The organism is Corynebacterium amycolatum SK46, from assembly GCF_000173655.1.
Classification (GTDB): Bacteria; Actinomycetota; Actinomycetes; order Mycobacteriales; family Mycobacteriaceae; genus Corynebacterium; species Corynebacterium amycolatum_A.
This window is the reverse complement of the sequence record NZ_ABZU01000014.1, coordinates 1-54350: the sequence shown is the minus strand read 5'-3', so window position 1 is coordinate 54350 and position 54350 is coordinate 1. Positions and strand designations below refer to the sequence as shown.

At 57.6% G+C, this 54350-nt stretch carries 46 protein-coding genes, 3 tRNA genes and 1 pseudogene; 5 read left to right on the top strand and 45 right to left on the bottom strand.

What is annotated here, in order from left to right; genetic code table 11:
• Positions 1 to 841 precede the first annotated feature (841 nt).
• From pyrF to aspS, 21 genes and pseudogenes are all read right to left on the bottom strand, one after another.
• A complete protein-coding gene (gene pyrF, locus CORAM0001_RS08895) occupies positions 842 to 1711 on the bottom strand; it encodes an orotidine-5'-phosphate decarboxylase (RefSeq protein ID WP_005511471.1) in 870 nt (289 codons plus the stop codon).
• A 1-nt stretch (position 1712) separates the two neighbouring features.
• The gene (gene carB, locus CORAM0001_RS08890) at positions 1713 to 5072 is read right to left on the bottom strand and encodes a carbamoyl-phosphate synthase large subunit (protein ID WP_005511496.1); all 3360 of its coding nucleotides are present in this window, start codon (positions 5070 to 5072) and stop codon (positions 1713 to 1715) included.
• Between the two features lie 24 nt (positions 5073 to 5096).
• The gene (gene carA, locus CORAM0001_RS08885; RefSeq protein WP_425265867.1) at positions 5097 to 6329 is read right to left on the bottom strand and encodes a glutamine-hydrolyzing carbamoyl-phosphate synthase small subunit; all 1233 of its coding nucleotides are present in this window, start codon (positions 6327 to 6329) and stop codon (positions 5097 to 5099) included.
• A gap of 38 nt (positions 6330 to 6367) precedes the next feature.
• Positions 6368 to 7729 carry a dihydroorotase gene (locus CORAM0001_RS08880; RefSeq protein ID WP_005511480.1) on the bottom strand — a complete coding sequence of 454 codons (1362 nt, stop codon included), beginning with the start codon at positions 7727 to 7729 and terminating at the stop codon, positions 6368 to 6370.
• Positions 7730 to 8683, bottom strand: a complete 954-nt coding sequence (locus tag CORAM0001_RS08875) for an aspartate carbamoyltransferase catalytic subunit (protein WP_005511494.1) — start codon at positions 8681 to 8683, stop codon at positions 7730 to 7732.
• On the bottom strand, positions 8680 to 9249 hold the full coding sequence (gene pyrR, locus CORAM0001_RS08870) for a bifunctional pyr operon transcriptional regulator/uracil phosphoribosyltransferase PyrR (protein ID WP_005511495.1): 570 nt from the start codon (positions 9247 to 9249) through the stop codon (positions 8680 to 8682). The genes CORAM0001_RS08875 and pyrR overlap by 4 nt, the downstream gene beginning before the upstream one ends.
• 251 nt (positions 9250 to 9500) lie before the next feature.
• Complete coding sequence (nusB, locus tag CORAM0001_RS08865) at positions 9501 to 10205, bottom strand: transcription antitermination factor NusB (protein ID WP_005511454.1); 705 nt, start codon at positions 10203 to 10205, stop codon at positions 9501 to 9503.
• A 48-nt stretch (positions 10206 to 10253) separates the two neighbouring features.
• Positions 10254 to 10816: pseudogene (gene efp, locus CORAM0001_RS08860) on the bottom strand (elongation factor P).
• 87 nt (positions 10817 to 10903) lie between these two features.
• Positions 10904 to 12076: an aminopeptidase P family protein gene (locus CORAM0001_RS08855; RefSeq protein ID WP_005511455.1), complete on the bottom strand. Its 1173-nt coding sequence runs from the start codon at positions 12074 to 12076 to the stop codon at positions 10904 to 10906.
• Positions 12073 to 12549 carry a type II 3-dehydroquinate dehydratase gene (aroQ, locus tag CORAM0001_RS08850; protein ID WP_005511462.1) on the bottom strand — a complete coding sequence of 159 codons (477 nt, stop codon included), beginning with the start codon at positions 12547 to 12549 and terminating at the stop codon, positions 12073 to 12075. The genes CORAM0001_RS08855 and aroQ overlap by 4 nt, the downstream gene beginning before the upstream one ends.
• Entirely contained in the window at positions 12546 to 13655 is a 1110-nt protein-coding gene (aroB, locus tag CORAM0001_RS08845) for a 3-dehydroquinate synthase (RefSeq protein WP_005511466.1), read from the bottom strand. Before aroB ends, aroQ begins: the two co-directional genes overlap by 4 nt.
• 87 nt (positions 13656 to 13742) lie before the next feature.
• Positions 13743 to 14264 carry a shikimate kinase gene (locus CORAM0001_RS08840; RefSeq protein ID WP_040361749.1) on the bottom strand — a complete coding sequence of 174 codons (522 nt, stop codon included), beginning with the start codon at positions 14262 to 14264 and terminating at the stop codon, positions 13743 to 13745.
• A 40-nt stretch (positions 14265 to 14304) separates the two neighbouring features.
• Positions 14305 to 15492, bottom strand: a complete 1188-nt coding sequence (aroC, locus tag CORAM0001_RS08835) for a chorismate synthase (RefSeq protein ID WP_208854659.1) — start codon at positions 15490 to 15492, stop codon at positions 14305 to 14307.
• A gap of 94 nt (positions 15493 to 15586) precedes the next feature.
• The gene (locus tag CORAM0001_RS10925; RefSeq protein WP_244262045.1) at positions 15587 to 16102 is read right to left on the bottom strand and encodes a prepilin peptidase; all 516 of its coding nucleotides are present in this window, start codon (positions 16100 to 16102) and stop codon (positions 15587 to 15589) included.
• 122 nt (positions 16103 to 16224) lie between these two features.
• Entirely contained in the window at positions 16225 to 17040 is an 816-nt protein-coding gene (locus CORAM0001_RS08825) for a shikimate dehydrogenase (RefSeq protein ID WP_005511499.1), read from the bottom strand.
• A gap of 14 nt (positions 17041 to 17054) precedes the next feature.
• The gene (gene mltG, locus CORAM0001_RS08820; protein WP_005511472.1) at positions 17055 to 18281 is read right to left on the bottom strand and encodes an endolytic transglycosylase MltG; all 1227 of its coding nucleotides are present in this window, start codon (positions 18279 to 18281) and stop codon (positions 17055 to 17057) included.
• Positions 18282 to 18542: 261 nt separating this feature from the next.
• Complete coding sequence (gene ruvX, locus CORAM0001_RS08815; protein WP_005511456.1) at positions 18543 to 19046, bottom strand: Holliday junction resolvase RuvX; 504 nt, start codon at positions 19044 to 19046, stop codon at positions 18543 to 18545.
• 37 nt (positions 19047 to 19083) lie between these two features.
• On the bottom strand, positions 19084 to 21744 hold the full coding sequence (gene alaS, locus CORAM0001_RS08810; RefSeq protein WP_005511467.1) for an alanine--tRNA ligase: 2661 nt from the start codon (positions 21742 to 21744) through the stop codon (positions 19084 to 19086).
• 128 nt (positions 21745 to 21872) lie between these two features.
• Complete coding sequence (locus CORAM0001_RS08805; RefSeq protein ID WP_244262044.1) at positions 21873 to 23198, bottom strand: replication-associated recombination protein A; 1326 nt, start codon at positions 23196 to 23198, stop codon at positions 21873 to 21875.
• A 148-nt stretch (positions 23199 to 23346) separates the two neighbouring features.
• Positions 23347 to 24528, bottom strand: coding sequence for a phosphotransferase family protein (locus CORAM0001_RS08800; RefSeq protein WP_005511458.1), 1182 nt, complete (start codon positions 24526 to 24528; stop codon positions 23347 to 23349).
• Positions 24529 to 24675: 147 nt separating this feature from the next.
• Positions 24676 to 26505, bottom strand: a complete 1830-nt coding sequence (aspS, locus tag CORAM0001_RS08795; RefSeq protein WP_005511447.1) for an aspartate--tRNA ligase — start codon at positions 26503 to 26505, stop codon at positions 24676 to 24678.
• 271 nt (positions 26506 to 26776) lie between these two features.
• Between aspS and ypfJ the strand changes: the two genes are divergently transcribed.
• Positions 26777 to 27664, top strand: a complete 888-nt coding sequence (gene ypfJ / locus CORAM0001_RS08790; RefSeq protein WP_005511486.1) for a KPN_02809 family neutral zinc metallopeptidase — start codon at positions 26777 to 26779, stop codon at positions 27662 to 27664.
• A 27-nt stretch (positions 27665 to 27691) separates the two neighbouring features.
• Here the strand turns inward: ypfJ and hisS are convergent, their stop codons facing one another.
• Together hisS and CORAM0001_RS08780 are read right to left on the bottom strand one after the other, a co-directional pair.
• A complete protein-coding gene (gene hisS, locus CORAM0001_RS08785) occupies positions 27692 to 28975 on the bottom strand; it encodes a histidine--tRNA ligase (protein WP_005511464.1) in 1284 nt (427 codons plus the stop codon).
• A gap of 43 nt (positions 28976 to 29018) precedes the next feature.
• Entirely contained in the window at positions 29019 to 29690 is a 672-nt protein-coding gene (locus CORAM0001_RS08780; protein ID WP_005511503.1) for an MBL fold metallo-hydrolase, read from the bottom strand.
• 259 nt (positions 29691 to 29949) lie between these two features.
• On the opposite strand from CORAM0001_RS08780, the gene CORAM0001_RS08775 reads away from it, so the two are divergent.
• On the top strand, positions 29950 to 30822 hold the full coding sequence (locus CORAM0001_RS08775) for a peptidylprolyl isomerase (protein ID WP_208854658.1): 873 nt from the start codon (positions 29950 to 29952) through the stop codon (positions 30820 to 30822).
• A 230-nt stretch (positions 30823 to 31052) separates the two neighbouring features.
• On the opposite strand, the gene CORAM0001_RS08770 is transcribed toward CORAM0001_RS08775, so the two are convergent.
• From CORAM0001_RS08770 to ruvC, 8 genes are all read right to left on the bottom strand, one after another.
• A complete protein-coding gene (locus tag CORAM0001_RS08770) occupies positions 31053 to 33314 on the bottom strand; it encodes a RelA/SpoT family protein (RefSeq protein WP_005511483.1) in 2262 nt (753 codons plus the stop codon).
• A gap of 7 nt (positions 33315 to 33321) precedes the next feature.
• Entirely contained in the window at positions 33322 to 33858 is a 537-nt protein-coding gene (locus tag CORAM0001_RS08765; RefSeq protein ID WP_005511498.1) for an adenine phosphoribosyltransferase, read from the bottom strand.
• 110 nt (positions 33859 to 33968) lie between these two features.
• Positions 33969 to 35186 carry a protein translocase subunit SecF gene (gene secF / locus CORAM0001_RS08760; RefSeq protein ID WP_005511502.1) on the bottom strand — a complete coding sequence of 406 codons (1218 nt, stop codon included), beginning with the start codon at positions 35184 to 35186 and terminating at the stop codon, positions 33969 to 33971.
• A 6-nt stretch (positions 35187 to 35192) separates the two neighbouring features.
• Positions 35193 to 37118, bottom strand: a complete 1926-nt coding sequence (secD, locus tag CORAM0001_RS08755; protein ID WP_005511448.1) for a protein translocase subunit SecD — start codon at positions 37116 to 37118, stop codon at positions 35193 to 35195.
• A 307-nt stretch (positions 37119 to 37425) separates the two neighbouring features.
• Positions 37426 to 37890: a preprotein translocase subunit YajC gene (gene yajC, locus CORAM0001_RS08750; protein WP_005511485.1), complete on the bottom strand. Its 465-nt coding sequence runs from the start codon at positions 37888 to 37890 to the stop codon at positions 37426 to 37428.
• 66 nt (positions 37891 to 37956) lie between these two features.
• Positions 37957 to 39069 carry a Holliday junction branch migration DNA helicase RuvB gene (gene ruvB, locus CORAM0001_RS08745; protein ID WP_005511453.1) on the bottom strand — a complete coding sequence of 371 codons (1113 nt, stop codon included), beginning with the start codon at positions 39067 to 39069 and terminating at the stop codon, positions 37957 to 37959.
• Between the two features lie 66 nt (positions 39070 to 39135).
• Positions 39136 to 39756, bottom strand: a complete 621-nt coding sequence (ruvA, locus tag CORAM0001_RS08740) for a Holliday junction branch migration protein RuvA (RefSeq protein WP_005511465.1) — start codon at positions 39754 to 39756, stop codon at positions 39136 to 39138.
• Between the two features lie 83 nt (positions 39757 to 39839).
• The gene (ruvC, locus tag CORAM0001_RS08735) at positions 39840 to 40397 is read right to left on the bottom strand and encodes a crossover junction endodeoxyribonuclease RuvC (protein ID WP_040361745.1); all 558 of its coding nucleotides are present in this window, start codon (positions 40395 to 40397) and stop codon (positions 39840 to 39842) included.
• Positions 40398 to 40512: 115 nt separating this feature from the next.
• On the opposite strand from ruvC, the gene CORAM0001_RS08730 reads away from it, so the two are divergent.
• Positions 40513 to 40977 (top strand): DUF3817 domain-containing protein, encoded by a 465-nt coding sequence (locus tag CORAM0001_RS08730; RefSeq protein ID WP_005511459.1) that lies wholly within the window; start codon positions 40513 to 40515, stop codon positions 40975 to 40977.
• A 155-nt stretch (positions 40978 to 41132) separates the two neighbouring features.
• Here CORAM0001_RS08730 and CORAM0001_RS08725 read toward each other — a convergent pair whose 3' ends face one another.
• From CORAM0001_RS08725 to CORAM0001_RS08660, 14 genes are all read right to left on the bottom strand, one after another.
• Entirely contained in the window at positions 41133 to 41885 is a 753-nt protein-coding gene (locus CORAM0001_RS08725) for a YebC/PmpR family DNA-binding transcriptional regulator (protein ID WP_005511479.1), read from the bottom strand.
• A 79-nt stretch (positions 41886 to 41964) separates the two neighbouring features.
• Entirely contained in the window at positions 41965 to 42585 is a 621-nt protein-coding gene (pdxT, locus tag CORAM0001_RS08720) for a pyridoxal 5'-phosphate synthase glutaminase subunit PdxT (protein ID WP_005511446.1), read from the bottom strand.
• Entirely contained in the window at positions 42585 to 43463 is an 879-nt protein-coding gene (locus CORAM0001_RS08715) for an acyl-CoA thioesterase (RefSeq protein WP_005511489.1), read from the bottom strand. Before CORAM0001_RS08715 ends, pdxT begins: the two co-directional genes overlap by 1 nt.
• 2 nt (positions 43464 to 43465) lie before the next feature.
• Entirely contained in the window at positions 43466 to 44368 is a 903-nt protein-coding gene (gene pdxS / locus CORAM0001_RS08710; protein ID WP_005511452.1) for a pyridoxal 5'-phosphate synthase lyase subunit PdxS, read from the bottom strand.
• A gap of 139 nt (positions 44369 to 44507) precedes the next feature.
• Positions 44508 to 45011 carry a hypothetical protein gene (locus tag CORAM0001_RS08705; RefSeq protein WP_005511463.1) on the bottom strand — a complete coding sequence of 168 codons (504 nt, stop codon included), beginning with the start codon at positions 45009 to 45011 and terminating at the stop codon, positions 44508 to 44510.
• Positions 45012 to 45064: 53 nt separating this feature from the next.
• Positions 45065 to 46207, bottom strand: a complete 1143-nt coding sequence (locus CORAM0001_RS08700; protein ID WP_005511491.1) for a glycosyltransferase family 4 protein — start codon at positions 46205 to 46207, stop codon at positions 45065 to 45067.
• A gap of 2 nt (positions 46208 to 46209) precedes the next feature.
• A complete protein-coding gene (locus CORAM0001_RS08695; RefSeq protein WP_005511493.1) occupies positions 46210 to 47112 on the bottom strand; it encodes a phosphatidylinositol mannoside acyltransferase in 903 nt (300 codons plus the stop codon).
• 11 nt (positions 47113 to 47123) lie between these two features.
• Positions 47124 to 47825, bottom strand: a complete 702-nt coding sequence (gene pgsA / locus CORAM0001_RS08690) for a phosphatidylinositol phosphate synthase (RefSeq protein WP_005511481.1) — start codon at positions 47823 to 47825, stop codon at positions 47124 to 47126.
• Complete coding sequence (locus tag CORAM0001_RS08685) at positions 47819 to 48454, bottom strand: ATP adenylyltransferase (protein ID WP_042388668.1); 636 nt, start codon at positions 48452 to 48454, stop codon at positions 47819 to 47821. The genes pgsA and CORAM0001_RS08685 overlap by 7 nt, the downstream gene beginning before the upstream one ends.
• Before the next feature lie 150 nt (positions 48455 to 48604).
• Positions 48605 to 50599: a threonine--tRNA ligase gene (thrS, locus tag CORAM0001_RS08680; protein ID WP_222865459.1), complete on the bottom strand. Its 1995-nt coding sequence runs from the start codon at positions 50597 to 50599 to the stop codon at positions 48605 to 48607.
• A gap of 159 nt (positions 50600 to 50758) precedes the next feature.
• Entirely contained in the window at positions 50759 to 51985 is a 1227-nt protein-coding gene (locus CORAM0001_RS08675) for a Dyp-type peroxidase (protein WP_040361740.1), read from the bottom strand.
• A gap of 286 nt (positions 51986 to 52271) precedes the next feature.
• Entirely contained in the window at positions 52272 to 52880 is a 609-nt protein-coding gene (locus tag CORAM0001_RS08670; RefSeq protein WP_005511497.1) for a copper chaperone PCu(A)C, read from the bottom strand.
• A 4-nt stretch (positions 52881 to 52884) separates the two neighbouring features.
• Positions 52885 to 53475 (bottom strand): copper resistance CopC family protein, encoded by a 591-nt coding sequence (locus tag CORAM0001_RS08665; RefSeq protein ID WP_040361738.1) that lies wholly within the window; start codon positions 53473 to 53475, stop codon positions 52885 to 52887.
• Positions 53476 to 53660: 185 nt separating this feature from the next.
• A tRNA-Val gene (locus CORAM0001_RS08660) sits at positions 53661 to 53735 on the bottom strand.
• Between the two features lie 357 nt (positions 53736 to 54092).
• Between CORAM0001_RS08660 and CORAM0001_RS08655 the strand changes: the two genes are divergently transcribed.
• Positions 54093 to 54165: transfer RNA gene (locus CORAM0001_RS08655), tRNA-Gly, on the top strand.
• Positions 54166 to 54231: 66 nt separating this feature from the next.
• Positions 54232 to 54302 (top strand) — tRNA-Cys (locus CORAM0001_RS08650).
• Positions 54303 to 54350: the final 48 nt, after the last annotated feature.

Below are 54350 nucleotides of genomic sequence, written 5' to 3'. Positions count from 1 at the left end.
ATTATTCCTCCGCTCCTTCCCTTGAATAAGACGGCTGAATCGTTCCGTTCAAGGTCACCCAGGAATCGGGCAGCCGTGATATCGGGGCACAGCCTGAATCGCCGCCTCGATATAAACGCGATCGGCACCAGAATATTGGCCCCGAACGCGACGAAGGTCGTAAACAAGCTGCGAATCACACCAACAGACAGCAGTACCAGCAGCTAAGCAGTTATCGTGGCGCCTACACGCTTCGTCTGCCGAATTTAACGGCTCGCCGGGTCCGGAATTGTATTTTCCGCAATATCGCCACCTATTTAATGGATTCGCTAAGCGAGTATGCGGATTATGGCCGCCAACTTCATCTGCCAACATTTCATTGTAGACTAGTCCAACGTTGATGATATTTATGTCTACTCCGGCGTCTTCTGCGGCTTTACTATCAAAAAGCTTGACTCCATCCCTATCTACCGAGTATTGCGAGATAGCAGCGGAGATTTCCTGTTCGGTTGCAAATGCCCCTGTCTTGTAGGTTCCATAGACCTCGGCATTCGCAATAGATACAGGCAAAAGCCCTACGAACCCTATTAATGATGCGCACAATACATTAATGCACTTTCTATACATTTCACACTCCGTTCTTCAATTGACTACGGAATTGACATAATTTTCTTAAGCTGTTTATAGCACGATTTCCCGCTAGCAACAATGATTAATAAACACATTTATTATTAATCCCAAATTAGTTGCAATATATTCGTAACGTGTCAAATCACTCACCATTAGATACGCAGAAAGCCCGCAGGGGCACCTGTTCTATGAGGTGCGCCCTGCGGGCCTCTGCCAATTCGGCGATCCGCTGTTAACTCTTGTCAAGAAACGGAGCTGCAGCTTCAAAAGTTGCGCGCCGCAGCGCAGCAGAATCAGGCCCAGCCGAGAGAATCGCACGCGAAATATTCGGCAGTGCAAGCCCCCTGGACTCCCCTGCCAGACGATCTACATCGGCCGGGGTTCCACCCTGAGCTCCCACACCGGGCATGAGAATGGGGCCGCGCAGGTCACTTAGCACCGGAGCGTCGTCAAGCGTTGCGCCAACAACAACGCCGATGCTGCCAGCCTTTGCACCAGCGGCAATCTGGCGTGCATTAATAGCGGCTGCCTCGTTGACCATGGTCTGAGCCAGACTTTCACCCGAAACCGTCGCCTTCTGCACAGACGCACCTTCCGGATTGGACGTTGCGGCCAGCACGAACAGGCCGCGTCCGTTCTCCAACGCCAACGAAACCGCCGGATCAAGAGCACCGAACCCGAGGTACGGAGAAACCGTCAGAGCGTCGGCTGCCAGCGGCGAGCCATCCGATAGCCAGGCTTCAGCGTACGCAGCCATCGTCGAACCGATATCGCCACGCTTGGCATCTGCAATCGACAGCGCACCGGCGTCCTTCAAGTCCGCCAACGTCCGCTCCAGCACGGCAAAGCCCTTGGAACCGTAGGCTTCGAAGAACGCCACCTGGGGCTTGACGACGGCAACGATGTCACCGAACGCCTCGACGCATGTGGCGGCAAAGCGCTCTAGACCGTCAGCCGAATGCGGCAACTGCCAGGCATCCAGCAGCCCCGGGTGCGGGTCGATACCCACACAGAGTCGACCGCGCTCGGCGACAACCTCGCTGAGGCGATCACCGAAACCCTTGACGGTCTTCACTGTGGAATCTCCAGCCTTCGCGGTCATGTTAGGCCTGCTCCTGAGCAGCCAACTCTGCCGGGTCGAGTTCCTGCAGAGCCTTAACGCTCATCTCACCGTTACGCAGTGCCAGAATGCCCTGCAGCGCGGCGACGGCACCCTGAGCGGTAGTCACACAAGTTACGCCCTGGCTCACAGCAGCAGCGCGAATCTCGTATCCATCAGAGCGTGCGCCAGCAGAACCGGACGGGGTATTGATAATGATGTCAACCTCACCATCGCGGATCATGTCAACGATGTCGCGCTCGCCCGTCGGGGCTTCGGAATCAGTCGTTCGCTTTGCGACGACCTCACACTCAACACCGTTGCGGCGCAGCATGCCGGCCGTACCCTCCGTTGCCAGGATGCGGAAGCCCATATCCGCCAGCGTGAGAATCGGGAAGACCAGAGTGCGCTTATCGCGGTTGGCCAGCGAGACGAAGATCGTGCCCTCGGTCGGCAGCTCACCGAAACCGGCCAGCTCGCCCTTGGCGAAAGCAGCACCAAAGTTGTCGGCCAGGCCCATGACTTCACCGGTGGACTTCATCTCCGGGCTCAGCAGACTGTCGAGAGCGCGGCCCTCAAAGTCGCGGAAGCGGTTGAACGGCAGGACGGCTTCCTTAACCGCAATCGGAGCGTCAGCAGGCAGAGACCCACCGTCGAAGTTGGACGGGATCATGCCCTCTTCGCGAAGTTCCGCGATAGTAGCGCCCATCATAACGCGGGATGCGGCCTTAGCCAGCGGAACCGAGGTTGCCTTGGAGACAAACGGCACAGTGCGGGATGCACGCGGGTTGGCCTCGATGACGTAGAGCGTCTCGTCCTTGAGTGCGTACTGAACGTTCATCAGCCCCTTGACACCGATGCCGTGTGCCAGTGCCTTGGTGGATTCACGTACCTTGTCGATGATGCCTGCGGACAGAGTCATCGGAGGCAGCGCACACGCGGAGTCACCGGAGTGAATACCGGCTTCCTCGATGTGCTCCATGACGCCGCCGAGGTAGACCTCTTCCCCATCACACAGTGCATCAACATCGATCTCGATGGCGCTGTCCAGGAAGCGGTCAACCAGTACCGGGTGCTCATTGGACAGCTCGGTAGCGCGGTTGATGTAGTCCTCCAGAGTGGCCTCATCGTAGACGATTTCCATGCCACGGCCGCCGAGAACGTAGGACGGACGGACCAGCACCGGGTAACCGATGCCAGCGGCAACCTGGCGAGCTTCTTCGAAGGAGGTGGCGGTACCGAACTCCGGCGCAGGCAGCTTGGCCTCAGCCAGCACCTTGCCGAACTCACCGCGGTCCTCAGCCAAATCAATTGCCTCCGGGCTAGTGCCGACGATAGGAACACCTGCGGCCTGCAGGCGCTCAGCCAGGCCCAGCGGAGTCTGGCCACCGAGCTGAACAATGACACCTGCGACCTTTCCGGACTGGCTCTCGGCGTGGTAGACCTCGAGAACATCCTCGAAAGTCAACGGCTCGAAGTAGAGGCGATCTGCGGTGTCGTAGTCGGTGGAAACAGTTTCCGGGTTGCAGTTGACCATAACGGTCTCGTACCCAACACGGGAGAGCTCGAGGGCCGCGTGGACACAGGAGTAGTCGAACTCAATACCCTGGCCGATGCGGTTAGGACCGGAACCGAGGATGATGACCTTTTCCTTCTCGGTCTGCGGGGCGACCTCGGACTCAGCAGCTGGGTCCAGCTCGTATGCCGAGTAGTGGTACGGAGTCTGTGCTTCGAACTCAGCGGAGCAGGTATCGACAGTCTTGAACACTGGGTGGATGTTCAGGCGCCAGCGCAGCTCGCGCACGCCGTCTTCCCCGGCCAACTCCGGACGCAGCGCAGCAATCTGAGCGTCGGACAGGCCCCAGTACTTAGCTTCACGAAGCAGATCAGAGGTCAGCACCGGAGCGTCGATAAGCTCCTTACGGATATCCTGCAGGTTTTCCATCTCGGCGATAAACCACGGATCCAGGCCGGATGCTTCGTGAATCTGCTCGATGGAAGCACCCAGACGCTGAGCCAGCTCAACGTCGTAGATGCGGCCTTCAGTCGGACGCTTCAGGTCCTCAAGGACAGCGTTGACATCGTTTGCGCGCTCACCTGCGAAGCCCTCATCCGGAACGGTCCAGAAACCAGCTGGCTTGTTCTCCAGCGAGCGCATGACCTTACCGAGGGCACCGATGTAGTTACGGCCGATAGCCATTGCCTCACCGACGGACTTCATGGTGGTGGTCAGCGTGTCGTCAGCACCTGGGAACTTCTCGAAAGCAAAGCGTGGAGCCTTGACAATCACGTAGTCCTGCACCGGCTCAAACGCAGCCGGGGTCTCACCGGTGATGTCGTTGGTAATCTCATCGAGGGTGTAGCCGATAGCCAGCTTGGCGGCAATCTTTGCAATCGGGAAACCAGTTGCCTTGGAAGCAAGCGCCGATGAGCGGGAGACGCGCGGGTTCATCTCAATGGTGATGATGCGGCCGTCATTCGGGTTGATGGCGAACTGGATGTTACAGCCACCGGTGTCAACGCCGACCTCACGCAGAATTGCGATGCCCTGGTCACGCATGGTCTGGAACTCGCGGTCGGTCAGTGTCATCGAAGGCGCGACAGTCACCGAGTCACCAGTGTGGACACCGAGGGCATCGACGTTTTCAATGGAGCAGACCACGACAACGTTGTCGTCGCCATCGCGCATGAGCTCGAGCTCAAATTCCTTCCAGCCGAGGATGGACTCCTCAATCAGAACATTGGCCTCGGGCGATGCGGCTAGGCCGCCACCTGCGATACGGTCGAGGTCTTCCTGGTTGAAAGCCAGACCGGAGCCCAGACCGCCCATGGTGAACGACGGGCGAACAACGACCGGAAGACCGAGCTCTGCAACAGTCTCGTGGACTTCATCCATGTTGTGGCAGACGCGGGAACGAGCGGACTCGCCACCAATCTTGGCGACGATGTCCTTGAACATCTGGCGATCCTCACCGCGCTGAATGGCCGGAATATCAGCACCAATCAGCTCGACATTGTACTTCTCCAGAATGCCCTCGCGGTCCAGCTGGATGGCTGCGTTAAGTGCAGTCTGGCCACCGAGAGTTGCCAGGACAGCGTCAATCGGGTTGCCCTCTGCAGCTTCCTTGGCCAGGATCTTTTCGATGTACTTGGTTTCAATCGGCTCGATGTAGGTGGAGTCTGCGAACTCCGGGTCAGTCATAATCGTTGCCGGGTTGGAGTTGACCAGCGTGACTCGCAGGCCCTCTTCGCGCAGTACGCGGCAAGCCTGGGTGCCGGAGTAGTCGAACTCGCAGGCCTGACCGATAACAATCGGGCCGGAGCCGATAACCAGTACGTGGTTGATGTCTGTACGACGTGGCATGGTGTTAGGTCCCTTAGCCCTTTCCTACTTGTTCGAGTTTCCGGTTGCGGACTTGTTGAAATCGACCTTCTGAATCAGCTCCAGGAAGTCATCGAAGAGAGAGTGCGCATCGTGCGGGCCGGCTGCGGACTCCGGGTGGTATTGCACAGAAAAGGCCATGCCGTTCTTCAGCGCGACACCTTCCACAACGTCGTCGTTAAGGCAAGTGTGCGTAACCTCTGCCTCGCCCCACGGGGTATCGAAACTCTCGCCGGCCTTGCCTTCAAGTGCGAAGCCGTGGTTCTGAGCGGTAATAAAGATACGGCCAGTGCGGTGGTCCTTCACCGGAACATTGACACCGCGGTGACCGAAGACCAGCTTGTAGGTGTTCAGGCCCAGTGCTCGGCCAAGAATCTGGTTGCCGAAGCAGATACCGAATAGCGGCATGCCGTCATCGAGTGCTGCCTTGGCGACTGCAACCATCTCGTCAGCAGTTGCCGGGTCACCCGGGCCGTTGGACAAGAAGACACCGTCCGGCTGGTATTCCTTCTTAATATCTTCGTACGGAGTGTTGGCTGGAACAACTACGACTTCCAGGCCACGCTTAGCCAGCTCACGCGGGGTATTGGACTTGATGCCCAGGTCGTAGGCCACAACACGTGCCTTCTTCTCCCCCTGTGCTTCCACAACATAGGCCTCATCGGTGCTGACCTCGCGAGCCAGGTCCGCGCCCTTCATCGCAGGCTGAGCACGAACGATTTCCACCAGCTTATCGACGGGCTGTTGTGCGTCCGCACCGGAGAAAATACCAGCCGCAATCGAGCCATTGTCGCGCAAATGGCGAACCAGCGCGCGGGTATCAATCTGGCGGATACCGATGATGCCCTGTGCCTTCAGCTCATCTTCCAAGCTGCGCTCCGAGCGCCAGTTGGAGGGAATGCGCGACAAATCGCGGATAATAAAGCCAGCTGCCCAGATCTTGTTTCCGCGGGACTCGTAGTCCTCATCGTTCCAACCGGTGTTGCCAATCTGTGGTGCGGTAGCCACGATCAGTTGGCGGTGGTAGGACGGGTCCGTCAGGGTTTCCTGGTAGCCCGTCATAGCGGTGGTAAAAACTGCCTCACCCAGAGTTGTACCGGTGGCGCCGAAACCGCGTCCGCGGAACACTCGGCCATCTGCCAATACCAGGACTGCCGCTGTAGCGGCCGCGGCCTGCGACTCGTTGCTCACGTTATTGCCTTTCAGTTGGGTAGCGTGCGAGGAATTTACATTAATCATACGGGACGCATGTGAATTTTTATGCGTTGACATGAATATTATCCAGCGACCTCTCCGTTAAGAGCGGTCACTCTTCCGCGCAGCACGGTAGCTGCCACGGACACGGCCATCTCCATTTCCTCATAAGGAGTGTTCTCGGACTTCGACGCCAGGTCTTCGCCGCGGACCGTCCACTTCTTGCCCGGGTCAACAACGGTCAGGTTCGCAGGCTCGCCGACGGCAATCGGACGGCCGTGCCCCGGTAGCTTCACAATTTGCGCCGGACGCTCACTCATGACCTTGGCCAGCCAGCGCCAATCACAATCGCCCTTCAAAACGAACTCTTCCGCGATAATCGGCATCGAGGTCTCCAGACCAAGCATGCCGGGCTTAGCGTGCTCGAACTCGCAGCACTTTTCTTCAGAGCCGTGCGGAGCATGGTCGGTAGCGACACAGTCGATAACTCCGTCGATCAGAGCCTGACGCAGAGCCAGGGTGTCGCGCTGCTCACGCAGCGGCGGGTTGACGCGGTAGACGCCGTCGTAGGTCTCCAGCTTCTCATCGGTGAGAATCAGGTGATGCGGAGTAACCTCGGCAGTCAGCGGAATATCATGCTCCTTTGCCCACTTGACCAGCTCAACCGTGCCTTCGGTGGAAGCGTGGCAGATGTGCATGCGTCCGCCGTAGTCGCGAGCCATAATGGCATCGCGGGCAACGATGGACTCCTCGGCTACGCGCGGCCACCCGGTCAGGCCCAGACGTGCGGCGGTCGGACCTTCGTGGGCCGATGCATCTGCAGTCAGACGCGGATCTTCGCAGTGCTGCGCCAGCAATACGTCTTCGCCGCGGGCGTATTCAATCGCGCGACGCATGATCAGTGGATTGTCGACGCACTTACCGTCATCGGAGAACATACGTACCTTCGCCTGCGAGTCTGCCATCATGCCGAACTCGGTCAGTGTCTCGCCCTTCAGGCCCTTAGTAATGGAGCCGACCGGGTGAACGTCGCAGAGGTTCAGCGCCTGGCCCTTGAGCCATACGGACTCAGCAATCGAGGGGTCGTCGGTTACCGGCGCGGTATTGGCCATAGTGAACACTGCGGTGAAACCACCACGTGCTGCGGCAGCGGAACCAGTGGCCAGGGTCTCCGTATCTTCACGGCCCGGCTCGCGCAGGTGCACATGGATGTCAACCAGACCTGGCAGAAGGACCAGCGAGTCGAACTCCAGGACCTCTACCCCGTCCTCGGCCGTGAGATTTTCGCCAATCTCAGCGATAACGCCATCTTCAATCAAGACATCTACATCTTCGCCTTCACCGTAGGGACGCACACCCTTGAGCAGCAGCTGTCCCCGTGCGGACGCTGCCAGTGGTCCTACCTCTGGGTACGAGGCTTCGTCATACTCATTGCGATTCGACATTTATGCCTGCCCTTCCAAGTTGGCGGAAACACCTGAGGTCAGCAGTGTGAAAAGAACTGCCATGCGGACGTGGACACCGTTGGCAACCTGCTGCAGCACAGCGGTGCGCGGCAGATCAGCGACGGCGTCGTTAATTTCCATGCCACGAAGCATCGGTCCTGGGTGCATCACAATGCAGTCGTCGCGAAGCATCTTCTCGCGAGCCTTCGACAGCCCGTAGCGCGTGGCGTATTCGCGGTGCGACGGGAAGAAGCCGCCATGCATACGCTCCTGTTGGACGCGCAGCATCATTACGGCATCGGCATCGCAAATCTCGTCTTCCATGCGGTACGCGACCCGCACTGGCCAGGTTTCAATGCCAAATGGCAGTAGCGTTGGAGGAGCGACAAAGACGACCTCGGCGCCGAGCTTGCTCAGCAAATCAGCGTTGGAGCGGGCGACGCGAGAATGCAGAATATCGCCAACGATGACGACCTTGCGCCCCTCAATTCCACCGAGGCGCTGACGTAACGTCACCGCGTCCAGGAGAGCCTGCGTCGGGTGCTGGTGCTTTCCGTCACCCGCGTTGATGATCGATGGGCCGTTGCCAAATTCCTCAGTCCACTTGGCGATCAGCTGTGCCGCTCCCGACGATGGGTGCCTAACGACGATGGCATCGCCGCCGATAGCATCCAAAGTCAGCGCGGTGTCTTTCAGGCTCTCGCCCTTCTTCACAGAGGAAGAGGAAGCCGAGATATTAATAACATCGGCGCTCATCCACTTACCTGCAGTCTCAAAAGATGAGCGGGTACGTGTGGAGTTCTCGTAGAAGAGGTTGTAAATAGTGCGGCCGCGCAGGGTCGGCAGCTTCTTAATTTCCCGACCGCGGATGACTTCCTTGAAACGATCGGCCTCATCCATCAGGCCGACAATTTCATCCTTGGTCAAATCCGCAATGCTAATCAGGTGTTTCACTGTTCCTCCGCCCGGGTGAGAATAACCGCGTCACGGCCGTCAAGTGCCTCTACCAGCACATCAACGTCTTCGTCGCGGGAAGTTGGCAGATTCTTACCGACGTAATCGGCGCGAATTGGTAGTTGACGATGACCACGATCAACCAGCACTGCAAGCTGAATTACTCGCGGGCGACCGATGTCAGCAATAGCGTCGAGTGCGGCACGAATTGTGCGACCTGAGAAGAGGACATCGTCTACGAGAACAACGGTGGTGCCGTCAATTCCGGAGTTCGGAATGTTCGTGGGCTGCAGGGCGCGGTGCGGGCCCTTGCGCAAGTCATCCCTGTACAGGGTGATATCGAGCGATCCAGTTTCCGGACGAATGCCGGAGAACTGTTCAATCAAATCGGCTAGCTTTTCCGCCAGCGGTACGCCACCAGATGGAATACCGAGGAGAACTACGCGCCCAGCATTTGGGCTATCCAGCGCAGTTTTTTCAATAATTTGGTGCGCGATGCGCGCGATGGTACGTGCAACTTCGTCTGCATTGAGCAGCTCGGTTGTTTGCGGCGTTACCTCGCTCATCGTGACCTCCTTCCCCGCCTCTCAGTGCGGTCCGTTAAAGGATGTCTTGATTATGGATATTTGATTATCAGTTTGCATGACCCCGCAACTACGGTCGCGGTGCAAACTTCCGCTGACCAGAATAGCACTCACACTTGAATTGCCTCTAAATGCAACAAAACTCCAAGCCCCCAAAAAGGGACTTGGAGTTTCAGAGAATCCGCGAGAACCGACTGCAATCGGCTCGCAGCGATCCCGGCCGCTTTGATTGGCTAGGACCCGTTGTCGCTCTTAGCCACGTCTTCAGCCACCAGCTTGGCAATATCGCTCATGTCCAGGCCGGTAATCTTAGCCATCTCATCGGAGTCGGCCAGTGCCTTGTCAGCTTCCTCATTTGCGGCGGCCTGTGCCTGAATAGCCTCGTCGAACTGGGACTCGCCCACCGAAGTGCTCACAGCGGCAGCTGCCAGGCGTGCCTGGTCGGCAATCTTGGCCTCGGCATCGAGTACTGCGTTGATGTACGGTGCCGCCACATCAGTGGAGTATTCCGATGCCAGCTCAACGCCTTCCACCACGGCCACACGCGGAGGCACGTCGGAGTTGTAGAACAGCTCCCAGGTGGAAAGACGCAAAATAGCACGGTCGACTGCCGGTAAGCGACGCAGCGGCCACTCCTCCGTCAGGTACGAAGAAATCGTCGAGTCGATACCGATAATTTCCGCAGCTACACCGCGCACAATCTGCTCGGTGTACTCCGCAATCGGATTCACATCCAGATCGGGATTACGGACCATTTCCAGCCGCTCTTCAAGAAGCTTGACGACGTCAACGCCTCGCTGCTCGGCCTCAAAAAGCAAATCTACCGCACGACGGCGTGCACGGTAGCGCGCGCCGTGGCGCTTGTAGTTAGGTTCGCGAACTTTCGCGGACTCGTGCGCATCCGAGGTTTCGGCGGACTTGTGATCCTTTTCAGTCATGGATGTGTATGTATCGCTCTCAGCAAAAGGGTGAACTAGATGAGGGAATTAGTGGTTGACGCGGGACACGTACGAACCGTCACGGGTGTCGACCTTCAGCACATCGCCGGTCTCGATGAACAGCGGCACCTGAATCTCAGCGCCAGTCTCCATAGTTGCCGGCTTGGTACCACCAGTGGAACGGTCACCCTGCAGACCCGGATCGGTATGCTCAACCTTCAGCTCAACCGAAACAGGCATCTCGGCGAAAAGAACGTTGCCTTCGTGGAAGGACACCTGGCAGGTGGTCTCCGGAAGCAGGAACTTAGCGCCCTCCGGCATCTGAGCGTCCAGAATGGAAATCTGGTCGAAGGTCTTGTCGTCCATGAAGACGTAACCGTCACCGTCGTGGTACAGGTACGTCATGTCACGACGGTCGACATTTGCCGTCTCAATCTTGACACCAGCGTTGAAAGTTTTGTCAACAACCTTGCCGGTCAGAACGTCCTTCAGCTTGGTACGAACAAGGCCGGACCCTTACCTGGCTTGACGTGCTGGAACTCCACGATCTGCTGAAGCTTGTTGTCGTGCTTGATCACTAGACCGTTCTTAAAATCTGCGGTGGTAGCCAACTAAACTCTCCTGAAATTGTTAAAAAGCTCTCTGACGAAACCACGATACTCCGTATCTCATCGAGAGAAAAATAAAACGCCGTGATGTTAGGCTCGCGGTTTCGGCAGCTGCGTAATAATTTCCGGCTCGTTGTCAGTGATTATCAACGTATCTTCGATGCGCACACCACCGAACCCCGGCACATAAATGCCCGGCTCGATGGTCAACGTCATGCCAGCCGCCAACTTCCCCTTGCCCGTGCGAGCGGCAAATGGAGCCTCATGCACCTCAATACCGATCCCGTGGCCGGTGGAATGGACGAAGTGCTCTCCATAGCCAGCCTTTTCAATAATGTCTCTGCATGCCGCGTCGACAGCCACAACATCCGCCCCTGGAACAGCCGCTTTCACGCCGGCCAGCTGTGCTTCCAGCACGACATTGTAAATCTCTCGGGCCTTCTCGTCTGCGAACTCCACACCGGCAACAATCGCGGCGGCCAGATCCGACGACGTACTGTTCGCATCGCTTTCGCTTGACGACGTTCCCGTCTCACCGGCAAAGAGGGTACGTGTCATATCTGAGTTGTAGCCCCCGGCAAAGGCGCCAAAGTCGATAGTGACCAGGTCACCTGCCTCGATTACGCGGTCTTCCGCTCCGTGGTGTGGCTTAGCTGAATTCGGGCCGCTTGCGACAATCGTGTCGAAGCTAGGCCGATCGGCGCCATGCATGCGCATGCGGTACTCCAACTCTGCGGCGACTTCGCGCTCCGTGCGGCCGGCGACCACGATGCCGTCGTGAAGCAAGTCCTCGAATGCGCGGACTGCGATGTCGGCGACGTGGCGCAGAGCGACGAGTTCCGTATCGGACTTGACCTCCCGCCGTTTAGCGACGACGCCCGTAGTCGATACCAATTCAAGTGCCTGTGGCCGGACATCCTCTAGCTCTTGGTAAGCGGCCATGGTGAGGAACTCAGATTCAACGCCTAGACGCGCGATATTCAACTTTCGGGCTTGACCGAGGAGCGCCACGCCGGTGTTGCGGGCGGTGAGCAACTCCACGTCCGGTGCCTGCTTGCCGGCCTGAACCGTATAGCGGCCGTCGGTGGAAAGCAGCGCTTCCCCACTGGCCGCAACAATCAATCCAGCATTCGAGCCGTGGAAACCCGTAAGCCAACCAACATGCGTCGGATCGACTGTGAGGAAACCGTCGCAGTCGTTGTCGGACAATGCGTCGATAAGAGCGGCTCGGCGGGCGGCGTAGTTCGTGGAGATGTCTGTCATAGTGTCGTACTCACCCTTCTCAGTGCCATGGAATAGCCATCAGTTCCGCATCCGACGATAACGCCCGCGGCAAGCGCCGAGAGGTACGAGTGGTGCCGAAACTCCTCCCGGGCGTGAATGTTTGAAATATGGACCTCGTGGAAGCCCGCGCCGTCCGCAATTTCGGCAAGCGCGTCACGTAGGGCGACGGAGGTGTGTGTCAACCCTCCTGGATTGATAATGACTGGCCAACCGTAGTCGGCAGCTTCGTGAACCCACTCGATGAGTTGACCTTCATAGTTGGATTGGCGGCAATCCACTACGACGCCAAGCTCCTTGGCTAGGGTGCGAAGTTCAGATTCGACATCCGCCAAAGTAGTGGCACCGTAAATTTCTGGCTGACGCTTGCCCAGACGATTGAGGTTCGGGCCGTTCAGAACAAGCACGGTCGGAATCGCCGCCGTGGCATCAGTTGCTGCGCGAAGAGAGGTCATGAGCGGGCAGACTCCTCCGATGCGGCCTGCCCATTGTTGCAGAGCAGTTCGTATGCACGCTCGAGGTTATCCGTTCCCGGACCTTCAAGACGGGCTGTTTCACCGGGATTTTCCAAAATAACGAACCGAATCGCACCATCGCGGTTCTTCTTATCCCTGGTCATAGCATCGTAGAGCTCGGTAAAACGACCTGCTTGGTAGGTCGTTGGCAGCCCAATGGACTCTAGGATGCGACGGTGGCGGTCTACGAGTTCCTGATCAATATGTCCGGTGATTTTGGCCAGCTCGGCAACATAAACCATGCCTACAGCTACGGCGTGGCCATGGCGCCAGCGGTAGTTTTCAAAGTGCTCAACGGCATGACCGAAAGTGTGGCCATAGTTCAGGATCTCACGGAGGCCAGATTCCTTCAAATCCTCAGCGACAACGCGTGCCTTGACAGCAATCGCGCGCTCGACCAGTTCTGGCAGGTCACCGTCAACATCGAGGCAGGCCTGCGGGTTTGCCTCGTAAAGATCGAGAATCTTCGTGTCCGCGATAAAACCAGCCTTGATAATCTCTGCCGAGCCCGCGATCAGCTCAGCCTTCGGCAAGGTGCGGAGGACGTCAAGGTCACAAAACACTGCGGCAGGTTCGTGGAAAGCGCCGACCAGGTTCTTGCCGGCTGCAGTGTTGATACCGGTTTTGCCGCCGACAGCTGCGTCGACCATGCCGAGCAGCGTTGTCGGGACCTGGATAACCATCACTCCACGCATCCACGCAGCGGCGACGAATCCACCGAAGTCTGTGGCTGCACCGCCGCCAATCGCGATTACGGCGTCACGCCGGCCCAGGCCGCGTTCACCAAAAGTGTCCCAAACTGTTTCAGCAACTGCGAGCGTCTTGCCCTCCTCCGCATCTGGAATCTGGATGCTGAAGGCGTCGACTCCCTTGTCCGCCAGTGCCTTGATGACGCCGAAGCTCAGCTCTTGAACGCTCCCTTGGTGAATCACCGCGACCTGAGAGGCAAAGGTAGCGGCCTCCGCGATCTGCTCGGTGAGTCCATGCCCCATGGTCACCGTGTACGGCGATGGGCCTTCGACACGGATTGTGCGGGTTGAGTTCATTTTCAGTCCCTAGTCGTTAGCGTAAGAAATGTATGGAGTTGCTGGTCATGCGGCAGTGATTAGCTACCGCCATTTGAGAGTCGTCAGTTAAGCCTCGTCGCAGGTTTCATCGAGGTAGCTGAGGATTTCGGCTACAACGCGCTGCGGGGAACGTTCGTCGGAACGCACCTTGAAAGTGGCTGCATCTTCGTAGAAAGCGCGGCGAGCCTCATAGAGCGCGCGGTAATGAGCCTCTGGGTCATCCGCCTGGAGCACCGGGCGCGAATTGTTTCCCGCGGTACGGCGGACGCCCTCTGAAATGCTGATCTCGAGGTAGACGACGTTATGGTCTGCCAGCAGATCACGGGTCGCCTGCGAAATCACGGCACCACCGCCAAGTGAGACGATTCCGTCGTGGGTCAGAGCCTCCGCCACGACTTGTTCCTCGATACGGCGGAACTCCGGCTCTCCCAGCTCGGAAAAGACTTCCCCACAAGTCTTGCCCATGCGCTGTTCAATCATCTCATCGGTATCGGTGAGTCTGGTGCTCAATGCACGAGACAACCGACGACCGATGGTGGACTTTCCCGATCCGGGCGGTCCGACAAGGACAATAGTAGGAACGGACATTCCCCTCGTTATACCCTTCTTCGTGTGCGCAACTGTGGCGCTATTTCCAATCAAGGCGACGTCGAGTCTGCTCCAAGTAGCCTTCAACGTTACGCTTGGTTTCCTCCAGGCTATCGCCGCCGAACTTTTCCATCACTGCACGCGCCAGTACCAGCGCGACCATTGCCTCTGCGACAACACCGCCGGCCGGGACCGCGCAGACATCAGAGCGCTGATGGATTGCGGTAGCTGCATCGCCGCTGGCCATATCGACGGTCTTCAGCGCACGCGGAACGGTCGAAATTGGCTTCATCGCAGCACGTACAACGAGAGGTTGAGCATTAGTCATGCCACCCTCCAGGCCACCGGCGCGGTTAGTTTCCCGATCCACGCCGTCGTCGGTACGCACCATTTCATCATGGGCCTCGGTGCCACGGCGACGGGCTTCCTCAAAACCATCGCCGATCTCCACGCCCTTGACGGACTGAATTCCCATCAAGGCACCTGCAAGCTGCGAATCCAGACGGGCATCACCGGAAATGTGCGATCCCAGGCCCACCGGCAGACCGTGGACAACGACCTCGACGATGCCACCGAGGGTGTCGCCCTGCTTCTTAGCGGCCTTGATTTCGGCAATCATCGACTCCTCCGCAGCTGCAGAGAATGCGCGCACTGGCGACTCGTCAATCTTGTCCTGATCGGCGAAGGTCGGCAGTGGCCCCTCGTAGGGCTCGGAACGGCCGATGGAAATCACGTGGCTGACAACTTCCACACCGAGAGTCTCACGCAGAATTGAGCGGGCCACAACCGATGCCGCCACACGTGCTGCAGTCTCGCGAGCCGATGAACGCTCCAGGATGTTTCGAGCATCGGTGTGGTTGTACTTCAGCATGCCGTTGAAATCGGCATGCCCCGGGCGCGGGCGGGTTAAGGTGGCGCCACGGGCTGTATCCAAAGCAGCTGGGTCAACCGGATCCGCGCTCATGACCTCGGTCCACTTGGGCCATTCGGAGTTGCCAACCATAATGCCAATCGGCGCTCCCAGCGTCTCACCGTGTCGAATGCCAGTCAGCAGCGTGACCTCATCAGCCTCAAACTTCATTCGCGCCCCGCGACCATAACCGAGGCGGCGGCGTGCGAGGTGGCGTGATACGTCATCTGTAGTCAGGGGAAGTCCGGCTGGCGCGCCTTCTACGAGAGCGATAAGCGCTTTGCCGTGAGATTCACCCGCGGTAGTCCAACGAAGCATAGGTATCATAATGTCACGTTTGCCGTACTTCTTGTGCATTTGGGGGCATCCAAGTTTCAAATATGCCCCATTTCATCGCCCCTGGTTTACCGCTTCAGGGGACTTGTAGGTGCCCTCCGCTTATCCCCCACACAATGGCGGTTGCTGCAAGCATCGCAGGCCCATGAGGCACGCTCGCCGGCACAGGCGCTGTTTTCGCTTTACGACGGTCATCCCAACCCCGCTTTCCCGCGGTGGCTCCTGCCATGAGGAGAGTGAGTCCCGCAGCCAACAGAATTGCCACTGCAATCCAGATTGCTGCCGCCACTGGCTCACCCGATTCCAGACCGACAACGCCACCCAGAATTGCTGCGAGCTTCACATCTCCGGCCCCCATCGAGCGTGGGGTGATTATGAAGACTGCTAAATAGAGGCCAAACCAGAGGCCTATCCCTGTTCCTATGGCTGCGACTGCACTAGCGAGATCGTCAGCCAAGGTGCTCTTTTGCTGGAGCACCATTCCAGTGATCAATATCAGGCTCACTGCCCCTAGCACCAGCCACCAGTTCGGTAGTCTTCGCCGAGTCACATCTAACCAGCAGCCAATACCGCCCCAGCCGAGTACAAGCATCACGACTAGGAAATAGAAAACCCGGTCAAGGTAGACCGGGTCACTCCTGTGCTGTCCAATCGGAGACAGCCCTATCTCGGTTATTCCCCACCCCATAACTGTGGGATTGTAACGGGTGTGAGCTATTTCGGCAGCGCTGCGCGCATCGCCTCGACATCGGGAGTGCGTCCAGTGAACTGCTCAAACTGTCCCACCGCTTGATGTAGCAACATGGACAGTCCGCCGACCGCCTGTGTCCCTCCGCGTTCCGCTGCTTTCACAAGCGGGGTTGGCCAGGGATTGTAAATGACGTCGAGAATCTTCGGTGCTCGAGCGAGGTAACCAGCAACCGATTCAATTGCGGCTGACGGCACCGTGGAGACCAGCACGTCGGCATTGCCTGCAATATCTGCCAGGTTTGGAACATCAAAAGTCACCCAAACAAATTCCATCCCCAGCGCGGCAGCTAGCGGTTCAATGTCATATGCGCGCTCGGAGCGCGCTACTACGGTGACATGATTGACCCCCAGTTGCGACAGCGCCCAAAGTGCCGGTCGTGCCGTGCCACCGGCACCAACAACAACCGCGCGACCACGTGGTGCGTTCGTGCAGTCAATCTCGCGCAGTGCTCCCAATACGCCGTCACCGTCAGTGTTGTCGGCAAACCAGCCGGAATCACGACGGACCAGGGTGTTCGCTGAACCAATGAGCCGTGCGCGCTCACTGACTTCATCGGCGAAGTCCAGCGCGGCAAACTTGCCGGGCATCGTGACGGAAAACCCCTGGAAACTTGGGTCTGCGCCACCAACGACGTCGGCAAGCTCTTCGGCGTTGCAGCGAATGCGGTCGTAGTGCCAGTCATTCATTCCCGCAGCGCGGTAACCGGCGTTGTGAATAGCCGGCGAGTACGAGTGATCAATCGGATCTCCCAGCACGGCTGCGCGATGGGTTATAGGCATAGGAGTTCTACCTCTTAGCGGTTGGAATCCAGCACGCCATTGCTGCGAGACTCGTCGATAGCGGCCTCGTGCTCTTCGAAGGTCGTGCTAAAGACGGTATTTCCTTCCTTGTCCACCGTGACAAAGTACAGCCAGGTGCCGTCAGCCGGATTTTCCATGGCACGAATCGCCTCGATGGAAGGCGAAGCAATCGGGGTTTCCGGCAACCCTTCCTTGGCGTAGGTGTTCCACGCGGTCTTTCGCGCGCGGTCCTCATCCGTGGTTGCGATTTCCTGATCTTGCAGGTCGTAGTTGACTGTCGAGTCGAACTGCAGCTGCATCGGTTCGTCCAAACGGTTCAGAATAACGCGAGCAACCTTGTCGAAGTCGCCATCTGGCGACTCCATCTGAATCAAAGAAGCTGCGGTAATCAGCTCGTATGGAGACAGACCAACCATGTCCGCTGAAGCCATGATCCCTGTGTCCTCATAGTTCTTCACCGATTCCTTGACCAATTTTGCCAGCATCTGTTCGGGCGTCTGCTGCGGGTCAAGGTGATGAATACCCGGCGTAATGAGTCCCTCAAGACGACGAGGGTCGTTGCCACGCGCAGCTACCGCGTCCCGTGCCCATTCTGGAACACCGAGCGCGGCCAAATCGGCTTCGCCAGCAGCACGTTCGAGATCGGCCTTGGACACGCAGTCATTGTCCTCAACACAAGTGGCCTCTGAAATAAGCGAGAAGATTCCCTTACGTACATCCGATGAGGACACAATGCGGGTATCGGCAAAACGGGCGCCAGTCGGAATGTCAACGGTACCGACCTGATTTTCGACATCCAGGAGAGCCTCGACGGTCTCGTCGGCCTTCATCCGCTGGTGGAGTCGGTAGAAACCCGGCTGCAATTCACTTGAATGAGAGTTTTCATTCGCGGCCTGGATGAACGCACGGGAAGACTTGACAACGCCGCTTTCCACCAATTGGTTGGACAAATCAGTAAGTGATGTTCCTTCACTGACCTCGACAATCGTCAATGGACCCTCAGCTTTGCCGTCGTAATCGTCAACAATGCCCCCACGATTCCAGACGAGGCCAATCACTCCGAGGACCAACACGCATAACAGAACAGAAGTCACATTGATTGCCACTGCCGTTTGGCGGTGACGAACTCGAGGCTTTGTCCCACCGCTGCGAGCACCAGAGCGGTCCCCGTCGGCACCGCCGTTACCAGTGCGGCGCGCAGTCTGCGCGTCTTTACTCATCAATAATCTCCTCGAATGCAACTCACTCTCCCATCGGTATCAGCAAAAAGTCTTCCCATTTGGGTACGACACGCGACTGATAACGACTGGTGCGACATAGCTTTACGACGAAGTCGTAGCACTAGGTTGCATTGTAGGTGTGAATCGCCACTTCAACTTTTCAAATCCTATGCACGCAGAGACGTGCATAGGTATTACACACTTAATAATTGCGCAAAGGCGGGTGAATTGTCACCTTTCGGTAACTTTTGTGTGCCCCCCCTAGTCGGTAATTCCGTCCAAGGCTTTTGCCCGTCTGTCCAACCAGGACTGCAGAATTTCTACTGCCGCAGCCTGGTCAATAATCTTCCGCCCGGACTTAACATCAATACCTGCTGCGTGCAGCCGCGATTGGGCCATTACCGTCGTCATCCGCTCGTCGGCGTAATGGACTACGACGCGGTCACCGAGTCGACGCTGCAGCCGGAATCCAACGTCAGTAGCTTTCCGCGCAGAAGTCCCGAATGAGCCGTCGAGCATAAGGGGCATGCCGACAACAATCTCGACGACCTCAAGTTCAGTGGCAAGTTCCACGAGCCGGTCAATATCCGGCCCGTCAGGATCTTTTCGCCCCGTTGCTCGAGTGACTGTTTCAACTGGGGTCGCCAGGATGCAGTCGGGGTCCGAGACCGCGACACCAACGCGGACATCCCCGACGTCAATTCCGAGCCGTCGACCCCTACCGGGATCATCCTGGCCGGGGGTGTCAATGCGGGGCTTAGCCATTCTTTACTGCTCTTCCGTTAGCACAGCCGTTTATTGACTACTTGGACAGTTCGGCCTCAACAGCGGCCAATGCCGCGTCGATACCGGAGGCATCAGAGCCGGAGCCCTGTGCCATTGCCGGTTTACCGCCGCCCTTGCCGCCGACCTCGGCACCCATTAGCTTCACCAAATCGCCGGCCTTAATACCGCGATTGACGGCTTCATCCGAAACCGAGGCCGCAAACGGAACCTTGCCGCTGGCGTTGGAAATCAGCGCAATGACGCTTGGGCGATCCCCAAGTCGCTTCGCCAAGTCATTAGCCAGCGAACGGATGTCCTTCATCTCCGTACCGTCGGGAAGCTTAAGGCCGAGGTAGGTGACATCGCCGATGGTGCGAGCGGACTCCAGGTGAGACGCAGCATTGGCCAGCAGCTGGCCGGCCTTGAAATCAGCGAGCTGCTTCTCTGCAGCCTTCAGCTTCTCAGCCAGTGCTGCAATGCGGTCTGGCAGCTCAGCAGACGGAGCCTTGAATTCAGTGGCCAGTCGCTCAGCCAGGAGGCGTTCAGTGGACAGGTAGCGGAAGGAATCCATACCCGAGTAGGCCTCAATTCGGCGCACGCCCGATCCGACAGAAGACTCGCCCAGCACAGCTACCGGACCAATCTGCGAGGAATGCGAAACATGAGTACCGCCACACAGCTCAATTGAGAACGGGCCTCCGACCTCGACAACGCGGACGATGTCGCCGTAGTTCTCATTGAACAATGCCATGGCGCCCGTGGCCTTGGCCTCTTCCAACGGCATCTCGGCAGTATTGACAGCCCAGTCGTTGTCGACAGCCTCATTGGTAATCTGCTCAATCTCACGGAGCTGTTCCGGTGTGAGCTGCTCACCGTACTTGAAGTCGAAACGGAGGTAGCCCGGCTTATTCATGGAACCAGCCTGAGTTACAGTATCCCCCAGTACCTGACGCAGAGCACCGTGAATCAAGTGAGTTGCAGTGTGTGCCTGACGAGCACCGTGACGCCACTGCTCGTCGACCAAAGCTTCAGCGGACACTCCTGGAGTGAACTCACCGGCGGTGACGATGCCCTTGTGTAGCCACAGCTTCTTGCCCACCTTTTGGACATCGTTGATGTGGACCACAGCGCCGGAATCAGTCACGATGCGACCGCGGTCAGCCAGCTGGCCTCCGGCCTCGGCGTAGAGCGGAGTGCGATCGAGGATAACCTCAATCTCATCGCCCTCTGCGGCAAACGACTGCTTCTGGCCATCAGCAATGATGCCGAGAATCGTGGATTCGTCGGCAAGCCGATCGTAACCAGTGAAGGACGTCGGGTGTTCATCGATGAACTCGCGGTAGACGTGCAGGTCGGTGTGCGACTGCTTCTTTGCCTGGCTATCGGCCTTCGCACGCGCACGCTGCTCAGCCATCTCGCGATCGAATTCCTCACGGTCGATGGTCAGGCCAGCTTCTTCGGCCATTTCGATGGTCAGGTCGATTGGGAAGCCGTGGGTGTCATGCAGGGTGAAGGCATCGTGCCCGGATAGAACGGTTTTCCCCTCTGCCTTGGCCTTGGTGGCAGCGCGCTCGAAAAGCTCTTCACCGGCAGACAGCGTCTTGGTGAAGGCCTTTTCCTCGGCGACGGCGACGCGGCGAATACGGTTCCAGTTCTCCGCGATCTCTGGGTACGACGGGGTCATGGTCTCGGCCGCAATACCAATCAGCTTCTCCAGTACCGGACCGTTAGCGCCCAGCAGGCGCGCAGAGCGGATAATGCGGCGCAGCAGGCGACGCAGGATATAGCCACGATCGGAGTTCGACGGAGTGACACCGTCAAGCATCAGCATCAATCCGGTGCGGCTGTGGTCAGCGATGACGCGGAAACGGATGTTGTCCTGGTGGTTCGAGCTGTACTTCGAACCGGTAAGCTTCTCCGCCTCATCGATAACCGGACGCAGAAGGTCGGTTTCGTACACGTTGTCGACACCCTGCAGCAGGAAAGCAACGCGCTCGATACCCATACCGGTATCGATGTTCTTCTTCGGCAGCGGGCCAAGAATCTCGAAAGAGTCCTTGCCTGTTCCTTCGCCACGCTCGTTTTCCATGAAGACGAGGTTCCAAATCTCGATGTAGCGATCCTCGTCCGCCTCTGGGCCACCATCAGCACCGTACTCCGGGCCGCGGTCGTAGAAAATCTCTGAGCACGGACCACACGGGCCAGGCACACCCATAGACCAGTAGTTGTCCGCCATACCTCGGCGCTGAATGCGCTCCTCCGGCACGCCAACCTTCTCATGCCAGATGTCATGGGCCTCATCGTCATCGAGGTAAACTGTCACCCACAGCTTCTCAGCCGGGATGCCAAAGCCGCCGTCCTCAACAGCACCAGTCAGAAGGCTCCATGCATGAGTGATGGCACCTTCCTTGAAGTAATTTCCGAATGAGAAGTTACCCGCCATCTGGAAGAAGGTGTTGTGGCGGGTGGTGATACCCACCTCTTCAATGTCCAGTGTGCGCACGCACTTCTGAATTGAGGTCGCGGTGGAGAAGTCCGGAGTCTCATTGCCGAGGAAGTAGGGCTTGAACGGCACCATGCCGGCATTAACAAACAGCAGGTTCGGGTCATCCAAAACCAGAGAGGCGCTGGGGACCTCGGTGTGTCCCGCCTTTACGAAATGCTGGATGAAGCGATTTCGAATTTCATGAGTCTGCACGGTGTTCTACTTCCTCGTTTCACGTCGAGCGTCCGAGATGTTTAATACAAAACTAGCAGTCTACCCGCTCGGTTCGAGCAACTTTAAAACCACCCCACCGGCACCCCGTAGATTCCAACCGATCTCGCCTACTTCGATTTCCGGCGCCTCCCCCGGATAATTCGGCGAATGCGTCCGAGGTATTCAGCCATGCCGTTTTCACGACCGTGGTTGGATGGGACGAAATAATCAGTGCCCACCAACTGGTCTGGTGGATACTGTTGGGCAACAACGCCCATGGGGTCATTGTGCGGGTAGATATAGTCCACCGCGTGGCCAAGATCCTTAGCCCCGCTGTAATGTCCGTCGCGCAAATGCGGTGGCACCGGCCCGGTCTTCCCGGAACGTACATCCTTCAACGCCCCGTCGATAGCGCTTATGACCGAATTGGATTTTGGTGCCGTGGCCAAGTGAATCGTGGCCTGCGCCAGCGTCAGCCGGGCTTCCGGCATCCCTATCAAGGCAACTGCCTGCGCCGCGGCGACGGCGGTTTGCAGAGCTGTCGGGTCGGCCATACCGATGTCTTCGCTGGCCAAAATTACGATTCGGCGGGCAATAAACCGTGGGTCTTCCCCACCCTCAATCATCCGCGCCAGGTAATGCAGGGCAGCATCGACATCAGATCCGCGAACGGACTTAATAAACGCGCTGGTGACGTCGTAATGCTGGTCGCCATCGCGGTCATAGCGAACCACGGCCCGGTTGATCGAATTGGCAAGCGACTCGGCGGTAATCTGCTCACCATCGGCTACGGCTTCCGCGGCTGCCTCGAGGTACGTGAGGGAACGACGGGCATCACCAGCTGCCAGCGCAATGAGCTGTTTGCGTGCATCGTCTGTCATACTGACGCGACCATTGAGGCCTCGCTCATCAGTAAGTGCTCGATCAATGAGCGTGCCGACGGCTCCGTCATCCAGTGGCTGCAACTGCAACAGAAGTGACCGACTGAGCAACGGGGACACCACCGAGAAGGATGGGTTTTCCGTCGTTGCCGCGACGAGAAGGACAATCCGGTTTTCCACGGCACTCAACAGGGCATCCTGCTGAGTCTTGGAAAAACGGTGCACCTCGTCGATGAAGAGCACCGTTTGAATGCCCTGGTTAACGAGTGTGCGACGAGCAGTATCGATAACCGCACGCACTTCCTTCACCCCGGCATTAAGCGCGGAAAGCGCTTCAAAGTGTCGTCCAGTCGCCGCGGAAATCAAACTGGCGAGAGTGGTCTTGCCTGTTCCAGGAGGGCCGAACAGAATAACGGAGGTGTCGCCGCCACCTTCAACCAGACGGCGCAACGGTGCTCCGGGGGCTAACAGGTGGTCTTGACCAACGACTTCATCGAGGTTTCGCGGTCGCATTCGAACCGCCAATGGCGCGTGTGCACCTGGGTGAAAATAGGCGCTCGCATCGGAGTTCAGGCCAGTGCTTCCTGGCCCCGCACTCCGACCTTGGCTCTTGGCCGCTGTAGGGCTGGTGACCGAAGACTCGTCGAAAAGCCCTGGTGCGTCATCGGCGGAGCCGTTTGCACCGCCTGACGGCAGCTTATTCGGATCCGCCACGTGTGCCCTAGCCTTCCTCTTCCTCTAAGAAATCAATTACAGCATGCGCGAACTGTTCCAGCTCGTCGGCACGATCGTCCTCACACTTATGGGCGAACTGCGCAATGGCGCGAGCCGTGTTAGCCATGTCGCGCCGCTCCAGTGCTGAGCCGCCAACTTCCGGTTTCAGATCCGTGCGTCCTTCATGCCCCACCCACAGCGCTTGCTTCGGAGAACCGAAGAAGGAAACCGTTGCAGAGATGAAAAACCAACCGAGCAACGCCGCAGCAATGAACGCCATCAAACGGCGGTCGCTCGTGCCGCGATACCAATGGTCACGAATCTCTTCCATCCAGGCACGGACAAACACGTCTACCTCTGCCTCAGATGGGCGCTCCACGAAAACGTGCAGCGGGAAGCCCGCGACGACGCTGGCCACGTCGAAGATGACATCGCGGTAACCAGCCCACTCATAGTCGAGGAACTGGACCTTGTCCGCCAGCAGAATATTGTCCGGGGCGAGGTCAAACGGCGTAAACGCCCTATGCGTGCCCTTCTCAATTCGACGAGCAGCATCCTCGCCGAAAGAGCGCACAGCGTCGGGAACAGGAATGCCGGAACCCTCGATAGCTCGCATGCCAAAGCGAATTCCCGACACAATGCCGTGGTCACGCGCCTCGAGTGCCTCGCGATCGACCTTGTTCTTCACCCACATACGACGACGCAGGGTCTCAAACCCCTCTTCGCGGGTGTGCGTGTGAATATGCATCCGCCCCAGCGACGCGCCGAGGCTGCGGAACGCGCGCAATCGACGCTCTTCATCGCCACGAAAGAGTACGTCCGCAAGAGTTTCCACGACACCGACGTCGCTGAGAACCAAAAGCTGCTTTGAAACATCGTAAGCAAGAAGCTGAGGCCCCGGGCGAACGTCGTCAGGCAGCGTATTGATGAACTGGTACGCCACAACTTCCCGTAAAACGGCAGGATCGACGTCGTCAGTCGTCCTAGGAATCTGCTTTACGACGACCGTGCGCTCCTGCATAAAGGGATTTGTGGCGACCCGCACGCGGACAACCAAAGCGTTTGACTGGCCTGTAAGTACTTCTGGATCCGACAACACTGGAGTGCCGCCGAATCGTGCGGAAAGCAGTGTCTCTGCATCTTTAACTACGCTGTCAACCTCTGCTGCAGCGTCGTCCGAGTACTCCATTGAATGCCCTTTCAATGAGCCAGTTTCAGTCAGGCGATACGGATGGTGTGTTGTGGCCCGTACCGCCTTGGTTAGGAGGAATTGATCCCGCTCGCGCTGTCCAAGCTGGAGTGGCAGATCACATTCCTCGCAATGTGATTTCTTTGTTTACTTGCTGTCGCCTGCGTCGGCTGCCGCCTTAGCGCCATCTGCCTTCGGCTTTGGCTTCGGCTTGAAGTCGATACCGGTCTCCTTGCGCTGCTGAGCGGTAATCGGAGTCGGGGCGTCAGTCAACGGGTCAACGCCGCCACCGGACTTCGGGAAGGCGATAACTTCGCGAATGGAGTCAACGCCGGCCAACAGGGAAACGATACGGTCCCAACCGAATGCAATACCACCGTGCGGCGGAGCGCCGTACTGGAAGGCGTCCAGCAGGAATCCGAACTGCTCCTGTGCCTCTTCCTCGCCGATGCCCATAACGTCGAAGACGCGCTTCTGAACATCTGGGCGGTGAATACGAATGGAGCCGCCACCAATTTCGTTGCCGTTGCAGACGATGTCGTAGGCGTAAGCCAGAGCGTTACCAGGATCCTTGTCGAAGGTATCCATATGCTCCGGCTTCGGCGAGGTGAAGGCGTGGTGCACAGCAGTCCACTGGGAGTGGCCCAGGGCAACGTCACCGGAAGCAGTGGCGTCGGCAGCCGGCTCAAACAACGGTGCGTCGACGACCCAGGTGAATGCCCAGTCGCCTTCCTTGATCAGGCCGAGCTTCTTGGCAATCTCTCCACGAGCGGCACCCAGCAGTGCACGGGAGCTCTTAGCGTCACCGGCAGCGAAGAAGATGCAGTCACCGGGCTTCGCGCCGACGTGCGCCGCGATACCTTCACGCTCTGCGTCAGTAATGTTCTTGGCGACCGGGCCGCCCAGAGTGCCGTCCTCCCCAACGAGGATGTAGGCCAGGCCCTTTGCGCCGCGCTGGCGGGCCCAATCCTGCCAGGCGTCGAGCTGACGACGAGGCTGCGAAGCGCCTCCGTCCATCACGACCGCACCGACGTAGTCGTTCTGGAAGACGCGGAAAGTGGTGTCCTTGAAGAACTCGGTGCACTCCACCAGCGGAATGTCGAAGCGCAAGTCCGGCTTGTCAGAACCGTACTTCTCCATGGCCTCCTTGAAGGTCATGCGTGGAATCGGAGTCTGAACAGTGACACCGGCCTCGGCGAAGATAGCAACCAGAATCTCTTCTGCCAGCGCAATGACATCGTCCTGCTCGGCGAAGCTCATCTCAACGTCGAGCTGAGTGAACTCCGGCTGGCGGTCAGCGCGGAAGTCCTCATCGCGGTAGCAGCGGGCGATCTGGTAGTAGCGCTCCATGCCCGCGACCATAAGCAGCTGCTTGAACAGCTGCGGGGACTGCGGCAGTGCGTAGAAAGTGCCCGGCTTCAAACGAGCCGGCACCACGAAGTCACGAGCGCCTTCCGGCGTAGAGCGAGTCAACGTCGGAGTCTCAATTTCCGTGAAGTCGTGACTGTCCAGCACCTTACGGGCTGCGCGGTTGACCGCCGCACGGAGACGCATAATCTTGGCCGGGCCTTCACGGCGCAGGTCTAGGTAGCGGTACTTCAGGCGGGCTTCTTCGCCCACAGTGCCAGAAGTTCCAACATCCTCGAGCTGGAACGGCAATGCCGCCGACTCGTTGAGGATGGTCAGCTCCGTGACATTGACCTCAATTTCACCCGATGCCAGGTTCGGGTTTTCGGAGCCCTCCGGGCGCTTTTCAACGACACCGGTGACCTGAATGCAGTACTCGCTGCGCAGGTGGTGTGCACGCTCAGCAACTTCGCTGTTGCGGAACACAACCTGAGCGTAACCGGAGCGGTCACGCATGTCGATAAAGATCACGCCACCATGGTCACGGCGGCGTCCTACCCAACCGGTCAGGGTTACTGTGCTGCCGGCGAGGTCAGCGCGGAGGTCTCCGGCAAGATGCGTACGAAGCACTGCGAATTGGTCCTTCCAAAATTGGTGCTATAGGGATTAACGCTGTGGATAGCGGTTTCGTCCGTGTAGTCTACCTTGAAGCCATAAAGGTGAGAAGAAGACCCCAGCTATTTTGCCTATTACCAGTCATCGCCTTGGGTTTACCTCGGGCTTCATGTACTCACTTAGACAAGTATTTTCGTAGGCCCTGACGTTGACTTACATACGGAAACTTTGACGCAGCGCTATTCAATGGCCCGTTTTCCGCACCCTTTGCAATAGTCTTACTCCTATGACCTTCCGGAATGACTTCCAAAAGAGCTCGGCTCGTGCCGAGCGACGCTCGGGCGGTGGCCGCGCTATTGCAGTAGGCGGCGGCGGCATCGGCGGCCTTGTCCTCATTGGCCTGTACTTACTTCTCGGCGGTGACCCGGGACAATTGGGACAGCTGACGGGTGCCCAGAACAACCAGTCCTCACAAACTGCACAGCAGTCCCCTGGTGAGGATCCTTGCAAGACCGGCGAAGATGCCAACAGCCGCATCGATTGCCGCATGGAATTCACCGGTATTTCGGTCGACCGAGTCTGGGAAGAACAGCTCCCCGCACAGGCTGGCATCGAGTACACGAACCCAGGTCTAGTCCTCTTTGAAGGCTCCACTCAGTCGGGCTGTGGCGCAGCGTCCTCATCCACCGGCCCGTTCTACTGCCCCGCCGATCAAACGGCCTACTTCGACACGGAGTTCTTTAGCACCCTGGAGCGCATGGGCGGAGGCAACGGGCCTCTCGCACAGGAATACGTCGTGGCCCACGAATTCGGACATCACATCCAGAAGTTGGAGGGCACCCTCGGCCGCAGCAACTACAACGAACCGGGCCCCGATTCCGACGCTGTAAAGATCGAGCTGCAGGCCGACTGCTACGCGGGAATCTGGGCTCATTACGCGGACAAGGGGCCGGACGCAATCCTCGAACCGCTTTCCGACGAGCAGGTTGCCGATGCCCTCAAAACTACAAAGGCCATTGGCGATGACACCATCCAGCAGCATTCCGGCGGTGGTGTTCAACCGGACTCCTGGACCCACGGCTCGGCCGAGCAGCGCACGAAGGCATTCCTCACCGGCTACAAGTCAGGAAAGATGTCTCAGTGCGACACTCTCGAGCGCGGCGTCTACAGCTAGACTCCGCACTCAACAAATGCGCGTTTCCTAGATGCGCGACTGCAGCTCCTGAACCAGTGCATCTAGGGCCACTGCGTGCTGCTCGTGGGACTCGAGGTTCTTCAGCTGAACCTCGCCCGCGGCCAATTCAGACTCGCCGAGGACCAACGCAAATCGGGCTCCAGCGCGATCGGCGCCCTTCATTGCCCCCTTCAGACCGCGGCCACCGTAGGACATATCCGCGCGGATACCCGCTTGACGCAGCTTATTGATCTGCAGCGCCATAGCGTGAGCGGCTTCTTCACCGAGCGCAACACCATAGACGTCGACGCGTCGACCATCGCTGGCCTGCTTGCTCTCTGCTTCCAGTGCGAGCAGCGCGCGATCTACACCCAAACCAAAGCCAATTCCCGACAGCTCTTGGCCGCCGAGCTGCGCCATCAGCCCGTCGTAGCGACCACCGCCACCGATACCCGACTGAGCACCCAGGCCGTCGTGAACAAACTCGAAGCACGTCTTGGTGTAATAGTCCAGTCCGCGCACCATTCGAGGATTGATGACATAGGGCACCCTCATGTCATCCAACAGTCCAGTCACAGCTTCAAAGTGACTGCGAGCGCTGTCAGAAAGGTGGTCCAGCATCAGCGGTGCGTCGGCAAGCATTTCCTGCATTTCCGGTCGCTTATCGTCGAGGACGCGCAGCGGGTTGATGTTTGCACGGTGGCGCGTTTCCTCATCCAGAGGCAGGTCAAACAAAAATTCCTGCAGCTTAGCGCGGTACTCAGAGCGACAGGTGTTGTCACCGAGGCTTGTCAGCTCAAGCCGGAATCCTTCCAGGCCGATGCCGCGGAAACATGCGTCGGCAAGCGCGATGACCTCAGCGTCCAGCGCAGGATCATCGATGCCGATCGCCTCTACGCCTACCTGCTGCAACTGACGGTAACGGCCTGCCTGTGGGCGTTCATAGCGAAAGAACGGCCCCGCGTAGGAGAGCTTGACCGGCAACTGACCGCGGTCCAGATTGTGCTCAATGACCGCGCGCATCACGCCCGCGGTACCCTCCGGGCGCAGGGTGACCGAGCGGTCGCCGCGGTCGGCGAACGTGTACATCTCCTTGGTGACGACGTCCGTCGATTCACCTACACCGCGTGCAAAAAGTCCGGTTTCCTCGAAAATTGGCAGCTCAATGTGCTCATAGCCCGCAAGTCGTGCGCGGTGCTGGAATGAGTTTCGCACCGCCTCGAATTCGCGGGAGACCGGCGGGACATAATCCGGTACGCCCTTGGGCGCGGAGAATGGCTTCAACTTCTTTGGCTTCTGGCTAGAGTTCACTCCGCTAACTCTACCTGCCAACTCTCACGACGTGTCAGCCAGGCTAGGTGAGGTTTTGCAGGAACGGGTTGGTCGCGCGCTCCTCGCCTATCGACGATGCGGAGCCATGGCCCGGAAGAATCATAAGGTCATCCGCCAGCGGGAGGACCTTATCCTTCAACGACTGCTGCATGTGCTCCGGACTACTGCCCGGCAAATCTACGCGACCAATAGCTCCCTTAAAGAGGACGTCCCCGCTGAAGATAATCTCATCTTCCCCATCGGAAGCGCGCAGCATTACGCATCCCGGAGAGTGACCCGGTGCGTGAATGACTTCGAAATTCAACCCTGCCCACTTTACTTCGTCGCCATCCTCGAAGAAATCGGCTTTTGTATAAGCCTGCATAGAATCGATGTCAAAGAGGTGTCCGAAAGAAGAACCGCCAAGTTTCGGATTGGCCAGCAACACATTGTCGCTTTCGTGAATGAAGACGGGGATACCCCAGAAGTCGGCGGCCTCCGCGACATCGCGGACGTGGTCGATATGACCATGGGTAAGCAGAATTGCTTCCGGCTTCCAATCTCGCTTCTCAACCTCGCCGCGGATTATCTCGAGCGCTCCCATGCCCGGGTCGATAATGACACATGGGGTGGACAGGCCGTCCATTTCCGGAGCGCCTGTTGCCACGTAGCAGTTGGTCTGAAAAGGGCCGGCTGCGAAACCAAATATCTCCATGCCGTCCCATTGTAACGATTCTGTACATCCCCCGGCAGGCTACTTACAACTTCCGACAACAGGAAACGAGCACCTTTCCCCTTGCGCCTTGGCCTGTCATCTCGCAAATGAGACGCGATACCGGGCATAATAGTCGTTTGTGTATGCGACAGTGACCGACTGAGCGTTCGCCTCTGTTTCGGTCACTTTCGATGGGCAAGATTGCCCGCTGGCGTTCCGTCACCGGCAATCGATGACTAAGAGATACGGAGAGTAACTAGTGGCAAACAATGAGCAAAGGCGCAAAGATGCGATGCGGACGCTCGAGCGCGAACTGAAGCGCCGTGCGCGTGCCGAGAAGCTGAAGCCACTGGGCGTTGTCGTAACCACTTTGGCTATCCTGCTCTTTATCGGTGGCGGAATCTACCTGCTGACCACGGCTGGCGGCGCTGACGACAATGAGGCCGCTGATGAATCCACGACTCCAGTCGAACCTGCAGCCCTGACAGCTACTCCCGTCAGCGGTGAAAAGGTTCCGATGAAGCGCTCTTTCCCGCTTCCGGAAACCGTGAGCTGTGACTACCCGGATGATGGCGAGGCATCGAAGGACATCGATAAGCCAGCTACCGACAACGTTCCCGCCACTGGCACTGTAACCATCACTCTGAAGACTAACCAGGGCGACATTCCGATGGAGCTGGACCGCGCTATTTCACCTTGCGGCGTCAATGCAATTGAGCACATGGCTAAGTCCGACTACTTCAACGACACCGTGTGCCACCGTATTACCGGTGGTGGCCTGAACGTTCTGCAGTGTGGCGACCCGACTGGTACCGGTACCGGTGGCCCGGGCTTCAAGTTCGCTGGCGAGTGGCCGGTCAAGGATTCTGGCCTGGATCAGAACACCCCGTTGGTGTACCCGAAGGGCTCTATCGCCATGGCAAACCCGAGCGACCCGGATGCCAACGGCAGCCAGTTCTTCCTCAACTGGGCAGATTCTCAGCTGCCTCCGCAGTACACCGTGCTTGGCTCCATGACTGACGAGGGCACCAAGACGGTTGCGGACATTGCGAAGAACGGTATCGAGGGTGGCGGTACCTCTGACGGTAAGCCAGCCAAGGAAGTCCGTATTGAGAAGGCGGAAGTCAAGTAGCTGACTCAACTAACTGATTGAGAAATTAATCGGTTAAAGGGGCCAAGGTTTTCACCTTGGCCCCTTGTTTTAATGCAGACGCTCCTTCGTCCTTTTCACTTATCGATGCGCTCCAGCGTGGTCAAAGGTGAATCCCTCACCGGGGATCGGCCACGAACCCATCAATAAGCCTCAGATAGTAGGCCAGTGCCGGATTCAGGTAGCTGGAGGCACTACCCGTCGTAAAGCGATTACTGCCCAGAAGTAATGCGGTAGACATCGAAGACTCCCTCGACACCGCGCAGAATGTTGAAGATATACCCCATCTGTTTGGTGTCTGAGACTTCGAAGCTGAAGCGCATCACCGCGACGCGGTCATCGGAGGTATGGGAGGACGTCGACAGGATTGAGACCTTCTGATCGGAGAAGACGCGAGTAATCTCCGAGAGCAGTCCATGACGGTCAAGCGCTTCGATTTGCACCGTGACCATGAAGACCGCACCGGAGGAATCTGTTGCCCAGGAGACCTCGATAATGCGCTCGGGCTCCTGGTGCAACTTCTCCGCATTAGTACAGTCCGTACGGTGCACACTGACCCCACCGCCACGGGTGACGAAGCCAAAGATGGCATCGCCCGGCACAGGCGTACAGCATTTGGCAAGCTTAGCGGCCATATCCGCGCTGCCTTCTACCAACACACCGGTGCTATCAGCTCGGCGCGGAGTGTTGTGCACGTTCATCTTTGAAATTGGCGTGCGGGAGACCAGCTGCTCTTCGGCATCGTCCGTGCTCGAGAACTGCGCCATCAGGCGGTGAGTCACATGCTGCGCTGAGACCTGCCCCTTACCGATAGCGGTATAGAGCGCATCAACATCCGCATAGTGCAGCTCGGAGGCAATCTGCTTGATTGACGCCGGAGTGAACAGGCGGTGCATCGGCAGACCGCCGCGCTGTACCTCTGCAGCCAGTGCGTCACGTCCGGCATCGAGCGCCTCCTCACGGCGCTCCTTAGCAAACCACTGACGGATCTTTGCCCGCGCACGTGGAGTTTTAACAAACTTCTCCCAGTCCTTAGACGGACCGGAATGGGCATCCTTGGACGTGAAAATCTCGACGCGGTCGCCAGTTTTTAGCGGTGATTCCAACGCCACTAGTTTGCCGTTGACTTTGGCACCAATACAGCGGTGACCTACTTCAGTATGGACCGCGTAGGCAAAGTCAACGGGCGTGGAGTCCGCGGGCAATGTGATGACATCGCCCTTAGGCGTGAACGCAAAAATTTCAGTGACTGAGAGGTCATAGCGCAGCGAGTCCAGGAACTCGTTAGGATCTGCGGCTTCACGCTGCCAATCCAGCAGCTGACGCATCCACGCCATCTGATCGACTTCGGCGGAATCTCCCTTGTGAGAGCCCTTAGTTTCCTTGTAGCGCCAGTGTGCGGCAATGCCGTACTCAGCGTTGTAGTGCATCTCATGGGTGCGAATCTGCACTTCTAGCGGGGACCCGCCTGGACCAATGACCGTTGTGTGCAACGACTGGTAAACCCCGAAGCGTGGCGCGGAAATATAGTCCTTGAATCGCCCCGGCATCGGTTTGAACAGCGAGTGGACGGCACCCATGGCGGCGTAGCAGTCCTTGGTCGTGTCCACCAGAACTCGAAGTCCGACCAGGTCAAAAATCTCGTCGAACTCGTGGCCGCGGACAATCATCTTTTGATAAATCGACCAGTAGTGCTTCGGCCTGCCCTGTACCTCAGCAGCAATGTGAGACTCCTTCAGATCCTTCTGGATCATCTCGGAGACTTCCTGAATGTACCGGTCCCGCTGCGGCGCTCGGTCTGCGACCAAACGCACAATCTCGTCGTACTTCTTCGGATACAAAATGGCGAAGGAGAGATCTTCCAACTCCCACTTCACGCTGGCCATTCCCAAACGATGCGCCAGCGGTGCAATCACCTCGAGAGTCTCGCGAGCTTTCTTAGCCTGCTTTTCCGGCGGCAGGAAACGCATTGTGCGCATGTTATGCAGCCGGTCAGCCACCTTGATAACCAGCACGCGCGGGTCCTGGCTCATGGCGATAATCATCTTTCGCACGGTCTCTGCCTCCGCGGCGGAGCCCAACGCGACCTTATCCAATTTGGTCACGCCGTCGACCAATCGTGCGACTTCTGGGCCGAAGTCCCGCTCCAGGTCCTCCAGCGTGTAATCAGTATCTTCGACCGTGTCATGCAGCAGCGCCGCCACCAGTGTGGTGGTATCCATGCCGATCTCGGCGGCAATAGTGGCGACTGCAAGCGGGTGAGTGATGTATGGCTCGCCGGATTTCCGGTACACGCCGTCGTGAAGGCGCTCGGCGGTATCGTAGGCACGCTGAAGCACAGCCAAATCCGCGCGCGGATGCACCTGTCGATGCACCGCGACAAGGGGATCTAGCACCGGGCGTATCTTCGTCCTATTACCGGTAAGGCTTCGCGCTAAGCGAGCACCATAACGGCGTGCGGGCCCATCAGCCATGACTCACTCACCCCTTATTAACCACGTACAGAGGCAGATCAGCAAGCTTCTCCCGAGCTCCCAGGCCTTCAACCTCCAGCACAGTACACAGCCCGGTTACCTCGACACCAGCTGTCTCCAGCAGGGCGCGAGCTGCACACAGGGTGCCACCAGTTGCCAACACATCGTCGACAAGTACGGCTTTCTTGCCCTCCAGCTCAATCCCACTAGCTGGAATTTCAAGTGCGGCCGTACCGTATTCCAGCTCATAGGTCTCGGTCAGCACAGGTGGCGGGAGCTTACCCTTCTTACGAATAGCGAGCACTCCCAGTCCGAGCTTGTACGCCACCGCAGACCCCAGCAGGAATCCACGCGCATCTAGGCTGCCTATAACATCAGCCCCGAACTCTTCCACCTTGGCGGAAATTTCGTCCACAATCAGGGCGAACGTCGTGGCGTCGGCAAGCGCCGGCGTCAGGTCCTCGAAGAGTACGCCCTCAACTGGAAAATCGGGCACAAACCGAATCTGATCAGCTAATGCCTCACGCGCGTGTGCATACGACACAGGTTTAAGCTCCTTTTCGGCGAAAAGAAAAAGTGCGGGTACCTGTCAACGATACCCGCACAATGCGCTTTTAAAGTAGTTTCACCCGAACCGCTGGGAAGCGCTGCCTCCTACTGCCCAGGACGCCAAGAAAGCGGCTTGTCTCCATCGCCCTCAAGCTTCGGAGTCGTCACCGTTCGTTTCGGCGTCGACTGCTCCATTTCGCTTGCCGACGACTCCTTCGAGCCCGAGTCCTCCGCAACATCAGCGGTTGCGGAATCGGTGTCCGATCCGGCCCCCTCAGATGCCTTTGCGCGAGCAGACAGTACCGCCTCGTCATGCTTGCGGTATTCACGCTGCCGCGACTTGAGAGACACCAACAGCGACGAAGCCAGGAAGATCGACGAGAACGTACCCTGAATAATGCCGATGAGCTGAACGAGCGCAAGGTCCTTCAGCGTACCGACCCCCAGCATGCCCACGGCAATGACCATCAGTGCCAGGATTGGCAGGAGCGTCGACACTGTGGTGTTGATAGAACGCATGATGGTTTGGTTGACTGCCAGGTTCACCAACTCGGCGTAACTTCTGCGTGTCGATGAACGATAGCCCGCCGTATTCTCGTCGACCTTGTCGAACACCACGACGGTGTCGTACAGGGAGAACGACAGCACCGTCAGCAAGCCGATAATGGTAGCCGGGGTGACGTCAAGACCAATGAGCGCGTAGATGCCCATAATCACGATTGCATCCACAACCAGGGCGAGAATGGCGGAAATGGCCATGTCGCGCTCGAAGTGAATGGTGATGTAGATGAACACCAGGCCAAGGAACACCACTGCAGCCAGCAGCATTCGGTTGGTAATCGACGAGCCCCACGACTCCGACACGGTCGAGTCACCAATGGCATCCGGGGTCTGCTGCCCCTGTACATCGACGGGCTTGAACGCGTCGTTCAATGCGACACGAGCACTATTAATCTCGTCCTGAGTCAGCTTCTCAGAGGTGATCTCCAGGATTCGGCCCTCACCAGAACCGATAATTTGCACCAGCTCTGGCTTCACACCGGTGGCTTCGGTGAAAACCTCCTCGGCCTGCTCAGTTGTCACTGAGGCCGGCGGCATAGTCATCTTGGTACCGCCCTCGAAGTCGATCCCGAAGCTGAAGCCGCGAATCAGCATCGCTGCGAAGGCAACAACGATGATGGCGGCGGCAATCTGGTACCAGCGCTTCCGCTTGCCGACGATGTTGATTCCCCCCTCGCCGGTGTAGAGGCGGCGGAAGAAGGAGTCGTCGTTCACGCTTTCAGGCTCAGTAATTAGCGCCGGATTCGTCTGAGTAGTATTCATGGATTCCTACTTCCCCTCATTCGCGCTGGAGTGAGCTGCACTGGTGTCGGCAGCCGTACTGGCGGAGGCATCGGAGGCTCCGGCCTTCTTACCGGCAGCTCCGGTCTTATTCCTCTGTGCGATCTCCATGACCGAGCCGAAGCCGTTCATCGACGGCTTGGACAAAGCTGGCCACTTACGAGTAGCTAGGATGACCAACGGCGCTGTCACGAGGAAAGCCGTCACAATGTCGAATGCTGTGGAGAGACCAAGTGTGAATGCGAAACCGCGGACATCGCCAACGGCCAGGATGTAAAGGACCACAGCCGCAATGATGGACACAAAGTTACCCGATAGGATGGTGCGCCGTGCTCGTCGCCACGCGTGCGGAACCGCGGAGCGGAATGTTCTACCCGCTCGGATTTCGTCCTTGATTCGTTCGAAGAAGACGATGAATGAGTCAGCCGTTACACCGATAGAGATGATGATGCCGGCGATGCCAGCGAGATCGAGCGAGTAGCCAATCCAACGACCAAGAAGGACAAGGACGCCGTAAACCATCGCGCCAGCTGCTGCCAGCGAAACCAGCGAAATCACGCCCAGGCCGCGGTAGAGAACAATCGCGTAGACAACAATCAGTGCGATACCGATAATGCCGGCAAGCAGACCGGCTTCCAAGGAAGCCGAACCGAGCATGGCCGGAATAGTCGTGGTCGTGCCACCCGGCTCGCCGTCCTCACCTGCAAACGACAGCGGCAGTGCACCGTAACGCAGGTTATTGGCCAGCCCCTGTGCCTCGTCGATTGAGAAGTCGCCCGTGATGCGGGTGGCAGAACCAACTGGGGTTGCCTCCTGAATCACCGGGGCGGAAATGACCTTCGAGTCCAACACGATAGCGACCTGCCGCTGCAGGTAGTCATTGGTCAACTTGGTCCATGTGCGAGCGCCGGTGTCATTCTTCCCGGACTTGAAGCTAAAGGAGACCTGAATCTGACCAGACTGCTGATCGTAGCCACCGGTAATCGGCGCATTGGTGTCGATAGCGTCGCCAGACAGGCGCTCGCCCTTAGCCTCGTCCTCCTGCCCAATCAACAGCGGAGCCTTGCCCAGGAAAACGGCCTTGCCGCCTTCTGGCGCACAGGTCACCAGCGGCTTGGCCGGGTCATCGGCACCCTGTAGCGGATCAACTGCATCACGGTTATCGCAGGTCATTAGCGCAGCGGCTGCAAACTGTGCCGTTGGGTCTTCGGACTGGCGAGTCGCCAACAGCACGTCACGAACCTTCGTACGCAGCTCGGCCGCTTCAATCGAGTTCGCCGGCTTTGCCGGAGCCGTTGCGTCCAACTTCGGGGCCTCGCCCAGTGACTTGGACAGCTCCTCGGGAACCGGCTGATCTGGGTTCTGTTCCTTGAAGGCATCAATTGCACGCTTCTGCGTTTCGTTCATGTCCTTGTAGAGGTCATCAACGCGCTTGGTGGCATCCTCCTTCGACAGGACACCGACTGACACCCAATCTTCAGCAGTCTTCTTAACTACCTCGCCAAAGGCAGCTTCATCAGGGCCCTGCGTGGGCTGCTCTACCGGACGGAAGAAGAGCTGCGAAGTCTGGCCGAGCGTACGGGCCTCCTGTGAGTCTTCACCCGGCACGGTAATGACGAGTGTGTCACCGTCGGTAACAACTTGAGCGCCACTGACGCCCATGCCGTTTACGCGGTTCTCCAGAATCTTGCGAGCCTGGTCCAACTGATCGCGCGTCGGCTTTTCGCCCTGCGGCACCAGGGTTACTCGGGTACCACCCTGCAAGTCGATGCCCAACTTTGGCTTGGCTGATCCTCCGCCGGTGAAAAAGACGAGTGCGTACGTAAGAATGAGGAAGCCAACAAACAGTGCCAACAGCCACTGCGGCCAGTTCCTCTTGAATGTGTTCGCACCGGATCTGGATTTGCTGTTCAAAGCAAAGTCTCCTGAATCGTGACGTTTAGGTACTAAAGCGCTTCGGGTAGAAACGCATGTCTATAACCACACCGCGAACTCGCGCGATACCAGGAAGCGGCATTGCGGGCGTCGCTAAGCAAAGCTATAAACACCAACCGCTCGAGAATAACTGATTAAACGTAGCGAGCTGGTTTTGACTTGTACCTATTAAGTGAAATTCTTGCCCACGCTTGCCGACGGCGAAACCTGGGACGCGCCTCTAGCCCCACGGCGCGCTACAGCTTGGATGCATGCAAACCGGCGGGGCGTGGGCGTGCAGAAACTGCTACTGCTTTTCGGTGGAAGTAGAACCGTCTGCACCCGGATTATCCGGGGTACTCGGAGTATTCGGGTTCTCGACCTGCTCATTGATGTCCGAAGCTGCATTGCCAGCCGGGCCGTGGCCGGTGATTTCTTGAACATCGCCGACGTGGTCATCCGGCGCATCGGAAACACGGCCACGTCGGTCACGGTGAGCGTAGCTAGCTCCGGTACCGGTAGTGAGGTTGCGGGCAATGGCGCCCTTTTCCCAACGGGTCACGATACCGTCAGCGATGATGAGGTCGACGGTCGTATCGGTCGTATCAACCACCACACCATGCATACCGGAACCGGTGATGACCTCAGCGCCCGGAGCCAACTTATCCTGCATGTCCCGGATGGTGCGAACCTGCTTGTTCTGCTTGATGATCTGCCAAATTGGCAGCGCCAGGAACAAGAAAATAAGTAGGAGGAGAATAGTTTGATCCATGTCTGCCGAGTTTAACGAATTGCCAGCTAGCAATTCCACACCGCCCCGGGCAGGTCGATCAGAAAGCTATTCTCCGATAGTTCCCTCCGGGGGCTGCAGCCCCAAGTGCCGCCAAGCCCGGGCAGTTGCCACGCGTCCGCGCGATGTACGTGCAATCATCCCGGCACGGACCAGGTAGGGCTCGCACACTTCTTCCACAGTCGAGGGCTCCTCACCCACAGCCAGCGCCAGGGAATTCACGCCCACAGGACCTCCACCGTGCCCCTTGACCAGGGCAGTCAGCACCGCGCGGTCCAGACGGTCAAGCCCAAGCTCATCGACATCGAAGACAATCAATGCTGCCTTGGCCGCACCAAGATCAATAACGCCACCGGAGTGAACATCCGCGAAGTCGCGGACACGACGCAGTAGACGGTTGGCAATTCGTGGTGTACCGCGCGAACGCGAGGCAATCTCCACTGCAGCCTCCGGGCTGATATCCACCCCGAGGATCCCAGCGGCACGAGTAACCACCTTTGTCAGATCTTCGACCTCGTAGAACTCCATCTGCGCAGTAAAACCGAAACGGTCACGCAGTGGGCCAGTCAGCATACCCGAGCGTGTCGTAGCGCCTACCAGCGTAAAAGGTGGAATCTCGAGTGGAATTGACGTAGCTCCAGGCCCCTTGCCCACGATGACATCAATACGGAAATCTTCCATTGCCATGTAGAGCATTTCTTCCACAGGCCTGGCAATGCGGTGGATCTCGTCGATGAAAAGTACATCACCCTCGAGCAGGTTCGACAGCATTGCTGCCAAATCGCCAGCGCGAATAAGAGCCGGACCGGACGTCATTCGCAGGGAGGACCCCATCTCCTGCGCAATAATCATGGCCATGGTGGTCTTACCCAGGCCGGGAGGTCCCGACAGCAAAATGTGGTCCGGAGTCACATTTCGTCCCCGTGCCCCGGAAAGCACCAAATCCAGCTGTTCGCGGACCTTGGGTTGGCCGATAAACTCCCCTAACGACTTTGGTCGCAGGTTCGATTCGGCATCGACTTCCTCAACCTGAGCAAGGGCATCGACATCACGTTGTGCACCATTTCCCCCACCGCCAAAATGGTCGTTGGCTGCCCCACCTAAAGAGTCCCTGAAGGGATTGCCCGACACGTTAAACTCCGTGCGCTCGATATCGCTCATAGTCCCCTCATCCTAGTGCACTGCCAATTTTCATCATCAATGTAGCTGCAGGTCCTCGACCTGGATTTACTTCTCGCCCAATGTCTTTAGCGCCGCCTTCAGCGCCATTGGTGTATCCAAGGTCGGATCAATCCGAACAACGGTCTCCGCTGCCTCATTCGCATCAGCTTCCGGGAACCCAAGCCCGACCAAAGCACCAACGACCTGATCCAAATCTGCCTTCAAGACAATGCCAGGCGCTGCTCCGCTTGCCGCTTCCTCCGGCTGGGATACCGCCCTATCCGCGAAAACCTCGACCTTATCCTTCAACTCAACCAACAGGCGCTCCGCCAATCGCTTGCCGACGCCGTTAGCCGCCTGCAGGGCCTTGGCATTCTTTGAGGCGACCGCATTGGCAATCTCGGCCGGCGACAGTACCGAAAGAACTGACATCGCTACCTTTGGCCCCACTGTCGAAACAGTGCGCAAGAGCGCAAACATCTCACGTTCCTGTGAGTTGGCAAAACCAAAGAGCGTAATCGCATCTTCACGAACCGCCATTGTGGTCAACATGAAAGTCTGCTCATGTCTGACCAACTGAGAAGCCAACCTGCCCGTAATGGTGACCAAATGCCCGACACCTCCGCACTCGATAACGCAATAGTCCGCACCGAGATCGATAACCTCACCGCGTAGAGATGCAATCACTTCTCACAATTCCTTTCACTACGGCTTCCCTAAAAGACACCGCGATTAACGCCGAACTCACAAGAGTTCTCTAGCAAGCTCCCCTACCGCGAGGGATTCTCGCGGCGAGAAAGCTCCAACTCCCGCTCCTTGTGCTGCTTAGCAAGCGCAGCCAAGGTGTCGCGCTGGCGTTGCAGAACCGGACCCCGCCAACAGTGGCAGATAGCGATGGCCAACGCATCCGCTGCGTCCGCAGGTTTTGGCGGAGTTTCCAGCCCAAGGATTCTCGTCACCATCATGGTCATCTGCTTCTTATCGGCCCGACCGTTGCCGGTAAGCGCCTTCTTTACCTCCGACGGCGTGTACATATGCACTTCCAAACCGCGTCTAGCCGCAGCGAGGACAAGAACACCAACCGCGTGCGCAGTCTGCATTACAGTGGACACGTTTCCGCGCTCGAATACCCGTTCCATCGCAACCACGTCCGGTTCGTACTCATCCATCCACTGCTCCACGGCATTGGAAAGCCGTAGCAGACGGTCCTCCAACGATGCCGTGGTTGGTGTGCGGGCGACCCCCACCGCAATGGGAATGACTTTCCTGCCCTGAGCACCTTCCGCGATGGAGAGACCACAACGAGTAAGGCCAGGGTCGATACCCATCACCCGCAGAGATCCAGCTCGATAATTCACCTCTCCACTAATACCACATTTCGAACAGCTGTTTGTATCGTAGCTATACGGGGTACCAATCGTTGGTTCTGATAGGTTTAACACCATGAATTCACCGAAGAAGCTCTACGGCGTTCTCGCTGCAGCTGAAATGGTCACGTGGGCTCTGTTGCTCTTGGGCCTGGCACTGAAGTACCTGTTCAAAGTCACTGACGTCGCCACCACCATCTTCGGCAGCATCCACGGTTTTACGTTCCTGTGCTACGTAGTCACCACCATCATGGTGTGGATTAACCAGCAGTGGAGCTTTGGCCGCGGTGTCATCGGCCTCGTCTCTTCTATCATTCCATTCGCAACCTATCCGTTTGAACAAAACACCCTGAAGGCAGGCCTTTTGGATCGGCCCTGGCGCTTTACCGACGACTCCGAGGAGCCACAGGGCATTTTCGAATGGACACTCGCGATGATTATTCGCCGCCCATTTATCTCAGCATTTGTCATCCTGATTGTTCTCGCCGTGGTCTTCACACTGTTGTTGATGGCGGGACCTCCGACTCAGTGGTTCTCCTAGGACGCCCATAAAAACCAATCCCCATCGGACGATTCTCCGATGGGGATTTTCCATTCACACCAGCTCGCCGCGCAATTCAGCGCTACGGACTATCCTGCCACGGGCAACCTTTAACAGCGAGAAGCCAGTCAGCGGAACCGTCGCCAAGCAAACGCCTAGTCGTCGAGTTCGGCGATGACCTCGTCGCTGATGTCGGCGTTCGAATAGACGTTCTGCACGTCGTCGGACTCTTCGAGAGCGTCAATCAGACGGAAGAGCTTGCGTGCACCGTCAGCATCGAGAGCCACCGTGGTAGAAGCACGGTAGTCCTGATCTGCGGAGTCGTACTCCATCTCAGCGTCGACAAGAGCGGTGCGGACATTCATCAGATCGGTGAAAGCAGAGACAACCTCGAACTTTTCACCCAGGTCGTTGACCTCCTCTGCACCGGCATCGAGAACCGCCATAAGCAGGTCATCCTCGGTCAGCTCGCCCTTCGGCAGCTCGACGACACCCTTCTTTTCGAAGAGGTACGCCACAGCGCCGTTGTCTGCCATGTTGCCGTTGTTCTTGTTGAACGCCGAGCGCACATCGGAAGCAGCACGGTTACGGTTATCGGTCAGGCACTCCACAATCAAAGCGACACCGCCAGGTGCGTAGCCTTCGTAGACAATGGTCTCCCAGTCAGCACCACCGGACTCCTCGCCGGAACCACGCTTGCGGGCACGCTCAATGTTGTCGTTGGGAACCGAGGCCTTCTTGGCCTTCTTGATCATGTCATCGAGGGTGGGGTTACCAGCAGGATCACCGCCGCCGGTACGAGCCGCGACCTCGATGTTCTTGATCATCTTCGCCCACTCTTTGGCGCGCTTGGCGTCATTAGCAGCCTTCTTGTGCTTCGTGGTTGCCCATTTTGAATGACCCGACATGTGCTAGTTCCTACCAATCCTCTCGTCAATACCCATGTAGATGGGAATTCGTCAGGTGCTCATTATACAAACCGGGGATTTAAATGCCGACAAGCTCTCGCAAAAAGAACTCGTGGAGCCGCGTCTCCCCCGTCGACTCCGGGTGAAAGCTGGTGGCCATCGCAGCCCCCTGCCGTACTCCGACCACTGTACCTGCGGTCTCTCCAGCCGATTCTGGCACCCGCGCTAGCACCTCAACATCATCACCGACACGCTCGACCCACGGGGCGCGAATAAAGGCGGCGTGTACAGGCGGCTGGTCACCGCTGATTGCCAGCTGCGGAATATCCAAGTCAGTTTCGAAGGAATCCACTTGCCGGCCAAATGCGTTACGACGGACGGTGATGTCAATCGCTCCCAGGCTAACGGCATCCGCACGGGTATCGAGCACTTCGTCGGCAAGCAAAATCATGCCTGCGCAGGTGCCATATGCCGGAAGGCCATCGCGGAGGGCTTCCTGCAGCGGGTCTTCAAGTTCATTGAAGACCATCAACTTGCTCATGGTCGTGGATTCGCCGCCAGGCAAAATTAGGCCACTAAGCCCTTCCAAGTCGCGCGGCAAGCGCACCTTTCGGTGCGGGACGCCGAGCTGATCAAGAACATATCCGTGTTCGGCAACGTTGCCCTGAAGAGCGAGGATACCGATTGTTTCCTGTGTCATTAATCTAGGTTCTCACTGCGAGCATCGAAGTTCGCCGCCACTGGCACGGGCTCAACACCCGGGGCCAGGCTTCGGGTCAGCCCTTCCTGCGTGACGACGGCCACGAGCTCGCCCTTTTGGTTAAATATGCGACCGTGAGTCAGTGCGCGACCCGCATGCGCCGATGGCGAAATCTGATCATAGAGCAGCCATTCATCCGCACGGAACGGACGCATAAACCACATCGCGTGGTCGAGGCTGGCTTCCTGGACCTCAACGCCTGGATGCGGAACGAGTGCCGATGACAGCAAAGTCATATCCGACATGTACGCCAGCGTGCAAACGTGGAAGGTCTCGTTATCCGGCAAGCGATCCTTGCACCGGAACCACACCAGCTGCTGGGACGGGGTGTACTTGTTGTGTTCGAACTGATCATCCGGCACTACTCGGATATCCCAGTCCGCCCACTCGCGCATAAGTAGACGACGGGTGTTCGTCATCTCAGAGGTGTCGGTGACCACATCTTCAGGATCTGGCACCTTGCGCATCACGTCAGAGTGCTCGAGTCCCTCATCCCCCTTACGGTGGAAGCTGACCTGCATGACGAAAATCGTACGGCCATCTTGCACAGCTTCGACGGATCGATGGCAAAAAGACCGGCCATCGCGAATACGCTTGACCATGTACACCGTCGGGATATGGGGGCGGCCCGGGCCTACAAAGTAGGCGTGGAGGGAGTTCACCGCGAAGGTATTACCCACCGTGCGCGTCGCCGCGACGAGGGACTGGCCGGCAACTTGGCCACCGAAAGTGCGCTGTAGGATTGACTTAATGACTGGGCCACGGAAAATGTCCCGGTCAATCTGCTCCAGATCTAATACCTCGCGGATGTTAGCCATTTTTACCAGCCACGCTCAGCGAGTCGGTGAGGCTGCGGAATCTCGTCGACGTTGATGCCGACCATTGCCTCGCCAAGACCGCGGGAGACATCAGCGATGACCTTCGGATCATCGTAGTGCTGGGTTGCCTGGACGATAGCCTTGGCGCGCTTCTCCGGGTCACCGGACTTGAAGATACCGGAACCAACAAAGACGCCCTCGGCACCGAGCTGCATCATCATTGCAGCGTCAGCCGGAGTTGCAATGCCACCTGCGGTGAACAGCACGACCGGCAACTTACCGGTCTCAGCGACCTCGCGTACCAGCTCGTACGGTGCCTGCAGCTCCTTGGCGGCAACGTAGAGCTCGTCCGGAGCCATAGAACGCAGACGGTTAATCTCAGCGCGGATGGTGCGCATGTGAGTCACAGCGTTGGAGACATCGCCGGTACCGGCCTCGCCCTTGGAGCGAATCATGGCAGCACCCTCGTTGATGCGGCGCAGAGCCTCACCCAGGTTGGTCGCACCGCAGACGAACGGCACGGTGAAGTCGAACTTGTCGATGTGGTTCGAGTAATCGGCCGGGGTCAGAACCTCGGACTCGTCAATGAAGTCAACACCGAGGGACTGCAGAACCTGTGCCTCAACAAAGTGGCCGATACGAGCCTTGGCCATAACCGGGATGGAGACGGCATTGATAATGCCCTCGATCATATCCGGGTCGGACATACGCGACACGCCACCCTCTGCGCGAATATCGGCGGGGACGCGCTCCAGCGCCATCACGGCAGTTGCGCCGGCATCCTCAGCGATCTTGGCCTGCTCCGGAGTAACGACGTCCATAATGACGCCGCCCTTCATCATCTCAGCGAAACCGCGCTTGACGCGTGCGGTGCCCTGCCCGGAGTTGTTCTCAACCGTGCTCAACGAACCCTACTTCCCTAATAAAACTGGTGAATGTGACTGTTTGTAGTCGTTTAACACTATAACGCCTGAACTAGACAGTGCTGTTCATTGAGTCTGAAAACACGGCGAACCTCCAGCACAACACCGGGTTTTCTCACAACTAAGCCGTTGTCAGTCCGTCTGCAACATCGAAATATTCCGGTTCAGGTGCAGTACCCGCCAACCGCAGCGCGCGCACTAGCGGCCTGGCTCGCAGTGCTTTCGTATCCGTCACCGCATCATTGTAGAAACGGCGGGCGAGCTCGAGCCGCGTGTGGGCGTCAGAAAGCTCAATTGCCATCGTTCGGTCCACGGGCTGTTCCTCATAGAGCGCCACAATTTTCCTAGTCAGTTCGTTTTCCACGTCTGCGCGCTGCCCAGTGTTGTTGACTCTAAGTGGTGTGGCTTCCACCTTCGTCACTATGCCGGCGAGCTCCGGGTAGGCGGCACGAGCGACTGCGGCCCTTCGCCCTAATGCCGCTTCCAGTGAAGAACGCGCCAAGTCCGTGCGAATGTGCATACGGTTCAAACGCGTCGCTGTCGATGAAGCCACCAAACCGCTAACAAGTACGACAATCAGCGCAATGACTAGGACAACGACCCAGATTGGAACGGTTACGTCCACCGAAAACTCACTTTCACTCCGCTGCGTTTAATCAGTTGCCACGTCGGAAATCTCTATGGCGCAATGACGACTTTTTCGCCATCCATGCGCACCGTATCGTACACACGCAGAACGCCGTCGGCGACCTGCGACCAGTCATACTCCCAAGCCCGTTTATGCCCGAGTGCGCGAAGCTCCTCTCCCAACTCGGGCTGCGTCAAAAGGCGTACAGCTGCATCCGCAAGGTCTGCGGAGTTACCGTTTTCAAAGTGAAGCCCGTAATGACCGTCGTCAAGCACGAGTTTGAACGCATCGATGTCGCTGGAGATCACCGGTGCACCCGCTGCCATCGCCTCTACCAGCACGATGCCGAAACTCTCCCCACCACGCTGCGGGGCAATGTACGCATCCGCATCGGCGAGGATTGATGCCTTAGCATCCTCGGACAGCCTGCCGACGAAATGCAGGACATCTGCGTTTCTGCCCGCTTTACGACGAGCTGCCGCGACATCACCATCACCGACAACGCAGACCTCAAACTGTGGAATCTCCGCACGTATTGCTGGCAGCGCGTCGAGCAGAACGTCAAAGCCCTTGCGGGATTCGTCGAAGCGTCCGAGGAACACAAGCCGATAGAACCCCTCACGCCGCGGCGGGATCTCGGGCAGCGATGAGGCGGCCGGGCAGGACTCGAAATCACCAACACGGACACCATTGGGAATGAGAACCGGGTCACCGCCGAGTTGCTCAACCTGCCAGCGACGCGCCACTTCCGAGACAGCGATACCTCCCCGAATGCGTTCAAGGTACTTCCGCAAAAATGGCGTGGCCAGCTTCAATGCCAGGGAGTCCGTCGCCGCAGAGTGATAGGTCGCGACAATTGGCCCGACCGAGTTTACTAACGACAACATTGAAAAACTGGGCGAATTCGGCTCATGGATATGAAGGATGTCAAAGTTACCTTCCTCGATCCATGTGCGGACTCGACGGCTCGTGCGGGGGCCAAAAGACAGCCGAGCGACTGAGCCGTTATACGGAATCGGGATGGCGGCACCACCTCGAACAACGAAATCCGGCACGTCCGCCTGCGCGCTAGCCGGGCCGATAAGACTGACCTCGTGGCCGCGACGGATGAACTCCTCACACAAGTCAATCGCGTGAGCTTGAACACCACCTGGGACATCGAACGAGTACGGGCACACCATTCCGATTCGCACGGCTACTTTGACCTCTTCTTATCCGCCGGCCACAGTGGCTGCATCATGTGCCAATCCGCTGGATGCTGAGCAATATCAGACTCAAAAACAGCAGCGATGTCCTGGACGATGTCGGCCAGCTCGCGCCCCTCGGTCGGCACAAATGGATGCGCTACAAAACGCCAACCATCGCGCGTGTAGGACAGACCGGCGGGCATAAGCCGAGCGCCCGTGTCCTGTGCCAGCTTTGCCGCGCCGACCGGCATTGTCGTCTGCTCGCCGAAAAAAGTGACCGGGACCCCGTGGCCGCCGAAATCACGATCAGACAGCAGGCACACAACGCCACCTTCTTCCAATCGCTTCTGGAGTTCCGGCATCGCGGGTTTGCCACCGGTAAGCGGGAGAATGTGGAATCCGAGGGATTCACGGTACTCCACGAAAGCGTCGTAAAGTACCTCTGGCTTCAGCCGTTCCGCCACGGTACTGAACCGACCATGGCGGGAAACGAGCCACATACCTGCCATATCCCAGTTACCAGAATGCGGCAGTGGGATGACGATGGAATCTCCTGCCTCGAGGGCCTCAGCAACTCGTTCGAGCCCATCGCTGGTGGATTCGACCGTGTCTGCCAACTCTGGCGACGCGATGGAGGGCAACCGGAATGCCTCAACCCAATAGCGTAGATAGGAACGCATGGAAGCCCGAATAAGACCTTGCGGCACTTCCTCAGGCGGACAGCCCATAACGCGAGCCAGGTTCTTGCGAAGCTGGCGGGTAGTCGCTGGATTTGCTGCTACCCGATCGGCGGCTATGTTGCCGATGCGGTAGGCCACGCGTTCCGGCAGCAGACCAAAAATCTTCCACCCGGCCATATAGCCGAGCGCAACGAAATCATCTTTCGAGCGAGGCAGGAAGAAACTAGTCATCGTATCCTCCTTTAGTTGTTGGAATCAGCCGAACCCGTGGACTTCGTAGCAGAGTCAGGGTTGATAGATGAACTATCAGCTGCGCCTTCTGGCGGGGCGATGGGATCCAACGCACCTGGCTGCTTAGCCACCATGTACAAGCGCTGGACGACGGTGAATACCGACCCAATCGCCAGGAGCCACATCGCGACGTAGAGGGCATAGTCCACGCCAAGCCCCTGGAGCCCGACGCCAATTAGACCGATAATCAGGCGCTCCGCACGTTCGACGAGACCACCGTTGACCTTGAGTCCGCTAGCCTCTGCGCGAGCCTTAACGTAGGAAATGACCTGGGACGATCCCATGGTAATCAGTGTCAGAATGAGCAGCACTGAATCCGCGCCATGGTGATACACCACCCAATACGCTATCGCCCCGAACAGTGCAGCATCCGTAATACGGTCACAGGAAGCATCCAGCGTCGCTCCGTATTTCGTTCCCTGCCCTCGAAGTCTGGCCATCGTGCCATCGAGCAGGTCAAAAGCAGTGAAAATAGCGATTGACACCGCAGCTGCGAAAAGATGGTTGGTAGGAATCAGGATTACCGCAAGCAGAACGGAAATTACCGTTCCCACCAGGGTGACCGTGTTCGGGCTAATGCCGACCCGCAAAAGTGCAGCGGCTATCGGTTCAACTACTGGGCGGATTGGAGCCCTGCCACGGACACTCAGCATGCTGCCCCGTCCTCCTGATTGAGGGCACGCCAGCCGTCGGCAAGCAACTCGCGAGTCTGACGAAGAGCCTGCGGTAACACTTTGGTGCCATCGATCACGGTCATAAAATTGCTGTCACCCGACCAGCGCGGTACGACGTGCATATGCAGGTGATCGGCGACCGAACCGCCGGAGGCCTTGCCTAAGTTGAAACCTACATTGACGGCGTGCGGGCGCGAAACCGATTTGAGAGTACGAACCGCATGCTTGGCAAATCGCATCATCTCGGCTGTTTCTTCGTCGGTCAAGTCCTCAAGGTTGGCGACTTCGCGATATGGAACCACCATGAGGTGCCCTGGGTTGTACGGGAACAGATTCAAAACGGCGTACACCCACTCGCCGCGAGCGATAATGAGTGCTTCCTCATCGCTTTGCTTCGGCAAATCAACGAAGGGGTTACGAGATGGCTTGGAGTTATGCACACCACGCTTGACGATGTAGTCCAGCCGGTAGGGTGCCCATAAGCGCGTGAGCCGATCCGGTTCGCCGTAACCGCTGTCGACGTATACGCCATCAGACGATTCCTGCTGGCCGGCATTGCCCTGCTGCTGCGGAGGCAACTCTTCACTTCCCGACTGATTCACTGCCATCCCCTTCGTTGCGTGGCCGGGACCCATTCGAGCCCCGACCACATATATTTCTCTGCTGTAGTTTACGACCTCGCGGTCAACTTCTTTGGATTACCACGCGTGGTTCACCAGTTAAAACAACGCGGTCGAATTAGAGAGCGTTAACGACCTCTAGAGAGCAGAGACATTCTCCTTGTTCGGCTGTTCGTTATTCCGCGAAGCAACCCAATCACAGATGATGTCCACAGCCTTCTCAACTGCCACCCCGTTAATCTGGGTGCCATCGAGGAACCGGAAGCTGACGGCACCTGCCTCAATGTCGCGGGCACCAGCCAGAATCATGAACGGAACCTTGGCCTGGGTGTGGTTGCGAATCTTCTTCTGCATGCGGTCATCGGACGTATCCACGTGGACGCGGATGCCACGAGACTTCAGCTGTGCAGCAAAGTCCTCCAGGTGTGGGATACAGTCATCCGCAACCGGAATACCAACAACCTGTTCCGGAGCCAGCCAAGCCGGGAAAGCACCTGCGTAGTGCTCCAATAGGACGCCAAAGAAACGTTCGATGGAGCCGAAAAGCGCACGGTGAATCATAATCGGGCGCTTCTTGGTTCCGTCAGGTGCGGTGTACTCGAGCTCGAAGCGCTCCGGCAGGTTGAAGTCGAGCTGTACCGTCGACATCTGCCAAGTACGGCCGATGGCATCGCGGGCTTGGACGGAAATCTTCGGACCATAGAAAGCGGCTCCGCCCGGATCAGGAACGAGCTCGAGGCCAGAAGCATCGGCAACACGCTGGAGAATAGCTGTGGACTTCTCCCAAATTTCATCCGAGCCGACGAACTTCTTTTCGTCCTTCGTAGACAGCTCCAGGTAGAAGTCATCCAGGCCGTAGTCACGCAGAAGCGAGATGATGAAGTCGAGGACATTAGTGAGCTCTTCTTCCAGCTGATCCTCGGTGCAGTAGATGTGGGCATCGTCCTGCGTAAAGCCACGGGCTCGGGTAAGACCGTGGATAACACCTGATTTCTCGTAGCGGTAGACGGTGCCGAACTCGAACATACGAATCGGAAGTTCACGGTAGCTGCGACCACGCGATGCGAAAATGAGGTTGTGCATCGGGCAGTTCATCGGCTTGACGTAGTAGTCCTGCGGAGCCTTGGTGCAGTTGCCGTGTTCGTCATATTCGCCGTCGAGCTGCATCGGCGGGAACATGCCATCCGCGTAGAAGTCCAGGTGACCAGACTTCTTGAACAAGTCACCCTTAGTTACGTGCGGCGTGTTCACAAAGTCATAGCCCGCTTCGATATGACGGCGACGGGAGTGCTGCTCCATCTCGTTGCGGATGATGCCACCCTTGACATGGAATACCGGGAAACCAGAACCAATCTCATCCGGGAAGCTGAACAAATCCAGCTCGGAGCCCAAACGGCGGTGATCGCGCTTCTCAGCCTCGAGCATGCGGTCAAGGTACTCGTCTAACGCTTCCTTGGACTCCCACGCAGTGCCGTAAACACGCTGCAGGTTATCTCGAGATTGGTCACCCCGCCAGTACGCAGCGGAAGAACGCGTGATCTTAAAAGCAGGGATGTAGCGAGTGGTCGGCACGTGGGGGCCGCGGCAAAGATCAAACCACTCGGTCTCGCCGGTACGCGGATTGACGTTGCGGTAGCCGGTCAAGGTCGTACCTGCACCACCGACGTCGACATTGGCCTCATCATCTTCGGACACCTTGCCGGCCGACTTTTCAACAATCAGCTCGAGCTTATACGGCTCGTCGGCAAGCGCTTCCTGCGCCTCATCAGCAGACTCGAACGCAAAGCGCTCGAACCGCTGCCCAGACTTGATGATCTTCTTCATACGCTTTTCGATGCGCTTGAGATCCTCCGGCGAGAAAGGTTCATCGACACGGAAGTCGTAGTAGAAACCATTGTCGATGGCAGGGCCAATGCCCAGCTTCGTCCCAGGGAACTCCAACTGCACGGCCTGAGCCATCACGTGAGTCGCAGAGTGGCGGATGACATCGCGACCGTCCGGAGTATTCGCCGGAACGGGTTCGAAGACGGTTTCCACTTCTGGCTTAAAGGACAAATCCTTCAAATTGCCTTCAGGGTCGCGGACACAAACGATGGCGTCAACGCCCTTGTTCGGGAAACCCAGGTCTCTCATCGCCTCGCCCGCAGAAACTCCTGCGGGCACGGAAAACGGTGCTGGGGTTGCAAATTCTTCTGACACGGCGTGCGTGTACTCCTTTTCAAAGTGTCTTCGAAAATCACATACCTGGTGACCTTCGTCAGTCGTTCACACACTTTACCGCACGGTCAAAACTCAGGCCTCGAAAAGGTCCTGGGCCCAGTACTCCTCCTCAGAAGTTCCTCGTGGCATAACAAACACGGCGGATCCAATGTGGAAAATCCACTGATTGAGACGGTCGTTCTTGGACAGCCGCTCCTGAATCGGATTGAACTGCTCCAACGGGTCCTTCTGGAAACAAATGAATACCAGGCCGGTGTTGGTCTCGAATCGACCATTCGGTTCCGGTGGCAGGTCATAGTTGTAGACCCGTCGCAGAATCCGCTGATTAGGTTTCTCCTTCGGAGGCATTGACAGCGCAACATGGCTGTTCGGATCCGTCAGAGGCAGACCATATTCATCAGTCTTCGCCAGGTCGACGGTCTCAAACTCGTCCTTACCTCCAATTGGCGCGCCGGTGCCGATATCTCGGCCGGTAATAACAGTGCGGCTTTCGCGGTCCAAGACATCCCAGCCTGGAATGTCCATTTCGATACGGCGGACAACCATCGCTGTACCGCCCCGCAACCAATCCGGACCACTATCAATCCACACCTGCTTGTCGAATTCTTCACGAGTGCGCGGGTTGACCGTACCGTCCTTCTGACCGAAGAGATTGCGCGGGGTCTCGCCTTCCTGCGTAGAACCATTGGCGTGCTGGAAACCAGCTTGCACCCAGTGAACATCCAAATAAGAACCTGCATTTCGGATCATCATTCGGGCCGCATGGGAGACCATTACTGGGTCGTCCGCACAAATCTGCAGGCACAGGTCTCCGCCGTTCCACTCCGGGCGGAGCTCATCGTTAACATACTTTGGCAGATCTCCCAGCCACTCAGGCTTCTGGTCTTCCCTATCGATGATCGTGAAGAAATTCTCCCCATATCCAACTGTGATAGTCAGATTTGCCGGACTCCCCATGAGCTCAGGCTCCAAGTCCGTTCGAGTAGCCTTGCCGGCTGTCATTCGGCGGGCGTCATCCGTCCAGGCACGCATGAGGTTTTGGAGGCGATTGCGATCGACCCCCTTCTTCACGTTGAAGGCTATTAGCCATAGATTCGCCTGTGCGGGCGTCGCAATCCCCGCCTGGTGAGCGCCATCAAAAGGTACGGTTGCTGTCTGCAAAGGCGGTTTCGGCGGCTCTTCCTGTGGACGTTCCAACCCAATCGCCTGGGCTTCCGGTGCCCCCAGGGCGAGCGCTGAGGCTCCTGCGGCGGTGCCGAGCCCGCCAAGAAAACGTCTTCTGGAAAAGCCTTCGGACATGTTGTGCACTCTTACCTTTCTGATTACTTCGAACTGGAGCACATGAGGTGGCTGGGAATCCGCCAATTTTTAAATAGCTTCAACGCAACCACTGGCTTATCCAATTCGACCGTATCGAAAACCTTTTTCGGAAAAAGAAAAGCGCCGGAGTTCGTTGCATATGCTGCAATAACCTGCCAACTCCAGCGCTTCTGCCACCATTAGATTCAGCTAGTCAATTCCTCGACGTACCTGAGCTCACGCCCGCTTTACGACGAGCGATTGCTTGGCCAACTTGTCACAAAAATTAGTGGCCCGAGTGATCCATCTCACCGCCGCCCATGTGCTCTGGGTTGTTCAGGTCACCGTCATTACCGTAGTCCTCTTCACCTGCTGGCTGGACACGAACCTCGACGTCCTGGGTAATGCTAGAGCCGTCGGAAAGCTCAATGACGAGCTTGTACTCAGCTCCCACATCCATAGCTTCATCATTGTCCATAATCATGAAGTGGGTACTACCCGGTTCGAGAACGAGTTCGCCATTAGCCGGAATCGTCAAACCTTCCGGCACCTCGAACATCTTGCCGTCCTTGGTGTCGTGCTGCTCGAACTTCGTGCCTTCCTTCAGCCCCTCAAGCTTGAAGGAGGAAACCTTGATGTCCTTATCGGTGTTGTTGGTCAGCGTACCGAAGATGGCGGTCATGCCCTTGTCAGCCGGCTTTTCCTTGATGTAGGCATCGGCCAGCTGCACAGCAGCATCACTCTTCTCCATCTCAGAAGTAGCCTCGGTCGCAGCGGAGGTTGCGGACTCAGTCACCTCAGCAGCAGTGTTATCGTCGGACGAGCAACCTGCCAGAGCAAGGGTCAGGGCTGCGGAACCAGCGATCAGTGCAGTTGCAGTGCGATTGAGCTTCATGTGTCTATTTTGCCTTTCGATTAATAACGATGACGACAGCGGCGATGATGACGATGAGTCCACCACCGAGGCCATAAGCCCATAGCGGTATTGACTTCGTTTCCTCGGCGTGCGCACCGGTCTGACGAGATTCTGCCCCAGCTTCGGCTGCGCCAGCAGCATCCGGATCAGCCACTGAGAAAGAGGTCTTTCCTCGGGTGGAGTGACCATCAGAGGAGGTGATTTGGAAACCAATGATGTAGTTACCAGGGCCTGGATTAATATCCTCAGGGATATCCAAAGAGACCTCATTACCCACTACCTCTGGCTCGTGGGAGTACAGGACTTCCTTGGCATCTGCATCACTAATTGCAACGGTGTTGAAATTGTTCTTGGGGTTGCCGGAGAACTTGAGAGAAACGTGGTGCGGAAATTCATCGAGAACCTGCTTGTCGCCTGGGTTAGACGACAGCACGGAATCGTGAGCATGCGCGGGGCCAGCATTAATAACTGACGCGCCTGCAAAGACTACAAGCGTCGCAGCGGCGGCTACTGCACGCCGGAAACCCGACTTTGAGAACCGAAACGTTTCGCCTGAAGCGACCCGGGGACTCACTAGAACAGTTCAACTCCTTTAAGCGGGACAGTTCGAGAAGAACAGCAGTAGTCTGACCGCTGCCCTTATACCTATTGTCGGATGGTAGTCCAGAAAAGTTCCCGAGAGGGACGAATATAGTTCAGGTCACACAGCAAAACCCCGGCCGCGCAGTTTTTATACGATGCGTCGACCGGGGTTTTAAATGGTAGTCCCAACTGGGTTCGAACCAGCGACCTTTCCGGTGTGAACGGAACGCTCTTCCACTGAGCTATGGGACTCGGACAGAAAAGCACTAAGCCTTTGCTGCTCTGCGGAATAAGTTAGCACGCGTTTTGGAAGTTTCCCTAATTGGGTTGCATTGCGTTTGCGATTGCGCAGTTCGACGATTTATTACCCCACCGATGGAACTCCATGACGATAGCGACTCGATAGCCCCCAGTAACCAACCCACGAAAGCGAATAAATGACATCGTTGCGATTCAGAGGCATCAAAGGTTGGTCTTTAGCCCTACGCCCACAGGCACAATACAGATGTTCACCTGGTAATTTGTAATCAATCGCACAAGCACGCTAAAGTATCTTTCGCACCGCAAGAGAGCAATTGAGATTCTCCTTCGCTCTCCTTGCAACGTGATGCGGATGTAGCGCAGCTGGTAGCGCATAACCTTGCCAAGGTTAGGGTCGCGGGTTCGAGTCCCGTCATCCGCTCTGGTTTCTCAAGAAGTTAAGCTCTGTGGTATAACTTCGAGGCAACCACTGAGGCGGCAGCCTCACGGTGGAATGGCCGAGTGGCGAGGCAACGGCCTGCAAAGCCGTGTACACGGGTTCGATTCCCGTTTCCACCTCAGCAGAGATTCCTTACCGGTTTCGATGTAATGCGCGTTTAGCTCAGC

Excerpts from the sequence above, each read along its gene's own strand:
- CORAM0001_RS10925 (WP_244262045.1), bottom strand. The coding sequence starts at position 16,102 with ATGCTTGTACTCGGCTGGGGCGGTATTGGCTGCTGGTTAGATGTGACT.
- CORAM0001_RS08695 (WP_005511493.1), bottom strand. The coding sequence starts at position 47,112 with ATGACTAGTTTCTTCCTGCCTCGCTCGAAAGATGATTTCGTTGCGCTC.
- aroC (WP_208854659.1), bottom strand. The coding sequence starts at position 15,492 with ATGCTTCGTTGGACTACCGCGGGTGAATCTCACGGCAAAGCGCTTATC.
- CORAM0001_RS08730 (WP_005511459.1), top strand. The coding sequence starts at position 40,513 with ATGAATTCACCGAAGAAGCTCTACGGCGTTCTCGCTGCAGCTGAAATG.
- CORAM0001_RS08840 (WP_040361749.1), bottom strand. The coding sequence starts at position 14,264 with ATGTCCGTTCCTACTATTGTCCTTGTCGGACCGCCCGGATCGGGAAAG.
- carA (WP_425265867.1), bottom strand. The coding sequence starts at position 6,329 with ATGATTAATGTAAATTCCTCGCACGCTACCCAACTGAAAGGCAATAAC.
- nusB (WP_005511454.1), bottom strand. The coding sequence starts at position 10,205 with ATGACTGAAAAGGATCACAAGTCCGCCGAAACCTCGGATGCGCACGAG.
- aroB (WP_005511466.1), bottom strand. The coding sequence starts at position 13,655 with ATGAACTCAACCCGCACAATCCGTGTCGAAGGCCCATCGCCGTACACG.
- secF (WP_005511502.1), bottom strand. The coding sequence starts at position 35,186 with ATGAATACTACTCAGACGAATCCGGCGCTAATTACTGAGCCTGAAAGC.
- CORAM0001_RS08800 (WP_005511458.1), bottom strand. The coding sequence starts at position 24,528 with ATGGAGTACTCGGACGACGCTGCAGCAGAGGTTGACAGCGTAGTTAAA.
- CORAM0001_RS08825 (WP_005511499.1), bottom strand. The coding sequence starts at position 17,040 with ATGCCTATAACCCATCGCGCAGCCGTGCTGGGAGATCCGATTGATCAC.
- CORAM0001_RS08780 (WP_005511503.1), bottom strand. The coding sequence starts at position 29,690 with ATGGAGATATTTGGTTTCGCAGCCGGCCCTTTTCAGACCAACTGCTAC.
- pdxT (WP_005511446.1), bottom strand. The coding sequence starts at position 42,585 with ATGACACAGGAAACAATCGGTATCCTCGCTCTTCAGGGCAACGTTGCC.
- CORAM0001_RS08880 (WP_005511480.1), bottom strand. The coding sequence starts at position 7,729 with ATGTCGAATCGCAATGAGTATGACGAAGCCTCGTACCCAGAGGTAGGA.
- CORAM0001_RS08855 (WP_005511455.1), bottom strand. The coding sequence starts at position 12,076 with ATGACAGACATCTCCACGAACTACGCCGCCCGCCGAGCCGCTCTTATC.
- ruvX (WP_005511456.1), bottom strand. The coding sequence starts at position 19,046 with ATGGCTAAGCCCCGCATTGACACCCCCGGCCAGGATGATCCCGGTAGG.
- CORAM0001_RS08670 (WP_005511497.1), bottom strand. The coding sequence starts at position 52,880 with ATGAAGCTCAATCGCACTGCAACTGCACTGATCGCTGGTTCCGCAGCC.
- CORAM0001_RS08685 (WP_042388668.1), bottom strand. The coding sequence starts at position 48,454 with ATGGCAGTGAATCAGTCGGGAAGTGAAGAGTTGCCTCCGCAGCAGCAG.
- CORAM0001_RS08770 (WP_005511483.1), bottom strand. The coding sequence starts at position 33,314 with ATGGCTGATGGGCCCGCACGCCGTTATGGTGCTCGCTTAGCGCGAAGC.
- ruvB (WP_005511453.1), bottom strand. The coding sequence starts at position 39,069 with ATGAGCGATATCGAGCGCACGGAGTTTAACGTGTCGGGCAATCCCTTC.
- pyrR (WP_005511495.1), bottom strand. The coding sequence starts at position 9,249 with ATGAGCGAGGTAACGCCGCAAACAACCGAGCTGCTCAATGCAGACGAA.
- ypfJ (WP_005511486.1), top strand. The coding sequence starts at position 26,777 with ATGACCTTCCGGAATGACTTCCAAAAGAGCTCGGCTCGTGCCGAGCGA.
- pyrF (WP_005511471.1), bottom strand. The coding sequence starts at position 1,711 with ATGACCGCGAAGGCTGGAGATTCCACAGTGAAGACCGTCAAGGGTTTC.
- carB (WP_005511496.1), bottom strand. The coding sequence starts at position 5,072 with ATGCCACGTCGTACAGACATCAACCACGTACTGGTTATCGGCTCCGGC.
- CORAM0001_RS08715 (WP_005511489.1), bottom strand. The coding sequence starts at position 43,463 with ATGGCTAACATCCGCGAGGTATTAGATCTGGAGCAGATTGACCGGGAC.
- yajC (WP_005511485.1), bottom strand. The coding sequence starts at position 37,890 with ATGGATCAAACTATTCTCCTCCTACTTATTTTCTTGTTCCTGGCGCTG.
- aroQ (WP_005511462.1), bottom strand. The coding sequence starts at position 12,549 with ATGACCTCTCTTCGCGCAGCAACTGATGCCACGGCGGCGATTCCGACC.
- ruvC (WP_040361745.1), bottom strand. The coding sequence starts at position 40,397 with ATGGGTATCGACCCTGGCCTTACTCGTTGTGGTCTCTCCATCGCGGAA.
- CORAM0001_RS08725 (WP_005511479.1), bottom strand. The coding sequence starts at position 41,885 with ATGTCGGGTCATTCAAAATGGGCAACCACGAAGCACAAGAAGGCTGCT.
- CORAM0001_RS08675 (WP_040361740.1), bottom strand. The coding sequence starts at position 51,985 with ATGTCCGAAGGCTTTTCCAGAAGACGTTTTCTTGGCGGGCTCGGCACC.
- pgsA (WP_005511481.1), bottom strand. The coding sequence starts at position 47,825 with ATGCTGAGTGTCCGTGGCAGGGCTCCAATCCGCCCAGTAGTTGAACCG.
- thrS (WP_222865459.1), bottom strand. The coding sequence starts at position 50,599 with ATGAGAGACCTGGGTTTCCCGAACAAGGGCGTTGACGCCATCGTTTGT.
- mltG (WP_005511472.1), bottom strand. The coding sequence starts at position 18,281 with ATGAGTAAAGACGCGCAGACTGCGCGCCGCACTGGTAACGGCGGTGCC.